At 64.9% G+C, this 41,138-nt stretch carries 35 protein-coding genes and 2 pseudogenes (1 of these 37 running past the window's edge); 26 read left to right on the top strand and 11 right to left on the bottom strand.

Annotation, left to right across the window (positions count from 1 at the left end):
* The first annotated feature begins 2,180 nt into the window (after window positions 1-2,180).
* From AB4Y36_RS14515 to AB4Y36_RS14500, 4 genes are all read left to right on the top strand, one after another.
* Window positions 2,181-3,431 carry an exonuclease SbcCD subunit D gene (locus AB4Y36_RS14515; RefSeq protein ID WP_368683338.1) on the top strand — a complete coding sequence of 417 codons (1,251 nt, stop codon included), beginning with the start codon at window positions 2,181-2,183 and terminating at the stop codon, window positions 3,429-3,431.
* A 3-nt stretch (window positions 3,432-3,434) separates the two neighbouring features.
* Window positions 3,435-6,905, top strand: coding sequence for an AAA family ATPase (locus tag AB4Y36_RS14510; protein WP_368683337.1), 3,471 nt, complete (start codon window positions 3,435-3,437; stop codon window positions 6,903-6,905).
* Between the two features lie 232 nt (window positions 6,906-7,137).
* Complete coding sequence (locus tag AB4Y36_RS14505) at window positions 7,138-7,650, top strand: H-NS histone family protein (RefSeq protein ID WP_069262990.1); 513 nt, start codon at window positions 7,138-7,140, stop codon at window positions 7,648-7,650.
* A gap of 132 nt (window positions 7,651-7,782) precedes the next feature.
* Window positions 7,783-8,580 (top strand): sulfite exporter TauE/SafE family protein, encoded by a 798-nt coding sequence (locus AB4Y36_RS14500; RefSeq protein ID WP_069262991.1) that lies wholly within the window; start codon window positions 7,783-7,785, stop codon window positions 8,578-8,580.
* 12 nt (window positions 8,581-8,592) lie between these two features.
* Here the strand turns inward: AB4Y36_RS14500 and AB4Y36_RS14495 are convergent, their stop codons facing one another.
* A complete protein-coding gene (locus AB4Y36_RS14495) occupies window positions 8,593-9,990 on the bottom strand; it encodes an MFS transporter (protein ID WP_342949363.1) in 1,398 nt (465 codons plus the stop codon).
* A 219-nt stretch (window positions 9,991-10,209) separates the two neighbouring features.
* Window positions 10,210-11,613 carry a diguanylate cyclase gene (locus tag AB4Y36_RS14490; protein WP_342949362.1) on the bottom strand — a complete coding sequence of 468 codons (1,404 nt, stop codon included), beginning with the start codon at window positions 11,611-11,613 and terminating at the stop codon, window positions 10,210-10,212.
* A gap of 265 nt (window positions 11,614-11,878) precedes the next feature.
* On the opposite strand from AB4Y36_RS14490, the gene AB4Y36_RS14485 reads away from it, so the two are divergent.
* From AB4Y36_RS14485 to AB4Y36_RS14470, 4 genes are read left to right on the top strand one after another with little or no spacing between them, the layout of a single operon-like run.
* Entirely contained in the window at window positions 11,879-13,765 is a 1,887-nt protein-coding gene (locus AB4Y36_RS14485; protein WP_368683336.1) for an SPFH domain-containing protein, read from the top strand.
* A 36-nt stretch (window positions 13,766-13,801) separates the two neighbouring features.
* Entirely contained in the window at window positions 13,802-14,878 is a 1,077-nt protein-coding gene (gene hflC / locus AB4Y36_RS14480; RefSeq protein WP_368683335.1) for a protease modulator HflC, read from the top strand.
* The gene (gene hflK, locus AB4Y36_RS14475; RefSeq protein ID WP_069262995.1) at window positions 14,875-15,909 is read left to right on the top strand and encodes a protease modulator HflK; all 1,035 of its coding nucleotides are present in this window, start codon (window positions 14,875-14,877) and stop codon (window positions 15,907-15,909) included. The genes hflC and hflK overlap by 4 nt, the downstream gene beginning before the upstream one ends.
* The gene (locus tag AB4Y36_RS14470) at window positions 15,906-17,891 is read left to right on the top strand and encodes a heavy metal translocating P-type ATPase (protein ID WP_368683334.1); all 1,986 of its coding nucleotides are present in this window, start codon (window positions 15,906-15,908) and stop codon (window positions 17,889-17,891) included. The genes hflK and AB4Y36_RS14470 overlap by 4 nt, the downstream gene beginning before the upstream one ends.
* Before the next feature lie 9 nt (window positions 17,892-17,900).
* On the opposite strand, the gene AB4Y36_RS14465 is transcribed toward AB4Y36_RS14470, so the two are convergent.
* Entirely contained in the window at window positions 17,901-18,809 is a 909-nt protein-coding gene (locus AB4Y36_RS14465) for a LysR family transcriptional regulator (RefSeq protein WP_368683333.1), read from the bottom strand.
* A gap of 107 nt (window positions 18,810-18,916) precedes the next feature.
* On the opposite strand from AB4Y36_RS14465, the gene mdlC reads away from it, so the two are divergent.
* From mdlC to AB4Y36_RS14440, 5 genes are all read left to right on the top strand, one after another.
* Complete coding sequence (gene mdlC, locus AB4Y36_RS14460) at window positions 18,917-20,569, top strand: benzoylformate decarboxylase (protein WP_368683332.1); 1,653 nt, start codon at window positions 18,917-18,919, stop codon at window positions 20,567-20,569.
* Window positions 20,570-20,618: 49 nt separating this feature from the next.
* Window positions 20,619-22,070 (top strand): aldehyde dehydrogenase, encoded by a 1,452-nt coding sequence (locus AB4Y36_RS14455; RefSeq protein WP_368683331.1) that lies wholly within the window; start codon window positions 20,619-20,621, stop codon window positions 22,068-22,070.
* Between the two features lie 9 nt (window positions 22,071-22,079).
* Entirely contained in the window at window positions 22,080-23,003 is a 924-nt protein-coding gene (locus AB4Y36_RS14450) for a ketopantoate reductase family protein (RefSeq protein WP_368683330.1), read from the top strand.
* 73 nt (window positions 23,004-23,076) lie between these two features.
* On the top strand, window positions 23,077-24,474 hold the full coding sequence (locus tag AB4Y36_RS14445; RefSeq protein ID WP_368683329.1) for an MFS transporter: 1,398 nt from the start codon (window positions 23,077-23,079) through the stop codon (window positions 24,472-24,474).
* A 198-nt stretch (window positions 24,475-24,672) separates the two neighbouring features.
* On the top strand, window positions 24,673-25,809 hold the full coding sequence (locus AB4Y36_RS14440; RefSeq protein WP_368683328.1) for a porin: 1,137 nt from the start codon (window positions 24,673-24,675) through the stop codon (window positions 25,807-25,809).
* 79 nt (window positions 25,810-25,888) lie between these two features.
* Here the strand turns inward: AB4Y36_RS14440 and AB4Y36_RS14435 are convergent, their stop codons facing one another.
* Complete coding sequence (locus AB4Y36_RS14435) at window positions 25,889-27,037, bottom strand: branched-chain amino acid ABC transporter substrate-binding protein (protein WP_069263002.1); 1,149 nt, start codon at window positions 27,035-27,037, stop codon at window positions 25,889-25,891.
* Window positions 27,038-27,425: 388 nt separating this feature from the next.
* Between AB4Y36_RS14435 and AB4Y36_RS14430 the strand changes: the two genes are divergently transcribed.
* On the top strand, window positions 27,426-28,268 hold the full coding sequence (locus AB4Y36_RS14430) for an intradiol ring-cleavage dioxygenase (RefSeq protein WP_368683327.1): 843 nt from the start codon (window positions 27,426-27,428) through the stop codon (window positions 28,266-28,268).
* A gap of 68 nt (window positions 28,269-28,336) precedes the next feature.
* Window positions 28,337-28,831, top strand: coding sequence for a class I SAM-dependent methyltransferase (locus AB4Y36_RS14425; RefSeq protein WP_342949352.1), 495 nt, complete (start codon window positions 28,337-28,339; stop codon window positions 28,829-28,831).
* A 174-nt stretch (window positions 28,832-29,005) separates the two neighbouring features.
* Here the strand turns inward: AB4Y36_RS14425 and AB4Y36_RS14420 are convergent, their stop codons facing one another.
* Together AB4Y36_RS14420 and AB4Y36_RS14415 are read right to left on the bottom strand one after the other, a co-directional pair.
* Window positions 29,006-29,308 (bottom strand): DUF4148 domain-containing protein, encoded by a 303-nt coding sequence (locus AB4Y36_RS14420; RefSeq protein ID WP_342949351.1) that lies wholly within the window; start codon window positions 29,306-29,308, stop codon window positions 29,006-29,008.
* Between the two features lie 275 nt (window positions 29,309-29,583).
* The gene (locus AB4Y36_RS14415; RefSeq protein ID WP_368683326.1) at window positions 29,584-29,958 is read right to left on the bottom strand and encodes a BON domain-containing protein; all 375 of its coding nucleotides are present in this window, start codon (window positions 29,956-29,958) and stop codon (window positions 29,584-29,586) included.
* Between the two features lie 129 nt (window positions 29,959-30,087).
* Here AB4Y36_RS14415 and AB4Y36_RS14410 point away from each other — a divergent pair, with 129 nt between their 5' ends.
* The 5 genes from AB4Y36_RS14410 (at window position 30,088) to rpsU (ending at window position 32,236) form a co-directional block, all read left to right on the top strand.
* Window positions 30,088-30,267 (top strand): hypothetical protein, encoded by a 180-nt coding sequence (locus AB4Y36_RS14410; protein ID WP_176732851.1) that lies wholly within the window; start codon window positions 30,088-30,090, stop codon window positions 30,265-30,267.
* Between the two features lie 165 nt (window positions 30,268-30,432).
* Window positions 30,433-30,636, top strand: a complete 204-nt coding sequence (locus AB4Y36_RS14405) for a cold-shock protein (RefSeq protein ID WP_069263007.1) — start codon at window positions 30,433-30,435, stop codon at window positions 30,634-30,636.
* A 278-nt stretch (window positions 30,637-30,914) separates the two neighbouring features.
* A complete protein-coding gene (locus tag AB4Y36_RS14400; protein WP_342949468.1) occupies window positions 30,915-31,139 on the top strand; it encodes a hypothetical protein in 225 nt (74 codons plus the stop codon).
* 513 nt (window positions 31,140-31,652) lie between these two features.
* The gene (gene infA / locus AB4Y36_RS14395; RefSeq protein ID WP_083245150.1) at window positions 31,653-31,919 is read left to right on the top strand and encodes a translation initiation factor IF-1; all 267 of its coding nucleotides are present in this window, start codon (window positions 31,653-31,655) and stop codon (window positions 31,917-31,919) included.
* Window positions 31,920-32,023: 104 nt separating this feature from the next.
* A complete protein-coding gene (gene rpsU, locus AB4Y36_RS14390; protein ID WP_069263010.1) occupies window positions 32,024-32,236 on the top strand; it encodes a 30S ribosomal protein S21 in 213 nt (70 codons plus the stop codon).
* A 12-nt stretch (window positions 32,237-32,248) separates the two neighbouring features.
* Here rpsU and AB4Y36_RS14385 read toward each other — a convergent pair.
* Window positions 32,249-32,731, bottom strand: a pseudogene (locus AB4Y36_RS14385) (substrate binding domain-containing protein); the annotation flags it as partial.
* A gap of 14 nt (window positions 32,732-32,745) precedes the next feature.
* Between AB4Y36_RS14385 and AB4Y36_RS14380 the strand changes: the two are divergent.
* Complete coding sequence (locus AB4Y36_RS14380; RefSeq protein ID WP_368683325.1) at window positions 32,746-33,393, top strand: acyl-CoA dehydrogenase family protein; 648 nt, start codon at window positions 32,746-32,748, stop codon at window positions 33,391-33,393.
* Window positions 33,394-33,426: 33 nt separating this feature from the next.
* Here the strand turns inward: AB4Y36_RS14380 and AB4Y36_RS14375 are convergent, their stop codons facing one another.
* A complete protein-coding gene (locus AB4Y36_RS14375) occupies window positions 33,427-33,717 on the bottom strand; it encodes a hypothetical protein (protein ID WP_069263012.1) in 291 nt (96 codons plus the stop codon).
* 233 nt (window positions 33,718-33,950) lie between these two features.
* Here AB4Y36_RS14375 and AB4Y36_RS14370 point away from each other — a divergent pair, with 233 nt between their 5' ends.
* Window positions 33,951-35,384 carry a DEAD/DEAH box helicase gene (locus tag AB4Y36_RS14370; RefSeq protein WP_368683324.1) on the top strand — a complete coding sequence of 478 codons (1,434 nt, stop codon included), beginning with the start codon at window positions 33,951-33,953 and terminating at the stop codon, window positions 35,382-35,384.
* A gap of 412 nt (window positions 35,385-35,796) precedes the next feature.
* A complete protein-coding gene (locus AB4Y36_RS14365; protein WP_368683323.1) occupies window positions 35,797-36,672 on the top strand; it encodes a LysR family transcriptional regulator in 876 nt (291 codons plus the stop codon).
* 343 nt (window positions 36,673-37,015) lie between these two features.
* On the opposite strand, the gene AB4Y36_RS14360 is transcribed toward AB4Y36_RS14365, so the two are convergent.
* Window positions 37,016-38,227 carry a polysaccharide pyruvyl transferase family protein gene (locus tag AB4Y36_RS14360; RefSeq protein WP_368683322.1) on the bottom strand — a complete coding sequence of 404 codons (1,212 nt, stop codon included), beginning with the start codon at window positions 38,225-38,227 and terminating at the stop codon, window positions 37,016-37,018.
* Between the two features lie 176 nt (window positions 38,228-38,403).
* On the opposite strand from AB4Y36_RS14360, the gene AB4Y36_RS14355 reads away from it, so the two are divergent.
* A complete protein-coding gene (locus tag AB4Y36_RS14355) occupies window positions 38,404-38,829 on the top strand; it encodes a Fur family transcriptional regulator (RefSeq protein ID WP_368683321.1) in 426 nt (141 codons plus the stop codon).
* Between the two features lie 24 nt (window positions 38,830-38,853).
* On the opposite strand, the pseudogene AB4Y36_RS14350 reads toward AB4Y36_RS14355, so the two are convergent.
* Window positions 38,854-39,000 (bottom strand): annotated as a pseudogene (locus AB4Y36_RS14350) (zinc-binding dehydrogenase); the annotation flags it as partial.
* A 156-nt stretch (window positions 39,001-39,156) separates the two neighbouring features.
* Between AB4Y36_RS14350 and AB4Y36_RS14345 the strand changes: the two are divergent.
* Complete coding sequence (locus tag AB4Y36_RS14345) at window positions 39,157-39,594, top strand: PRC-barrel domain-containing protein (RefSeq protein WP_069263018.1); 438 nt, start codon at window positions 39,157-39,159, stop codon at window positions 39,592-39,594.
* A 17-nt stretch (window positions 39,595-39,611) separates the two neighbouring features.
* On the opposite strand, the gene AB4Y36_RS14340 is transcribed toward AB4Y36_RS14345, so the two are convergent.
* Entirely contained in the window at window positions 39,612-40,466 is an 855-nt protein-coding gene (locus AB4Y36_RS14340; RefSeq protein ID WP_133180720.1) for a DUF1989 domain-containing protein, read from the bottom strand.
* Window positions 40,467-40,746: 280 nt separating this feature from the next.
* On the opposite strand from AB4Y36_RS14340, the gene AB4Y36_RS14335 reads away from it, so the two are divergent.
* Window positions 40,747-41,138, top strand: the 5' portion of a protein-coding gene (locus AB4Y36_RS14335) for a LysR family transcriptional regulator (protein WP_368683320.1). 508 nt of this gene lie beyond the right edge of the window; 392 of the gene's 900 nt are visible here — the first part of the coding sequence; the start codon lies at window positions 40,747-40,749; its stop codon lies beyond the right edge, outside the window.

Raw genomic sequence — 41,138 nt, 5'->3', positions numbered from 1 at the left:
GGGGGTGTGCCTCCTCGCCCCACGACCGATGATCGTGCCGGCCGAAAGACGCAACATATAGCCGGCTTGAGTACTGCGCCGGCGACGCCCGCGGACTGCTGTCGGCGTGGGGCGCGCACGAAAACTGCGAGCAGCGGTCCACGATTTTGTCCGCGAGGGATTGGACGCTGTGTCGAGTCGACACACGCGGAGTGTCGCTGCAAACCGGAGAGTCATCAGACCGCGCGACGACGGGCACGGGGATGAGATCATCTCTCAAGCACATTCATCGTGTCGCGTCCGCGAGGACGATGCATTGCCTGTTCGCTTGCAAGCCGACTTGCTACCCAGAACGGTGTGTCGAGTCGACACACTGCCTCGACTTCCTCTCGGTCCCCGTCTGAGAGGATTGCGATCCAGGACACGCCCCATCGGTGCGAAGCGAGAACAAGGCATGAGGTCATCTCCTCGGCTGCACACATCCTGGGTAGCACGGGACCATGGTCCATCGCTCAGGTGCTGATCTGACGGCCGAGGCTGTGTGTCGAGTCGACACCCGCGGACCGTGGCGGCAAATCGGGAGGGCCATGGAGCGCACGACAACAAGCATGAGGATGTGACATCTCCAGCCGCCTCCATCATGTTGTGTCCGCGAAGACGATCCGTCGTCTGTTCGCTCGCTTGCTGAATTCCCACCCAGAACGGTGTGTCGAGTCGACACACGGTCGTTGCCTTCCCGCGGTAGCGGTCTCTGGCGAACGTGATCTGGGAGATACCTCGTCGGGGGGGCGCGGCTCGTGAGGAAGCGAATACGCCCAAAGTGCCTGGCGCCCGCCACGTGTGAAACCCGCAGATGCCACTGTCCTGGGCGCCAGCCGCCACAGTTGCGATTAGCGTAGCCAGCGCGTGCGTAGTATCGGGCGTGCCGGTGTGTCGACTCGACACACGGTGGACGCACTCAACGCCCTGCGGCTTCAAATAGGTCAGGCTGCTCGCCAGTGGAAAACGAGCGGCTTCAACAGTACCGGACGAGATCACGCCGCTTCGAAGATCCGCACACGTGCCATGTCTCGCATCAACACCTTGAGAACGACATCGCCCACATTGATTTTCCCTGACACCTTCTCGGCGATGTGCGCCCCGTACGCGTCACATTCAATTTCACGCCTTGCGTTCATGCTCAAGCAGTGTGCACGCGCTGTTCGCTCGTTTAGCCGACGCTTTGCGCCGAGACTCCCGGCCCGGTTGCCCTCGGGACCGGAGTAGCCCGCTTAACGGTGCCCGCGTGACGCGTGTTTTCGTACGGGTAGCTGCAGGTAAGAGGCGAACCTGTTGCGCGGTATGGCAGCGGGGTAGTAGCACTCGTCAGGTTGACGTGGCACGGCGCCGGTCTCCGCGCTCCCGCATCGAACTCGTTCTGTTATTCGTTGCTCAGCCGGCCAGCGACTGCGGAGCATGACATCTCGTCACTGAATAAGCAGCGTCCCGCAGCAAGTTCACAAATGCAACTAACTGCCAAATCCGGCCGCCAAAGATGAAGCAAGCAACACAAGGCACGCGCGCCCAATGCTCCCCCATAACGAGAAGGCAAACTAGCGATCAGCACGCCACCCATCAAGGAAATCGAACAGAGGCGCCGAGCAGCTATGGGAAGCCAGTGGGAAATCAGCCAACCGCCCAGCGACCTAAACGACGAGAACAACAGACACAGACACATCGCAGAAAGTTAAACGGCGCCCGCGCCTCAGAAAACCAGCGTGAAACAATTCACTCAAAACTGAGAAATCGGCAAAACGCCCATCCCACGGGCGCTCCACGCCTGAAACCATCCAAATTCTAGTACTTGTTTCACGGCGATAACGGACGTCCGACCCCGAAACACAGTGAGAATAGCCGCGAAGTCGCTAAATCCCCGCTCGTCGGCATCAATCGTATATTTCAATACGTATTTTGTAGTTTTCGAAAATTCGAGCCGACGTGACGCGCGAGCAGCGCTTCACCCACGCCGCACCACGTTACCTGAAGCCGCCCCCATCCGCGTCGATTAAAATTGGGCCCCATTGCCGAAGCCTCAGTCAGGGTTTCGATCCGGGACCACAGCCATGTTCAAATCGCCAGCGCGCATCACGCGCCGCTTGCGCGATAAAACAGGAATCGCCCTTTCTCCAGTCAGCGCTCGCAAACACCAAAGAGGACACGTCGTGAAGTTCATCCACGCGGCAGACCTACACCTCGACAGCCCGCTACATGGCCTGAGCGCCTATCCCGATGCGCCGGTCGCCCAATTGCGCAACGCCACGCGCGAAGCCTTGCGCCTGCTCGTCGATCGGGCCATCGAAGAAGAGGTCGCGTTCGTCGTCATTGCAGGCGACCTCTACGACGGCGACTGGAAGGACCACAACACTGGCATCTTCTTCGGCCAGCAGATGGGACGTCTGCGCAAGGCCGGCATTCGCGTCTTCGCGTTGTGGGGCAATCACGACGCGGAAAGCGAAATGACCAGGAAGCTCACGTTGCCGGACAACGTGGTGGTGTTCAGTCATCGCAAGTCTGAAACCCACGCGCTGCACGACATCAAGGTTGCACTGCACGGACAGAGCTTCAAGGACAAGGCCGTGATCGAAAATCTGGCGGTGGGCTACCCGTCGCCGGTTCCCGGCTACTACAACATCGGTGTGCTCCACACCGCGCTCGAAGGCTATGCCGCGCATGCGACCTACGCGCCATGCACGCGTGCCGAATTGCACGCAAAGGGTTACGACTACTGGGCGCTCGGTCACGTCCACGAATTTCAGCAGTGGGCGGAAGAGTCGACCATCGTCTTCCCCGGCAATCTGCAGGGCCGGCACATCCGCGAAACGGGGCGCCGGGGCGCCGTGCTCGTGAGCGTCGAAGACGGTCGCACGGAGGTCGAGCGTCTCTACCTCGACGTGCTGCGCTGGGAGTCGGTGCGCGTCGACGCGAGCGACTGCGAAAGCGTCGCGGATCTGGCGCGCAAGATCGGCGCTGCGCTCGAAGCGCTCGTCTCCTTCGACGCGCATGTGCCCCGCGCAGTCCGCGTGACGGTGACGGGCAAGTCGCCGGCACATGGACTCTTTTTCGGGCGCGCGACGCAATTGCGCGCCGAAGTGCTCAATCAGATCGGCATCATCGGCAATGACAAGTTGTGGCTCGAAAAGGTCAAGCTCGAAACGAGCGCGGCCGATACGGCTGCCGCACAGAACGAGCAGATCGAAGCGCTCGCCGACCTCAAACTGCTACTCGAAGCCGCCACGCAAGACGCCGAATTTCTCGCGCTGCTCGAACGTGATTTACGCGCCTTTATCGGCAAGGTGCGCAGCGAAGTGAAAGAAGACGCGCCGCTGCTCGAACTCGCCCGCGACGGCAAACTCGCGTCGCTGGTGGAGCAGGTCGGCCCCGCGCTGCTTGCGCGGCTTTCCACGGGAGAATGACCAGTGCGTCTCAAGCAACTCGATTTGATCAAATACGGCAAGTTCACCGACACGACCCTGCCGTTTCCGCACGCGGCGCACGATTTCCACGTCATCGTCGGGCCAAACGAAGCGGGCAAGTCCACAGTGCGGACCGCCGTGTCGGAGTTGTTGTTCGGCATGCGCCTGCAAACGCCGCTCGATTTTCTCCACAACACACCGGAATTGCGCATTGGCGGCGTGCTGGAAAACGGCGCGGTCGAGCAACGATTTCATCGCGCGCGCGGCCGCAATTCGCTGCGCACTCCGCAGGACGACAAGCTACCCGACGATTTTCTCGCGGCATTTCTCGACGGCACGAGCAAGGAGTTCTTCGAGCAGATGTTCGGCCTCGATCATGTGCGGCTCGTTGAAGGCGGGCGCAGCATTCTCGACGCATCGGACAAGCTCGGCCAGGTGTTGTTCGAATCGGCGGCGGGTGTGGGCAGCCTCGGGCCCGTGCGCGAGGAGCTCGAGAATCGCGCGGCCGAACTTTGGGCTCCGCGACGCAGCGGCAGTGCGTATGCACAGGCGGAAACGTCGTTCGCCGAGGCAACGAGCGAACTGAAGGCCGCGCAGGTGCGCACGCGCGATTGGGTCGAGAAGAAAGACGCGCTCGAAGCGGTCGAACAGGCTATCGAGCGGTTGCGCGCCGAGCAGCGCGGTCTCGAATCGCAGCGCTCGAAGCTCGAACGCGTGCGCCGCCTCGCTCCCTATATAGAAGAGCTTTCGCTCAAGCAGCGCGAGTTGGCCGCATTGGGCGAGGTCGTCGATTTACCGCCCACTGCGCATGCCGATCTGTTGAAGGCGCAAGCCGACCTTGCCGCCGAGCGCAAAGTGCAGGAAGCGCGCCAGGCCGATCTTGCAGGCAAAGAAGCCTCACGCGATGCGATCGAGCCCGATCGTGAGGCACTTGCACTCGCCGCCGAAATCGACGCGCTCGATACGCTGCGCGGCGAATGCGTCAATCATCCGCGTGAATTGCTGGTGCGTGAAACCGAGATCCGCAACCATCTCGACGCCGCATTCGCCGCTGCGGCTCAGCTAGGCTGGCCGGGGGACGAAGCCGCATTGCGCGCGGCGCTGCCTGGCGCGCTCGCGCTGAAGACGGTGACGAACCTGCTGCGCGATCACGGTCTTCGCGAGCAGGCGCTCACGACCGCGCGCGAGGTATATGACGAACAGGCGCGCAAGCTCGCCCAACTGCGGGAGCAGCTTGTGCGCCTGCCGGACATCGAAGTGCCGCACGCGTTGCGCGCCGCGCTCGACGATGCACGCGAATTGCGCAACAGTGTGACGAAGGAAAGCGCGCTCGAGCGCGAACTCGCGGATGCGCAGCGCACGGTCGAAGAGAAACGCCAACTGCTGGGCCAATGGAGCAAGCCGGTGCCAGCACTGCGCGCGCTCGATCTGCCATCGGCTACGCGCCTGGCCGCGCTGCAAAAGGAAGAAAGCGATCGCCTGAGCGCAGTGGCCGCAGCGCGAGAAGCAGTCGCAGCCGCGCAAGAAGAGATCGAGCGTTTCGAATTGCAGGAGACGCATTTCACGCAGGGCAACAAGGTTGTCACGACTGCGCAAGTGCAGGCGGCGCGCACGCGCCGCGATAGCGCGTGGAACGAAGTCAGGCAGGCGCGCGTCAGTCTCGCGGATGGCGCACCCGTCGTGGACGACGCTATGCGCCTCGCCGACGAACTCGTCGACGCGCAACTCGGCACCTCGCAGGCGGCGGCCACATTGCAGAACTTGCGTCAGCAAGTCGAAACAGCGCGCGCGAATGCGCAGCGCAAGCTTGCGGCATTGAGCGAACGCGAGCGCGAGCTCGAAGCCTTTCGCAATACCTGGACGCAAATTGCCATTGATGCGCAACTGGCTGGCATGCCGATTGCGGACATGGGCGCTTGGCTCGCGAATCGCGAAGCGGCGCTCAATGCACAGAGCGAATGCGATCGCCGCGCGAGTGAGCTTGAAGCGCGTCGAGCGGCGCGCATCGCCGCGCATGCCGAGCTGCTCGAAACGTTGCGCCCGGTGGCGCAGGCAAACGAGGGCGACGCACTGACTACGTTGATCGGCATCGCGGAAACCGTCGTGCAATCGGCTCAGAGGAGCGCCGTGCAGCGCGAAGGTCTTGAAACGCAGATTCGCGACGTCGAACGCGCGAGTGAATCCGCTCAATCCCGTTTGACCATTGAACAGGAAGCCTACGCAAAGTGGCAGACGCAATGGCGAGAGGCTCTCGCGCAAGCGAATCTCGGCGCTCGCGCGGCGACGCTCGCAGCAGCGGAAGGCGCCGTCGAACTCGCCAATATCATTGCGGCCGCTTTTTCGGACGCCGAAGCACCCCGTCACCGCATTCGCGCGATCCGCACGCAACTGGCGATGCTGGAAACCGACGCGCGACGCCTCGCCGAGGCGCTCGCGCCCGAATGGTCCGCGTCGAGTGACGGCATCGACGTGGCGCGTCAGCTCGCGGCGCGGCTGGCAGCCGCGCGCGAAACGGCAAAATGCCTCGCCCAGGCCGATGCAGAAGTGCAGCTTGCCCGCACGCGCGTGGCCGATGCCGCCGCGGCGGTGGCGGGGGCACAGGCGCGCATCGAGCCCATTCTGCAGCTCGCGGGCGTGAACGGAATCGATGCGGCATTGCCGCTCGCCGAGCGTTCCGACGCGCGCCGTGCGCTGTCGAAAGCGATCTCGGCGGCGCGGGACACGCTCGTGCGCGAAGGCGATGGACTTGCGCAGGAGGCCATCGCGGCAGAGATTGCGGAGCAGCCCATTACCGAGCTGCCTGCGCTGCTGGCAACGGTGAATCAGAAACGCGAAGCCGGCGACCGTGCGTTGAGCGAGTGCCTGCAGCAGCAGGTCAGCGCGAGGCAGGCGTTCGAAGCCATCAACGGCCAGGCCAATGCCGCGCTGGCCGAAGCAAAACGCCAGGAAGCCCTGAGCGCCATGGGCGAAGCCGCCGAGCAATATCTCGAAGCCGCGACCGCGAGCCGCTTGCTCAAATGGGCAACGGATCGTTATCGCGACCAGAAGCAGGGGCCGATGCTGCGTCGCGCAGGTGAAATATTCAGCGGACTCACGCTCGGTGATTTCGCGAGGCTCGTGGTGGATAACGAACGCAATCCGCCCGCATTGCATGCACGGCGCAGTAACGGCAAAACCGTGGAAGTGAGTGGAATGAGTGAAGGCACGCGCGACCAGCTTTTTCTCGCGCTGCGTATCGCGGCTCTCGAATTGCAGCTGGTGAGCAAGGCGGCGCTGCCTTTCGTTGCCGACGATCTCTTCATCAATTTCGACGACGAGCGCGCAAAGGCCGGTTTCGCGGCATTACGGAATCTCTCCGCGAAAACCCAGGTGTTGTTTCTCACGCACCACGATCATCTTTTGCCCATGATTCGCGAGATATTCGGCGTGCAGGTCAATGTCGTCGAATTGCAGCGCGCGCCTCTCGTCGCCTAGCGGTGCGAATGTTTCTCAATGGAAATTCATGGAGACATTGTTTGCGGAACGATCAATAGTCTGATCAGGAAACATGTTTTTCACTACAAAACATTCGTTTAAATTGCCAGCATGCGTGATTTGACTTCATAATCACCTTGTCTTTCGCGACGCCCATGCCGACAAGATCGCAATTCGATCGGCCAGTGATGGTTGAAGGGTGTCCGTAAAAACCGTGAATAAGGAGGTGTGAATGGTCACCCTGGATGCAATTCAATCGAAGATCGCAAAGCTGCAAAAGCAGGCCGAATCGATCGTGGAAAAACAAACGTCGGTCGGTCTCACGAAAATTCGCGATCTGATGGCCAAACATGGCCTGAGCGTGGCCGACATCGAACGCTTCGTCGGCAAGAAGCGTGGCCGCAAACCTGGCAAAGGCGTCAAAGCCGCAGGCCCAAAGCGCACCGTTGCGGCCAAATATGCCGATCCGAAAACGGGCGCCACGTGGACCGGCCGCGGCCGTGCGCCGGCGTGGATTCGCGACGTGAAAGACCGTTCGAAATTCCAGATCGACGGCAGCGCGGCAAAGGCCGCCACCAAAGTCGCACGCAAACCGCGCGCCAATGCGGCGGCGGTGAAAAAGACCGCGGCGAAGCGCGCCAAGGCCGCGCCCGCAAGGAAAGCCGCACCCGCAAAACGGGCGGCGCGTAAAACCGCAGGCCGTAGAGCCGCGGCAAAGCCGGCACAAGCCGCAGCGGCTGCTTAATAAAGTCGCTGAGAAAAGCGCATAAGCGAAATTCGCTTGCGAACCGGTGGCCGCGCCGGCGTTTCGACGCCCGCGGCCACTTTCACATGAGCGGCGCGAAACGACGCGCGCCTATTGCCCTGATCGTCACCGATGTCCGGTCTTTCGTTTTCCTCGGGGCTTCTCGCGCCCCATCTGCAGTCGCTCGACGGACTTCAATTGCTCGGCATTGCGGTTGCGCTCGTGCTGGGCGGCATGGTGAAGGGCGTGACGGGCATAGGCGTGCCGCTCGTGGCCATGCCCATCGTCACGCATTTTTTGCCGGTCAAGGAAGCGGTGCTGCTGCTGTCCATGCCGATCATTCTCGGCAATATTCCGCAGGCGCTGGAGGGGGGCGAAATGCTGCCTACCGTGCGCACTATCGCGGCGCCGCTAATTGGCACCGTGATCGGCAATGTGATTGGGGTGTCGGTACTGATCGCACTTGAGCCGCATCACGCCCAGGCGGCCTCGGGTGTCGCGTTGATCGTGGCGGCGTTGCTTTTGCTCGTCTCGCCGCGTTTCAAGCTCGCGCCTGCACTCGCGCGGCCGGTGGGATTCGCGCTCGGTTTCGGGGCGGCGCTCATGGAGAGCATTGCCGCCGTGCCGGGGCCGTTGCTCGCCATGTATCTGATCGCGTCGGGCGCCACGGGCCGCGCCTTCACGAAGCAGATTGCGATCATTCTCGTCGTTTCGGTCATCACGCTCATCACGACGTTCAGCCACGGCGCGCACGCCAATCTCGTCGATCTCGCGATTTCGGCGGCGGCCAGCGTGCCCGCCATCGCGGGCATGCTGCTCATTAGACCGTTGCGCGACAGAATGCATCCGCTCGCGTTTCGCGTGGTCGTGCTCGTGTGCGTGCTGGCCGCGGCCGTACAGATGATCGTCAAATCGCACGTGCTGTTTTGACGATCGCCTGACTCAATGGCTGATCGCTTCGAGCGAGAGCCCGCGCGTCACCGGCCCTAGCAGAATCATCACGATGCCCACGAGCATCGAAGCGCCGATGAACACCGCGACGCCAGGCACACCGTAATGATGGAGCAGGATGCCGATGGCGAGCCCCGCGAATGCGGCGGCGATGCGGCTCCACGAGTACACGAAGCCGACGGCGCGAGCGCGGATACGCGTCGGGTAAAGCTCGGCCTGGTAACCGTGATAGGCGTAGGACATCACGTTCGAAGCGAGCGTGAAGAGCACGCCCAGCACGATCAGGACCCACGGCTGCGTGGCTTGCGCGAATAGCGTAATCACCACCGCCATCATCAGGAGGCCGCCGACGATCTGCGTCTTGCGCTCCAGCTTGTCGGCGAACCACACGCCAATCAGCGGCCCGAACGGATTGGCGATGGCAATCACGAAGGCGTACGCAAGACTCTGCGTGATGTGGACGCCACGCGCGATCAGCAGCGTCGGCACCCATGCCGCGAAGCCGTAAAAGCCGATCACCTGCGCCATGTTGAAAATCGACAGAATCACCGTGCGCCGCAAATACGGCGCACGCAGCACTTCGCCAAGCGAGCCGCGCCCGGCTTTTTCAAGCGAGATCGCCCCGAGCGGCGGCAACGCCGTGCCCGTTTCTGCCGTGACGCGCCGCTCGATGTCGGCAACGATGCGTTCCGCTTCGTCCTCACGGCCATTGCGCGCGAGCCAGCGCGGACTTTCGGGAATACTCCGGCGCAGGAACCACACCACCACCGCGCCCACCGAACCGATCAGGATCACCACGCGCCAGTAGTCGAGGCCGATAGGATGCGTGTCCTTGAGGATATAGGCGAGAAACGCGACGACGGGCACCACGCTGAAGGTGATGAACTGGTTGACCGCATAGGCGCGGCCGCGCTCGCCGCTCGGGATCAGTTCGGAAATGTACGTGTCGATGGTCACGAGCTCGATGCCAATGCCGATGCCGGCAATGAAGCGCCAGATATTGAGCGCCTGGCCGCTCGTCTGAAACGCCATGATCGCCGTGCAGGCGATGTACCAGATCAGCGACCACGTGAAGATCATGCGCCGCCCGAACCGGTCGGCGACCTGGCCGAACGCGAGCGCGCCGACCCACAGCCCGGCGAAGGTCGAGAACACGAAGGTCCCGAAGCCGGCCACCTTGAGCGGACCGAGCGCGGAAAAGAAGCCGAGCGATTCCGGCGTGAAAAGACCCGAATGCACCATGCCGGGCGCGACATAGCCCGTGAAGAAGAGGTCGTAAAACTCGAATACGCCGCCGAGCGACAGCAGAATCACCATCGACCAGACTGTGCGCGACGGCGGCAGCCGGTCGAAGCGGGCGGCGATTTCCGCCGATTTTTCAATGGACATCCCGATTCCTCATTACATTTTGAAAGCGTGTGGGGAACAACATGCGCCTGCATCGATGTGTTTGCATGGCTTGCGCGCGACGTATGCAAATGCTGAAACAGGCCATAGCACGCACTTTATGGGTGCCGCGACGTGGAAGCACCTGGTTGAAACCCAAATGCGTTGCGCTTATGACAATGCCGCTTATGCCAACGAGGGAGGCAATGAGTCGGCCGCGCTTTACGCGATGCTCGCGCCTGTGTGGCTCACGCGGTTGCGGCCGGCGTGTTTGGCCGCATACAAGGCGGCGTCGGCGGCTTCGATCAGCGCATTAGGGGACGACGCAACGATCGCGTCGCGCGTGGCGCAGCCCGCGCTCACCGTGACGAGGCCGCCTGCGGAGGGGGAGGGAATGCCGAGTTGCTCGACGGCGGCACGTGCGCGTTCGGCGAGCGCCGCGGCTTCATTTGCGCCGGTATCGGGCAGGACGAGCGCGAATTCTTCGCCGCCATAGCGCGCGACAAAGCCGCCGGGCGCGTGCCGCGTGCTCGCAAGCGTGGCGGCGAGCGCGCTCGCTACGGCGCCGAGACAGGCGTCGCCGTGCAGATGGCCGAAGGCGTCGTTGTAGTGCTTGAAGTGATCGACATCGAGCATCACGAGCGACAGCGGCTGGCCGCTGCGCGCGGCGCGCTCGAAGGCCTCGCGGAACTGCTCGTCGAAATAGCTGCGGTTGTAGACGCGCGTGAGCGCATCGCGTGCGGAGGCGCGGATCAGCGTGGCGTGTTCTTCGGCGAGCTGACGATAGAGCGCCGTCACTTCCCACACCAGCACGCACACGAGCACGCCTGGCGCGAACATGCTGAACACGCGCGCGACATACCAGCCCACCGTGAAGCGCTCGATGCTGAGCGTATTGAGCGCGGCGTCGACGAGCGAGGCGAGCAGCGCCACCACGATCCACAAATCGAGCACGAGGCGCAGCCGTCCCTTGAGCAGCACGAGCGCGATGGCGATCAGGTTGAGCGCGCAGATCACGAGACCCGCGAGATTGTTCGCGATGGCCGACACCGGCGAGGGAGCAGGCGCAGCGTTCGCAACGTCGTGAAACGGCGATGCGAGATCGACGTGCGTGACGAGCACGCCGAGCAGGGCGGCGAGCGCCGCCGGGCCCGCGATCAGCAGCCAGCCGCGTGCGTCGAGACGTTCGCGGGCGAACGGCGGGGCGGGCAGGCGCTTTCTCACCAGTTCGGCGACGATGACGAGCGCGGGAAAGCCTGCGTGCCAGAACACCCACATCCATGCGGCGCTATTCGGGAGCGCGCCGAGCAGCCCCGTGCGCGCGAACACGCCAGGAAACATCAACAGCTGCAGCGCAACGGCAATGGCCGTGAACGCGTAGGCGCCGCCCAGCGCCGCGAGCATGGCCACGCGCGTAGCCGCGAAACGCGCGCCCAGCAAGAACGCCGCGATGCTCGACGTGGTGAATACGGCGAGCGCGCACATCGGCATGAACGGGGCGATGCCGGGCAACGCGTCGCGTGCACGCGGCGCCGCGAGCGCGAGCGTGAGGAGGATCGCAAACGCGCATATGCTGGCGAAGAGCGCCTGCCTGCGTGTTGCCGGACCGATCAGCAAGCCGTCCATATGATGACTTTTGGGTTGATGCGCAGCTCGAGCATGTGATCGTGGCGTGACAGCGTGAGGGCCGCTCGCGTCCGGAAAGCAGACTAAATTGACTGAAGGTATTGTGCTCCGAATCGGCTAAATAGTGGGGCACGGATGCGCGAGCCCAGTTATATTGAGTTTCGGTTATGAGCGCGCTACATTGGGCGCGCGAATTTCGGCATCGCGCGATCGGTGGTCGTCACGCGCGGGCGTGGCTCATGTAATTTGTATGTAAGGATTGCTGATGATGCATCGCGTATCGCGCGACCACCGCGAAGGCTATGGTTGGCTCGGCGGTCGTGCGGGCCAGACGAGGCTTGGCTGGTCCGCGTTGGGGTTGGCTTGCGTGTTCGGCGCGCTGGCTTTCGTTTTCGCAGTGCCGTTCGATGCACGCCTATGTGCCGTGATGTCGAGCGCGTGCCTCAATCTCTTCATCGTCGCCTTCGGCACACGGCTGTCGGCGGCGCGCGCGCCAGCCGGCGAACCGGTCTCGAAGACTTCGCTGCGCCTCTTGCGCCTCGCGTTCCAGCGCAATTCGGAGGCCGCCGACATGCGCAGCCTGCTGCGGTCGCTGCCGTGGCAAGGGTGGATCGCGCCGCTCGGCGCGCTCTTTTCGCTTGCGTTCGCCATCTCTGCGTGGATGTCCCCCGCCTATGCGCCAACGGTTCCGCAACGTGAATCCGCGTCTTTTCTCGTAGCGGGAGCCGCTGCGCTCGTCATCGCTTTTGCTGCGCTCGTGGCGGAGCGCTTTCATGCGCAGCGCGCCGCGCAGTCACGCGAATCCGCCGCGCTCGCGGGGCCGTTGCGTCTGGTGCTCGTCGCTGCGTTGAGTATGGCGGCTTCAGTTGCGGCGCTGGCTTATGCGGGCGAGGCGCTTACATGGCTAGTGCGTATCGTCGCCCTGCTTTCCGGTGTGATTGCCGTCGAACTCGGCCTGCGTGCGCTGCTCGCTGCGCTGGCAAAGCCCGGCGATGACCGCTTCCTGCATAGCACTATCGCGGGCGTGCTGAGCGTGCAGGCACGTCCGGTCGCCGCACTGAATGCCCAGTTGCGTATGCGTTATGGCATCGATCTGCGGCAGAACTGGGCGCTCCAGAGTTTCGTTCGCCTCCTGCCAGGCGCGCTCGCGGCCATGGTGGTGGCGGGCTGGCTACTCGGCGGCGTGACGATCCTCGGCCCCGATCAGCGCGCTGTGTACGAGCGCTTCGGCGCACCTGTCGCCGTGTGGCAGCCGGGCCTGCATGTGGGCCTGCCCTGGCCCTTCGGTCGCGCGCGCGTGATCGACAACGGCGCGGTCCATCAACTGATCGTCTCGGGCAGCGCGAACGACAGCAGCCGCGCCGCGCCTGCCGTTTCCGCCGATGGCGACACACCCGCGCAATTGAATCGCCTGTGGGATGTGACGCATCCCTGGGAGACGACTCAGGTGATCGCGGGCACGAGCGGCGCCCAGCAGGCGTTCCAGATCGTGAGCGCGGACGTGCGGCTCGACTATCGCGTCGGGCTTACGGACGCGGCGGCGCGTGCCTCGCTGTATCGCGCTGTCGCTATGGACGACACGGTGCGCTCGATCGCGAACCGCGAGGTCGTGCGTTACCTCGCGTCGCGCACGCTGCCGTCGCTGCTCGACACGCCGCAAACGGCCATGGCCGGCGCGCTGCGCGGCGCCGTGCAGCGCGAATTGGACCGGCTCGCGAGCGGCATCGAGGTCGTGGCCGTGGTGATCGAGAGCGTGCATCCGCCTGCGGGCGCGGCCGCCGCGTATCACGGCGTGCAGGCCGCGCAAATTCGCGCGCAGGCCAGTGTGGTGCAGGCGCACGGCTTTGCGGCGACGGCGCTTGGGCAAGCGCAGCAGCAGGCGATCGAGACCGTCGCGCTGGGTAGCGCGAACGCGGCGGACACGCTTGCCGCCGCGCGCGCCCAGCAGATCGCCTTCGACGCCGATGTGATCGCGCAGCAGCTCGGCGGGCCGGCATTCGGCTTCGAGTATTACCTGCACAGCCTGCAAAAAGGGCTGAAAAACGCGAGCGTGACCGTGATCGACGACCGGCTAGCGAGCGGCAGCCGCGCGACGATCGACCTGCGCACGTTGAGCCCGGCCGCGGCGGCTGGCATGAAGAAGGCGTGGTGACCCGTTACCCCATAGACAGAGTAAGGTGATTCGACAGTGAGCCTTTTGCATACGCACGGCGATGCGCATTCTCATCATCATCATGACCACGGCGCAGGCAGCTCGGGTGGCGCAGGCGGCCTCGCGCCCGTGAATCCCCGGCGTTTTGCGTTGCGCGTGGCGTTCGCACTGTTCTGCGTGATCGTCGCGCTCATCGTGGCGAGCGTCGTGCAGGTGCGCGAGGGCGAGGCCACCGTGGTCACGCGCTTTGGCGACCCCGTGCGCGTGCTGCTGCGGCCCGGTCTCGCGTGGCGCCTGCCTGCGCCCATCGAGGCCGCGGTGCCGGTGGACCTGCGGCTGCACACGACGTCGAGCGGTTTGCAGGACGTCGGCACGCGCGATGGCTTGCGCATCATCGTGCAGGCCTATGTGGCCTGGCGCGTGCCCGCCAATGCGAACGACATTGGCCGCTTCGTGCGTGCCGTGCGCAACGAACCCGACGAAGCCGCGCGCCAGATTCGCTCGCTCGTCGGGTCGGCCTTGCAGACGACGTCTGCCGGCTTCGATCTTGCCTCGCTCGTGAACACCGATCCGTCGCAGGTCCGCATCGGCGCATTCGAAGAGGCGCTGCGCCGCCAGGTCGATGCGCAGGTGTACGCGGCCTATGGCGTGCACGTCGTGCAGGTGGGGCTCGAGCGTCTCACGCTGCCCGCCGTGACGCTGGCGGCAACGGTCGATCGCATGCGCGCCGAACGCGAGACCGTGGCCGCGCAGCGCACCGCCGAAGGCCTGCGCGAAGCGGCGCAGATCCGCTCCGACGCCGATCGCGACGCACGCGTGCTGATCGCCGACGCCAGCGTGAAAGCCGCCGATATCGAGGCGCAATCGCGCAAGGATGCGGCGGCGATCTACGGCAAGAGCTACGCCGCCGATCCGCAGCTCTATACGATGCTGCGCTCGCTCGACACGCTCGGCACCGTCGTCAACAGCAACACGAACCTGATCCTGCGCACCGATGCCGCGCCGTTCCGCGCACTGGTGCAGGGGCCGCCCGGGCTCGGAGCGGCCGCGGCGCCGTCTGGGCAGATCGTTGCGCCCGCAACCACTTCGCGCGCGCGCGGGCACACGCCATGAGCACGAGCGACAACTTCCCGGCGCTCGGGCCCGGCGCACAGGCGGTGCGTCTGTCGTTCTGGTTCGTGGCGGCGCTGGCCGTGCTGGCCGCGCTCGCGTGGGCCACGTCGAACGTGCGCCGCATTCCCGCCGACAGCAGCGCCGTCGTGATGCGCTTTGGCGCCTACGTGCGCAGCCAGGGCGCGGGACTGCTCGTCGCGTTACCGCGGCCGTTCGAAACGGTGCTGCTCGTGCCGGGCAGCGAGCGTGTGCTCGAGAAGCGCATCGTCTCGCTTACACGCGATCCGGGTGCGCCCGCGCAACTGAGCGATGCAAGCGACGCGCTCGCGGGGTCCGGCTACGTGCTCACGGGCGACAACGGCGTCGTGCAGGTGAGCGCGACGCTGTTCTACCGCGTGAGCGACCCTTACGCGTATGCGTTGCAGCTCGAGCATCTCGACGCCGCGCTCGAGCGCATCGTCTCGGCCGCGCTCGCGCAAACCGCCGCGCAACGCGACCTCGATTCGATCCTCGTCGCGCGCCCGGAGATGGTGGCCGCCGATCAGCAGATGGCCGCGCGCCGCGAGCAATTGCGCGGCGACCTCGCACGCGCGGTCCAGCGCCAGCTCGACGCGCTGACTGCCGCGCGTGCGGGGCTCGGCATCGAGGTCTCGCGCATGGATCTGCAAGCGTCGTTTCCAGCCTCGGCGGTCGATGCGTTCAATGCCGTGCTGACTTCGCTGCAGAACGCCGAGCGCGATGTCGCGCAGGCGCGCACGCTCGCGGAAAAAACGCGGCAGCACGCGCAGCAGAGCGCCGACCGCATCGTGCAGGACGCGCAAGCGAGCGCTGCGGAGCGCGTGGCGACGGCGCAGTCGGAAACCTCGACGATCGCGCAACTCGAAGCGGCGCTCGGCGCGAACCATGACCCGGGGCTGCTTGCGCGTGCGTATCGCGACCGCGTGCAGGCGGTGCTCGCGCACGCCGCGCGCGTGACGACGCTCGACCCCAACGACGCATCGAGCCTCGTGCTGCCGGGGCGCGCGCCATGACCACGCCATACGACACGCCGACGAGTCAGCGCGCACCCGGCGCCGCACAGGAAACCGGATCCGCGCACGCCCACGGCCACGCACGCGAGGTTCACGAAGCTCCCGCAGGGCCATCCGTCGCCACGCTCGTCATGTCGGACGCCGAGCGCCGCGCCATCACTCGCCACACGTCGCTCGCGCTGTTCGCGGGCGCATTGCTGCTGCTCTCGCTCGCGTGGCCGCATCTGGCGAGCGGCAGCGCCACGCTCGCGCAGGTGCTGGCTGCGGCGGCCTCGCTCGTGGTCGCGCCGCCCGTGTTCGCGGGCGCGTGGCGCAGCCTGAGGACGCCGAGTCTGCACGGCGTGACCGACCGCCTCATCGCGCTCGCCATGCTCGGCGCCTGGGCCGTGGGCGACATGACGACGGCCGCGCTTCTGCCCATCGTGATGACCTTCGGCCACGCGCTCGAAGAGCGCAGCGTGCTCGGCTCGCAGGAAGCGATCCGCGCGCTGGGCCGCCTCACTGCCGGCGACGTCCGGCGTGTGAGCGCCGCGGGCGCGATCGAGACTGTGCCCTATGACGCGCTTCGTCCCGGCGACGTCGTCGACGTGCTGCCCGGCTCGCGCGTGCCCGCGGACGGCATCGTGCGGCACGGCCGCTCGGCCATCGACAACGGGCCGATCACTGGCGAATCGTTGCCGCAGGACGCGGGCGAGGGCGCGCGCGTCTTCGGCGGCGCGATGAATCTGGACGGCCCGCTGCGCGTGGAGATCACGCACGTCGGCAAGGCCTCGACGCTGGGCAAGGTCGTCGAGTTGATGCAGCGTGCCGAAGCCGCGAAGCCGCCTATCACGCAGGCGCTCGAACGCTACATGGACGCCTACCTCGCGCTCGTGCTGCTGATCGCGGCGATCGTGTGGTTCGTGAGCGCGAATGCCTCGTCCATGCTCGCGGTGATCGTCGCCGCGTGCCCATGCGCGCTCGTGCTGGCAGCGCCTTCCACCGCGATCGCCGGCATCGCGGCGGGTGCGCGGCGCGGCATCTTGTTCAGGAATGCGGCCTTTATCGACGCGCTGGCCGAAATCGATACGCTCGTGATCGACAAGACGGGCACGCTCACGCACGGCGAATTGCGCGTGACGACGGTGATGTTGCAGCCGGGTGCGGACGAAGCCACCACACTGGCGCTGGCCGCGCATCTCGCCCAGGTCAGCGCGCATCCGGTGTGTCGCGCGCTGTTGCGCTACGGCGCGCCGGGCACGCCGCCAACCGAGCCGCCCCCGCACGCGCGCGAGATGCGCGGACTCGGCGTGCTCGCGACGATGCCGGAAGGTGAGGCGGTGCTGGGCCGCCATGATCTGCTCGAACAATACGTGAGCGCGCTGCCGCCCGCGCCCGCGCAGCTGGACGGCCCGTGCGCAGGCCTCGCGCTGAACGGCCGCCTGCTCGCATGGTTCGGTTTCGCCGACACGGTGCGCCCGGAAGCGCGCGAAGCGTTGGACGGAATGCGTGCGCTCGGCATCGAGCGTGCGACGCTGCTCACGGGCGACCGCGAGCGCGTGGCGCGCCGCGTGGCCGCCGAAGTGGGCATCGACACCGTGGTGGCGCATGCGCTGCCGCACGACAAGCTCGACTATGTGCTGGGCGAGATCGGCGCGGGGCGCCGCCCGATGGTGGTCGGCGACGGCCTGAACGACGTGCTCGCGATCAAGGCCGGCGCGACCAGCGTGGCGATGGGCGAGCGCGGCATCGATATCGCCGTGGCCGCCGCCGATATCGTGCTGCTCGCCGACGACCTGCGCCGCGTGCCGGACAGCGTGCGCCTCGGGCGGCGTTGCCGGCGCATCGCGACGGCGAATGCGGCGATCGGGCTGGCGTGGACGGTGGCCGTCATCACGCTCGCGGCGCTAGGCGTGTTGAGCGCCGTGGCGAGCGCGGTGCTGCACAACGTGGGCACGTTCGTCGTGATCGCGAACGCGGGGCGCCTCCTGCGCGACGAATGACGAACGCCGTTAGTGCGGCACCGCCGTCAACGTGCGCAACTGCTCCAGCAGCTTCACCGCCGGGCTCGGCAGAATGCCGTGGCGCCGGCGAAACGCGGTGAGCGTGCGCCGGCCCTCGACTCCCGGCATGTCGAGCGTATCGAACACACCCGCCTTGCTTTCCGTGAGGTACATCGTCGATGCCATCCAGCTCAGGAACCCCGAGCGCGCCACGAGGCTCTTGAGCGCCGTGATCGAGCGCGTTTGCACCACCACGTTCGGCAGGCCCAGCCCGTGCGCCGCGAAGACCTGCTCCATGTGCTCGAACGGCGCCGTGCCGCGCGGCGGAATCGCCCATTGCTCGTCCAGGGTGTCCGCGAGCGTGAGGTCGGGTTTCGCGCGCAACGGATGATCGTGCGCCGCCACCACATAGCTGGAATCCTCCCAGCGGCAATCGCCGATCGCTGCGATTTCGTCGGTATCGGGCACGGCCATGCTGAGCGCGAGATCGATCTCGCGTTTGACGAGCGCATCGGCGAGCCGGTCCCACACGCCTTCGAGAATCTCGACGCGCAGCCCGGGCCAGCGCCGCAGCACGCCGCTCACGGCGAGCGGTAGCACGAGGCTCGCAATGCTGCCCACCGCCCCCACGCGGATCGTGCCGCGCGCTAGGCCGCGCATGGCGTCGATTTCCTCGCGCGCCTGCTCCGCTTCGCGCTGCAGCAGGATGGCGTGCGGCAGGAGCGCTTCGCCCACGGCGGTGAGGTGCATGCCGCGCGAATGCCGCTCGAACAGCGGCGCGCCCACTTGCTCTTCGAGGCGGCGGATCGCGCGCGAGAGCGCGGGCTGGGTCACGTGCAGCGTTTCCGCCGCGCGCCCGAGACTGCCCGCCGAGACGATGGTCGCGAACGCCTGGAGTTGCTGGAGGTTGTAAGTCATGCCTAAAGGTAATGGCTTTTGGCGAAATCCGCAATTTTCGGTTACCCGTAGCGTCGCGATAATGATCCTCCATTGAACGACGCGCTTTTTTCGACAGGAGGCCTTGGATGACTGGCAGCGCGCCTCAGCAGAACCAGCAGAAGCGGGACACCACGGCACCCGGCGGCGCCGGCGGTGCCTATACCGTGCGCGACGCGGTCATCGACTTCGCCCGCCGCGTGGGCATGACCTCGGTCTTTGCCAACCCCGGCTCGACCGAGCTGCCCATGTTCCGCGACTTTCCCGCCGACTTCCGCTACGTGCTCGGTCTCCAGGAAGCGGTCGTGGTCGGCATGGCCGACGGCTATGCGCAGGCCACCGGCAATGCGGCGATCGTGAACCTGCACTCGGCGGCGGGCGTGGGCAACGCCATGGGCAACCTCTTCACGGCGTTTCGCAACCGCACGCCGCTCGTCGTCACGGCGGGCCAGCAGGCGCGTTCGATCCTGCCCTTCGACCCGTTTCTCGCGGCCACCCAGGCCACCGAACTGCCCAAGCCCTATGTGAAGTGGAGCATCGAGCCGGCGCGCGCGCAGGACGTGCCGCTCGCCGTCGCGCGCGCTTACGCGATCGCCATGCAGGAGCCGCGCGGCCCGGTGTTCGTGTCGATTCCCGTGGACGACTGGGACCAGTCGGCCGAACGCGTGCCCGATCGCGCGCTCGCGCACACCACGCGCCCCGAGCCCGCGATGCTGGCGAACATCGGCGCGGCTCTCGACGCGTGTGCGCGCCCCGTCTTCGTGGTGGGCGGCGCGGTGGATCGCGCGGGCGCGGCCGACGACGTGGTCCGGCTCGCGGAGCGCCATCGTGCGCGCGTGTTCGTCGCCCCCATGACGGGCCGTTGCAGCTTTCCGGAAAAGCATCCGCTGTTCGCGGGCTTTCTGCCGGCCATGCGCGAGCGCATCGTCGAGTTGCTCGGCGGGCACGATCTCGTGTTCGCGATCGGCGCGCCGGCTTTCACCTATCACGTGGAGGGCCACGGGCCGCACGTGCCGCCGGGCGCCGCGCTGTACCAGTTGATCGACGATCCGAACACCGCCGCGTGGACGCCCGAGGGCATGGCCGCCGTGGGCAATGTGAGGCTGGGCGTGCTGGATCTGCTGGAGCGGCCCGCGCCGGCCGTCGAGCGTGCGATGCCCGCGCGGCGCGCCGTGCCGCCGCGCGCCATGCCGCCGGCTGTGCCGGGCGAGCGCATGTCGGTCGCCTACGCGCTGCAAACGCTCGCCGAAGTGCGCGACGCGGGCACGACCGTCGTCGAGGAAGCGCCCAGCTCGCGCCCGGTGATGCAAGCGTACCTGCCCTACGAGCGCCCCGGCACCTTCCTCACGATGGACAGCGGCGGCCTGGGCTACGGCATGCCCGCCGCCGTGGGCGTGGCGCTCGCGAAGCCCGGCGAACGCGTAATCGCGCTGATCGGCGACGGCTCCAGCATGTACTCGATCCAGGCGATCTGGAGCGCGGTGCAGCTCGATCTGCCGATTACCTTCGTCATCCTGAACAACACGCGCTACGCAGCGCTACAGGACTTCGCGCCGGTGTTCGGCTTCGCGCCGACCGACCCGGTGCAGGGCACCGACCTGCCGGGGCTCGATTTCGTCACGCTGGCCGCGGGTATGGGCTGCCCCGGCGTGCGTGTGAGCGAGGCGGGGCCGTTGCGCGATACGCTTGGCCGCGCGCTGGCCGGGCAGGGCCCGAAGCTGGTCGAGCTGCTCGTCGCCTGAACGGTGCGTGCGCAACCTGTCGAATTCACGTAAAGCGAGGAAAAAGGACATGCAAACCGTAACGATGCTGATCGACGGCGAAGCGGTGCAGGCACGCAACGGGGCGACGTTCGAGCGCCGCAATCCGCTCGACGGCACGGTGGCGAGCTGCGCGCCCGCGGGCACGGTGGAAGACGCAGTCGCGGCGGTCGATGCGGCGGCGGCCGCCTTCCCGGTATGGTCGGCCATGGGCCCGAGCGAACGCCGCGCGCTGCTCACGAAGGCCGCGCACGCGCTCGAAGCCAAAGCCGAAGCGTTCGCCGCCGCGATGGCCGCGGAAACCGGCGCATCGGGTATCTGGGCGGGCTTCAATGTGCATCTCGCGGCAGCCGGCCTGATCGAGGCCGCCGCGCTCACCACGCAGATCGGCGGCGAGCTGATTCCCTCCGACGTGCCCGGCAGCCTCGCCATCGGCGTGCGCCAGCCGGCGGGCGTCGTGCTCGGCCTCGCGCCCTGGAATGCCCCCGTGATCCTCGCGGTGCGCGCTATCGCGTTGCCGCTCGCGTGCGGCAATACCGTCGTGCTCAAGGGCTCGGAGATCTGCCCGGCCACGCACGGTCTCATCATCGCGGCGATGCAGGAGGCGGGCCTGCCGCGCGGCACCGTCAACTTCGTGACGAACGCGCCCGCCGACGCGGCGCGCGTGGTCGAAGCCATGATCGCGCACCCGAAAGTGCGCCGCGTGAACTTCACGGGCTCCACGCGCGTGGGCCGCATCATCGCCGAAACCTGCGCGCGGTACCTGAAGCCTTCCGTGCTCGAGTTGGGCGGCAAGGCGCCGCTCGTCGTGCTCGACGATGCCGATATCGAAGCGGCGGCGCACGCGGCCGCGTTTGGCGCGTTCGCCAATTCCGGGCAGATCTGCATGTCGACGGAGCGCATCATCGTCGATGAAAGCATTGCCGACGCCTTCGTCGCGCGTCTGGGCGAGCGCGCCCGCGCGCTGCCGCTCGGCGATCCGCGCAAGGGCCCGGTCGTACTCGGCTCGGTGGTGGACATGAGCACCGTGGAGCGCTGCAACGCGCTGATCGACGACGCGCTCGCCAAGGGCGCGACGCTCGTATGCGGCGGCAAGGCCGAAACCACGCTGATGCCCGCCACGCTGCTCGACCATGTCACGCCCGGGATGCGCGTCTATCACGACGAATCGTTCGGTCCCGTAAAAGGCATCGTGCGTGTGCGTGGCGAGGACGCCGCGATTGCCTGCGCGAACGACAACGCGTACGGGCTTTCGTCGGCGGTATTCAGCCGCGATACGGCGCGCGCGTGGCGCGTCGCACAGCGCATCGAGTCGGGCATCTGCCACATCAACGGGCCGACCGTGCACGACGAAGCGCAGATGCCGTTCGGCGGCGTGAAGGAGAGCGGCTTTGGGCGCTTCGGCGGCAAGGCGGGCATTGCCGAATTCACCGAACTGCGCTGGATCACGATGCAGACCGCGCCGCGCCACTATCCGTTCTAAGGGCGCGCCATGCATATCGCCATACTCGGCGCGGGCGCAATGGGCTCGCTGTTCGGCGGCCTGCTCGCCGTTGCGGGCCATCGCGTCACGCTCCTCGACGTCGACGACGCTCACTTGAACGCGATCAACGAAGCCGGTCTGCGGCTCACGACCGATGCGGGCGAGCGCGTCGTCGCGAATCTCGAGGCGTTGCGCCCGGAGGCGGCGACCACGCCGGCCGATCTGTTGATCGTCTTCACCAAGACGCTGCACACGCAGGCGGCGCTCGGCGCGGCGCACGCCGTGCTCGGGCCGCAAACTGCGCTGCTGTCGCTGCAGAACGGCCTCGGCAACGCCGAGCGTCTCGCACAGTTCGCGGACCCGGCTCGCGTGATGATAGGCGTGACGACCTGGCCGGCCGACAAGAACGGCCCTGGCCGCGTGAGTTCGCACGGCCAGGGCGTGATCCGCCTGATGAGCGCGGACGGCGCGCATTCGCCGATGCTTTCCCGCACGGTCCAAGCGCTCAACGACGCCGGACTCGCCTGCAGCGCGGACGCCGATGTCTGGGCCGCGATCTGGGAAAAAGTCGCGTTCAACTCGGCGCTCAACAGCCTGTGCGCGGTGACGGGCTGCACTGTCGGCGAGCTCACGAACGTGCCGGACGGCGAAGCGCTCGCGCTCAAGATCGTCGCAGAAGTCGCGGCGGTGGCGCATGCGCACGGCGTGGCCGTGAACGAGGCGCATGTGGCCGACAACGTGCGGCACGCGCTCGCGCATCACCGCGCGCATCGGCCTTCGATGCTCCAGGACGTGATCGCCGGGCGCAAGACCGAGATCGAGGCCATCAACGGCGCGGTCGTCGAGGCGGCGGGCATGCGTGCGATCGCCGTGCCATATACGACAGCGCTGCTGCATCTCGTGCGCCTCGTCGATGCAAAGGATTCCATATGAAATAGCAGTCAACGTCGCACCACCATGACAAACGAATGACTGCGCGTCCACAGCACAGCAAAGGAGACAATTCATGACTTATGCCACGCCCGCCCCCGCCTCGGGAGCGACCCCGCGCGAGAGCGACGTCATCGCCGGCGGCACGGTCGATATCGGCCGCACGCTCGACGAAGGCGCGTATTCCACGCTGCAGAAGTTCGCCGTGGTGCTGGCGGCCTTGTCGATCGTCGTCGACGGCTTCGACAGCCAGTTGATCGGCTTCGCGATTCCGGTGCTGATCAAGGAGTGGGGCATCACGCGCAATGCGTTCGCGCCCGTGGTGGCGGCGGGGCTGATCGGCATGGGCTTCGGCAGCGCATTCGCCGGCCTGTTCGCGGATCGCTTCGGACGCCGCTGGGCCGTGGTGGGCAGCGTACTCGTGTTCGGCACGGCGACCTGCGCAATCGGCCTCGCGCCGAACGTGGCGGCCATCGCCGCGCTGCGCTTCATAGCAGGCTTTGGCATTGGCGGCGCGCTGCCGAGTTCGACGACGATGACAGCCGAATTCACGCCCGCGCGCTTTCGCACCTTCGCGGTGACGGCAACCATCGTGTGCGTGCCGCTCGGCGGCATGCTGGCGGGCATTTTCGCGGCGCAAGTGCTGCCGGTGTACGGCTGGCGCGGGCTCTTTTTCGCTGGCGGTGTGCTGCCCCTCGTGCTCGCGCTCGTGCTGCTCGTGGCGCTGCCCGAGTCTCCCCGCTTTCTCGCACGCCGGCCGAAGCGCTGGCCCGAACTCGTGCGCCTGCTCGGCCGCATGGGGCGCGAGGTTGCGCCGGACGCGGTGTTCACCGACGTGCGCGAGCAAAGCGCCGAAAAGCACGTGGGCTTCACGGCGCTCTTTCGCGACGGCCGCGCACGCGACACCGTGGCGATCTGGTGGGCGTTCTTCATGTGCCTGCTCGCCGTGTACAGCGCATTCAGCTGGCTGCCCGCCATGCTGACGAGCGAAGGTCTGAGCGTCTCGCTCGCCGGCTACGGGCTGAGCGCGTACAACCTGGGCGGCGTGATCGGCGCGTTGCTGTGCGCGCTCGCCATTGCGCACTTCGGCTCGCGCGGGCCGCTCCTGTTGTGCTGCGCAGGCGGCGCGGCGAGCGCCTGGGTGATGCTCGGCGTGGGTGCGACCCAGCACACGGGCTTGCTCATTGCGGGTCTCGGCCTGCACGGCCTCTTCGTCAACGCGGTGCAATCGACCATGTACGCGCTGTGCGCCTACGTCTACCCAACGGGCGTGCGCGCGACGGGCACGGCCTCGGCGCTGGCATTCGGCCGCGTGGGCGCGATCCTGAGCGCGTTTGCCGGCGCGGTGGTGATTACCGCAGGCGGCGCGGCAGGCTATCTGACGATGCTCGGCGCAGCCATGGCGCTGGTGCTGATCGCGCTGGCCGTGGTGGGCCGTCATATCCCGAAGCGCGCGGGACAGCAGCGGATTTGATCCGTTCCTGAGACTGGACGATGGCGCGGGCCTGCGCCATCGCGTTCGGTCGGTCAGTGCATTCAATCAAGAGTACTAAAAAAACGACGCACGACAAGGCGGCGCGGCTGCGTGTCGCCCTCTCACGCGTCGAATCGAAAACAACGTCCGGCTGGCGGCAAGTCCGCGAGACCGGAACACCAGGAGAACACGGAGATCATGAAACTTCGGATCGCAGCAGGGCTGGTCTGCGCTGGCCTCAGCGCGTCGGCGTTCGCGCAGGGCAGCGTTACGCTTTACGGCATCGTCGATACCGGCATCGAATATGTTTCACACGCGAACGCGGCGGGCGACAGCGTGGTGCGCATGCCCGGCATTACCGGCGAAATGCCCTCGCGCTGGGGCGTGCGCGGCAGCGAGGGGCTGGGCGGAGGGTGGTCCACGATTTTCGCGTTGGAGAGCGGCTTCAACATGCGCGGCGGCACGTTGAATCAGGGCGGCCGGCTGTTCGGGCGCCAGGCGTGGGTGGGCATGAGCAGCCCCTATGGCAGCCTGACGTTCGGGCGTCAGTACACCATGACGTTCTGGGCGATCGCCGACGCCGATCTGCTCGGACCGGACATCTACGGCGGCACCGCTTCGTTCGACCAGTACCTGCCGAGTTCGCGCAGCGACAACACGATCGTCTACAAGGGCAGCTACGGCGGCTTCACGCTCGGCGCGACGTGGTCATTCGGGCGCGATTCGGCCGGCACCGGCAATTCGCCGGGCCAGGGCACCTGCGCGGGGCCCGTGCCGGGCAGCTCGCAGTCTTGCCGCGAATGGTCGGCGATGCTGCGCTACGACCGCAATGGCTACGGCGTCGCCGCTGCCTATGACGAACAACGCGGCGGCCCAGGCGCGGCGGCGAACCTCTACGACGGCACGCCGACCTTCGCGCTGACGAACCCGGGCGACACCGACGTGCGCATCCAGCTCAACGGCTACGGCCATGTCGGCGCGCTGCGCATCGGCGGCGGCTGGCTGGGCAGGCGCGTCGACACGGTGTCGGCTGAAACGCCCAACGTGCATTCGGACCAGTTCTATCTCACGGCGCAGTATCCGGTGACGGCGGCCTTTATCGTCGACGGCGGCGTGTACCGCATCGTCAATAGCGACCACGACACGCGCGGCACGATTGCGGCGCTGCGCACCACGTATCAGCTGTCCAAGCGATCAGCCGTTTATCTGCAGGGCGCGTATTTGTGGAACAGCGCGAAGGCGGCCTACACGGTGAGCCAGGGTGGCGGCGGCACGACGCCCGCACCGGGAGCGGGGCAACTGGGGATCATGGCGGGTATCCGGCATAGCTTCTAGGAATGCGGCTGCCGGTGGCGTGCAAACCCTCGCGTTGCACGCGGCCCTCGCCTGAACGAGGCGAGGGCCGCGTGGGCGATCAGAGACCGCTTACCGTCTTGACCGTCACCCACTGGCCGTTCTTCACCTGATAGACCGTGGACGAACCGTTCTTGAGCGAGCCATTAGCGTTGTACGCGATATGGCCGGTAATGCCGTCGAAGGCGATGCTTTGCATCTTCGCGCGATAGTCGTCGGGCTTGGTCGAATTGGCGGCCTGCATCGCCTTGATGGCGGCCCACGCCGCGTCGTAGCCGAACGGCGCGTAAGAGAGCACGTCGACGCCATACTTCTGCTTGAAGCGATCGGCGAACTTCGCGCCGACCGGCGTGCTGTCGAGCGGCCGGCCGTACTCCCACGCCATGGCGCCTTCGGACACGTCGCCCGCGAGCTTGACGAAGTCCACATCCTTCACGCCGCCGCCGCCCACGTACTGCGCCTTGATGCCGAGCTGGGCCATCTGCTTCATGATGCCGGCCGCCTGCGGGTTGAGGGCGCCCACGAAAATCAGATCGGGGTTCTTGCTCTTGATGTTCGTGAGCTGCGTCTTGAAGTCCGTCGCCTGGTTCGTCGTGTACTCGCGGTCGACGATCTCGCCACCGTGCGCCTTGACGGCCTTCACGAATTCGTCGGCTTCGCCCTGGCCGAACGCCGTGCGGTCGTCGATGACGGCGATGCGCTTGGCCTTCGTCGTCGTGACTGCGTAGGCGCCCGCGGTGCCCGCGTTTTGCGCGTCGCTCGAGATCACCATGAAGATGTTCTTGAAGCCGCGGCCGCTGATGACCGGGTTCGTCGCGGCCGGATCGATGTCGGGCAGGCCCGCCTTTTCGTACAGCTCGGAAGCGGGAATGGTCGTGCCCGAGTTGAAGTGGCCGACGACGACCGAAACGCCTTCGTCGACGAGCTTTTGCGCGACCTGCACGCCCACGCGCGGGTCGGCCTGATCGTCTTCGGCAACGAGTTCGAACGAGACGGGCTGGCCATTGATCTTGACGCCTTGCGCCTTGGCGTCGTCGAGGGCCATCTTGACGCCGTTTTCCAGGTCTTTGCCGTAATTCGCGTTCGGTCCGGTGAGCGGCGCGGCAAAACCGATTTTAACGACGGTATCCGCGCGCGAGGCGAGCGGTGCAACAGCGAGAAGTGCTCCAGCGGCAACTGCGATAGGGGTAAGAGTCTTCGCAAAACGCATGTTGTTTCCTTTGTCGGCAAGCATGGGTCTACTGCTGTGGCGTGCATACCGGCCAGGCTTCCCCGCTTCGCGCGGTTAGCGGCCGGCTCACGACTCTCTTGTTCGCGTCGACTGCGGGTTGGGCTCCTCCAGAATAGGCGTGGAATCGATCGAACCGCCCCGCACGCAAGACGCCGGGGCGAGACGCTGAGAGCGACTATAGGAAGCCAATATCGCTTCGTCTTGACCGTTCACGACGGCTTCCATGCGCATTTCTGCATAGCCGGCCGAATCGGGGCAATCAGGGCAAGTACGCCCTGCCGGGGCGAAATAAGGCGTAATAGAAATGTAATCGACATCCGCGCGGGGTCCGGTAAAGTCCCGCCATCACGCGCAATGCAGCACAACAATGACATCACGCCTGTCACGACGAGAATTCATCAAACTGACGATCGCGGTCGGCACGACCGTTGCGACCATTGAAACGAGCCCCGCGGCCTTCGCGAACGCCGCGCCTTGCCGGCTCACGCCCGAGCAGGAAGTCGGCCCTTACTGGATCGACGGCGATCTCGTGCGCAGCAACGTCCGGGAGGGCAGACCGGGCGTGCCGTTGACGCTCGACATCGTGCTTACCGACGCGAGAACGTGCGCACCGCTCGTTGGCGCGGCAGTCGACATATGGCAATGCGATGCGATGGGCGTCTACTCTGGCTACAGGAAGATGGAACTTCCGCCCCCACCCGATTTCGATCCGAAGGCGCCTGGCCGCCCGCCCGCGGGACGGCCCCCTGGTCCGCCGCCCATGACGCCGCCCACGCTGCGGCCTACCGACCACGAGACCTTCCTGCGCGGCATTCAGCACACCGATCGCGCGGGCATCGTCACGTTCGAAACCATCGTGCCGGGCAACTATCCCGGGCGCACCAACCACATTCATTTCAAGGTCCGCACGGCAAGCGCGTCGCAACCGCAGCGCACGCATGTTTCGCATGTCGGCCAGGTCTTCTTGCCGGAATCGCTGATGGTGACGCTGATGCAACTCGATCCGTATCGCGGCCACGCGATCCAGCGCACCACGCAGAGCGAAGACCCGATATTCGTCGATCAGTCCGGCTCGACGATGGTCGCAAGCGCGAGCCCCATTGCCGTTGATGGCCGCGTCACCGGGTTGCGTGCACGCGTGAGCGCGGTGGTCGATCCCGATGCGCAGCCGCAGCCGCTCGAACCGCTTCCGGGGCCTCCCGCACGCTGATCCCGGCCGCGCCGGGCGCGGGGCGGCAATGCAGGCCCAGGCGCGCTGATAGACTTCTTGCATGCAACATGGGAGAAGCGTTCGTGGGCGCGTTCGAGCGTGTCTTGATGCGAGCGTTCGGTCGACCCGAAGGCATCCTCGGCCGGCTCGGCGGCATGCTCATGGCAAAGATGAACCAGCCGTGCGCGGCATGGGCTATCGGCCTCCTCGAGATTCGCGAACACGACCGGGTGCTTGAAATCGGGTTCGGGCCTGGCGCGGGTATTCAGCTTCTCGCCGCAGCGGCACCCTCCGGGCACATTGACGGCATCGATCCATCACAGGAAATGCTGGCGCAAGCCACAGCGCGGAATGCCGCTGCAATCGCCCGCGGCCGGGTCGGTCTGCGAATCGGCTCAGTGGAGCGGTTGCCATGCGAAGCCAGCACCTTCGCGCCCGGTTTCACTGCGTATTCGGGACAAAAGCCCGGCGGGTTGATCGAACGACTAACAGCCGCCGGCTTTGTCGAAGCGAAGCTTGTCGAAACCGAGAAGGCTTTTTGCGTGCTCGCTGTCGAACCATGAGCGAACAGGCAGGTAACGGCCATTCAGCAGGATCGCAGAACAAGCGTGTGCCTATTTCTTTCGCCTGCTCTTTTCGGGGTCCTGAAGGGTGCGAAGCGCATAGCACGACGCTCCATGCCGGCTCAGGAAGAGCCGGCATACACGCCATCGCGCGACCTCGTCAGACGAAAAAGCTTACGACCCGCCAAAGAACACCGGCTTCATCCCGGTCGGGCTGGCCGGATGGCCCATCTGCGACGAGCCGTTCATGGCAGGGCCGTAGCCGCTGCCCTGGCCGGCGGCACTAGCGTCGGCGGCCGGCATGCTGGAGGGAAAGTCGACGGTGTTCGCATTGGCCGGATTGAAGCCGGCTTGCTGAAGCTGTGCGATCTCGGCCTGTACTTGTGCGCGCGTCAGACCTCCATCCGACTGCGCCAACGAAGCAATTGGCACAGCCATGACGGCGACCGCGCAAACTGCGTGGACTAGCGTCTTCATAATGGTCCACCTCCGGGTTGGTGACACCGGCTCACACGTGCTGCAAACGGCCCGTTCATCCGAACCCTGGTTCGACCCCTTGCCAGACTTTGCAGCGCTCATACGTTATCGTTGTCCTCTGTTCCGATCGTATGCGCGGGTGATCGTTTTGGCCTCCACCATTTGATGGAGGCTCTCGAAATGGCGCGGCGGATCGTGTGGCCACGCGCGTCGAAGCAGGGATCGGCATTTCGATCCTTTCCCGAGATTGCCTGGATTGTTCGGGGGCGGATGGTCTAACGGCTGTTCCGCAAGGTCAGCTGATTCGTCACCGACCTGACTCCGCGCACCGATCTTGCCGTGTTGCCGGCGAGCGCGATCTGCCTGGGCTCAGGCACCCATCCCGTGAGCGTCACGACGCCGAGGCGCGCCCTGACGCGAATCCCTGAAGCATCCAGGTTCGGCGTCCGCCCAAGGGCGTTGCGGACGTCACGAGTCACGGCACTGTCCGGCCTGTTCTGAAGCCGCGACGTCGAGTACGCCGCCCGATGCGCTGCCGCGCCAGCACCCGTGTTCTCACCTGTCTGCGCGCCAGCGTGGATCGAGCCACAACTCATGGAGACCACAACCAGGATCGCGCAGATTTTGACGCTCACACCGCTCACTTTCATGCTCCCTTTCAGGCCAGCCCTTCGATTTCCCGCTATCTAGCCGCTCCATCACGGTAGAACGCGTCACTGGCGTCCACCATTTGCGAGAGTCCGGGCTGTTCGAGTGGATAATGCCCGGCGCTTTCGAGCATGACAACCTTCACCGGCACCCTCTGGATCCTCTCGAGGAACGGTTCGCTCGAGTGCAAGGGCGTCCAGCGGTCTGCTGCGCGCAATGCCACGCCAGGCAAGGGGCGCAGCAAGGTAGGGCCGCATCGCTTCGCCTGCAAAGCGGGCCGCCTCGTGAAACAGTTACAAGATAAGTATTGACGCTGGTCCATCCGGCAGGGTAATGTTCGCATCGAAGTTCAAGAAGTTCGATTGCTGTTCATCAATTGCTCGCGCTCCCGCGGTATTCGTTGTCCTCTCCCTCCTTGAAGCTTCACGCGCTCTTCAATAGAGCAATTTTTCGCATTTTTTTCTCAAGGATTCTTCATGGATACCGGCACCGTTAAGTGGTTCAACGACAGCAAAGGCTTTGGCTTCATCACCCCGGACAAGGGCGGTGACGACCTGTTCGCTCACTTCTCCGAAATCAAGAGCGAAGGCTTCAAGACGCTGGCTGAGAATCAGAAGGTGAGCTTCGAAACGAAGCAAGGCCCGAAGGGTCTGCAAGCGGCTAACATCAAGCCGCTGTAAAGTTGAAGGGCCCGGCCTCCTCAGACGGACGCCGGGTTGCAGCGACACCCTCGCGGAGCTTTGCCTCCCTCTGTTGGCGCGATCACTCCTGATTGGCATCTGTTTATTCAGCAGCTTGCCGGCGCCATACGCCTCGTTGCGCCTCATTCTCCCCTCAGGCTTTAACGCCCTTTTTTCGCTTTTCGACGGCTGAAGAATTCGGCTCGAATGGCTTTGAATCGGCGCGCCCGTGCGCGATTCGCACGGCATATGCGCGCTCAAATATCATTAAAATTAAAATGCAGAACAAGCAAATTCAACATTACAACGGCTATGCCGTCCAATCCTCGGCGCATCGCTTGCCCGATGGTAGCTTTTCATCCAACCTGTTGCTCGAACTCATCGACGGCGAGCGAGCCGAAGGCCGCTACTCGTTCTATTCGCTCGATTACTTCAAGAGTGAAGAGCAAGCGTTGCAGCACTCGACCCAGTGGGCACGCAACTGGGTCGACACGCGCGGCTAAAGACGACGCCAAAGTGCGAAACACTCAACGCACCTGAAGCGCCAGGGCGGGTGCAGCAAAGCGCGCCCAATCATCACGCGGGACCCCGAACTGCGCGTCGTCGGCATGCGTCGCTGACAACACCCATTCCTTGTGGCCCCGCCGAGAGTGGCGGGATAAATAGCGGCCTTCGGTTACAATACAGGACTAGTTCGCTTCGCACAGCACCGACAAGACGCGTGTGGGTGAGTCGCGAGTCCTCCTTTGATTGATAGTTCAGCGATAACTGTGCTCGCTGGACTATACGCCCCGACGCGTATCGGTCCGGTATTGCGAGCCGCCGCGTTTTACCCATCCCCTCGCGTATCTCAGTCGCCGCCCGGACAGAGCGGTGACCATGACTTCCGGGACGCAAGGGCAGCCCGGCAATTTCATGCTCCCCATTGCCGCGCGAGCGCTTGTCGATCAACGCTCGCGACGTCTTCGCAATGCGGCGTCCGAACCCATGTCCCGCCAAATGATCAGGAATCTTGAATGGCCAAAGAAGAACTGCTGGAACTCGACGGTATCGTTGACGAAGTGCTGCCAGACAGCCGTTACCGCGTCACGCTCGACAATGGCGTGGTTGTAGGTGCGTACGCATCCGGTCGAATTCGCAAGAATCACATTCGCATCCTTGCGGGCGACCGGGTAACGCTGGAACTCTCGGTGTACGACCTGACGAAAGGACGAATCAATTTCCGGCATAAGGATGAGCGAAGCGGCGCCGCAACGCCAAGAACCCCATTTCGCCGTCGTTGACGGAGCGCGCGACCGTCGGCTGTGACCCTTACCTGTGCCACGACGCAGCGTGCACATCCATATCACGATTCGCCATGGCTGGTGGATCTCAACCAAGGAAAATAGTGACTACCGTAATTCTGAAACCCGACGAGCCCATGGAAGTTGCGTTGCGCCGTTTCCGTCGCTCGATCGAGCGCACCGGCCTGATTCCGGAGCTTCGTGCCCGGACAGCCTATGAAAAACCTACCGCGGTACGCAAGCGCAAAAAGGCCGCTGCTGTGGCACGCCTGCGCAAGCAGATCAAACGGTCGTTGCCGCCGAAGAAGCGGTACTGACCGCACCGGCATCTACCTGTGCCGACTGCCCCGATCCCATGGTGGCACTCCGCTGAACGCATCGACGAGGAAATCGATCATGACGCGCACCCTGGCGCTCAGCTGTCGACGGCTCGGGTACATGGCGAGTATGTCGATCTCGGCCAGCCGATAATCCGGCAACACGTGAACGAGTTTACCGGCACGTAGATCGTCGCCGGTCAGGAATGTTGGTTGCCAGATCACGCCTTGGCCAGCGAGCGCTGCCGAGCGTGCCATGTCGCCGTTATTGGTATGCATGTGGCAGTCGACCCTCACAGCGTGGGTCTTGCCGCCACGGTCGATGAGTTGCCACTCATCGCCGGTGGCCGCATAGGTGTACCCGATGCAGCGGTGCTGCATCAGGTCCGCCGGCATGGCCGGTTGTCCGAAGTGGGCCAGATACGCCGGCGACGCGCACAGGATGTTTTGCGATGTCGCCAGCTTGCGGGCTGCGTGGCTAGTGGAGCCGGCGCGAGGCGGCGCGACGAATGCCTTCAGACCTGGTGGAGACGCTCAAAGCGATTGGCATGTATCGCATGTTCGTACCCAGGAGTCACGGCGGAATGGAACTGGATCTTCCGCAGGGGCTCAGGGTGATCGTCGAACTCGCTAGGATCGATGGGTCGTTGGGTTGGACCGCGATGATTGCCAGTGCAAGCGCGCTGATTGCCTCCCTGCTGAACATTCGGACCTATGATCAGGTGTACGAATCAGTTCCGGACGTCATACTCGCCGGGTCATCCCAGCCCGGGGGCACCGCACAGCCGGTGCCGGGTGGCTGGCGCGTGAGCGGGCGCTGGCCGTTCGCGAGCGGTTGTCAGCAGACCGAATGGATGGTGGGTTTCGGCACGATGAAGAAAGACGGAAAGCCGCTTCCCGGTCACGCTGGCGAAGACGGGCCGCCGCTGGTGCGCGGCTTCATTCTCCCGGCGTCCGAATGGCAGATCGAGGATACGTGGCACGTGGCAGGGCTCAAGGGTTGCGGCAGCCATCACATCGCGATCGCCGACAGGATCGTGCCGGAAAGCAACTTCTTCGATACCGAGAGCCGCGCGGTCCGAACATCAGCAGCGTGGGCGAGTCATCTCCCTGAATGCCTCATGAGAGCCTCCGGAGGGATCTGGCCCGATTCGTGAATATCGAAATCGCTGGCACGCAATGATGCGTGGTCAGGCAAGCACAACTTCCGCAAGGAACGTTGCGAAGTAGTCGTCGTCCAGCCATCCTGAAACATGCTTTGACGCTTCGATGCGCTGGATTTCGCTCTGTCCTTTATCCGTCAGGACGGCAATCTGTAAGGTGGGGAGGTACTTCGTACTGGGGGGAGGTTTCTGGTCTACGGTCTGGATCAAACCCTGTGCGCGAAGCAACGTGAAGATTGCCGGTCGCTTGTGCCACGGTATTTGTCGATGCAAAGCAAGTCGAAGAGCTTCTAGTACAGCGCCATTATTGAATTCCATGAGGATCCTTCTGGTGTTCGACTGAAACGTCCTGCTGGCTCTGGGTACCTACAGTAGCACATGAATGGGTTCTGTACGATGACACATAAAAACGAAACCTGTCATGTTCAGCGATGATGCCGGCGCGGCGCGCGGCGCCGCTACGTTATTCAGCGGCGTTCAGCATCGATCTTCCTGACCATCGAACCTGCATGGTAACCGCTAAAATTACAGTTTTAGCCCGGAATACGCCGATGTCTTTTGCCTCGCTTGGCCTGATCGAACCCTTGCAGCGTAATGTGCAAGACCTCAATTACCAGACGCCGACGCCGGTGCAGGCCAAGGCGATTCCTGCCGTGCTCAGCGGCAAGGACGTCATGGCTGGGGCACAGACCGGTACCGGCAAAACGGCGGGTTTTGCGCTGCCCCTGTTGCAGCGGCTGGTGCAACACGGCCCGGCGGTGTCCAGCAACCGCGCGCGCGTTCTGGTGCTGGTGCCCACGCGTGAACTGGCCGAGCAAGTGCTGCAAAGCTTTATCGCTTACGGCAAAGGCCTCGACTTGCGATTTTTGGCCGCCTATGGCGGTGTGAGTATCAACCCGCAGATGATGAAGTTGCGCAAAGGCGTGGATGTGCTCGTTGCCACGCCGGGCCGTTTGCTCGATCTCAACCGCCAGAACGCCGTGCAGTTTGATCAGGTACAAACGCTGGTGCTGGATGAAGCCGACCGCATGCTGGATCTGGGCTTTGCGCGCGAACTCAACGCCGTCTTTGCTGCCTTGCCGGCTCAGCGGCAGACCCTGCTGTTCTCCGCGACGTTTACCGACGATATCCGCGCCATGGCGGCGGGCATTCTGCGCAGCCCGGTCAATATCAGCGTGAGCCCGCCCAATGCCACGGCCAGCAAGATCAAGCAGTGGGTGGTTCCGGTGGATAAAAGGAACAAGCCTGAGCTCTTCATGCACCTCGTGGCCGAGAACAACTGGGAGCACGCGCTGGTGTTCGTCAAAACCCGCAGTGGCGTGGATTATCTGGCGGCCATGCTGGATGAAGCGGGCTATGCGGTCGACACCATCCACGGCGACAAACCGCAACCGGCGCGACTGCGTGCGCTGGAGCGCTTCAAAACGGGCGAAGTCAATATGCTGGTGGCCACCGATGTGGCTGCGCGCGGGCTGGATATCGACGATCTGCCGTTGGTGATCAACGTCGATCTGCCGATCGTGGCGCAAGACTATGTGCACCGTATTGGCCGTACCGGCCGCGCGGGCGCCAGCGGCGTGGCGGTGTCGCTCGTGTGCGCCGATGAAGCGCCGCAACTGGCCGCGATTGAAGCGCTGATCCGGCAAACGCTGCCCCGCGAAGAAGAACCGGGCTTCGAAGCCGAACACCGCGTGCCGCAAACCAGCGCGACGGGTGAACTCATCAAGAAACCCAAAAAGCCCAAGAAGCCCAAAGTGTCCCATGCAGTGCCGGGCGTCATGCAGGTCGCCAGCAAAAAACCGCGCACGCAGAGCGGCGAAACCAAGGGCAAGCCTGCCACGCAGCGCACTGTGGCCGCGGGTAAGGGCACAAGTTTCACGAGCGGTAGCCCATTCAGCGTGCAAAAGCCACGCAGCAAGCCAGCTGCGGATTCGCGCAAGCCGGCTGGCAAACCCGCTGGCGGCCGCGGCAAACGCCAACCCTGATCCTTGGGATGCGCAACGCCAGTCCTGGAACAGGCTGGCCACCAGCGCACTTTGGCGCAGGGGCGCACACAACCGTGCTCAACGCGGCCAGTGCCTGCGAGAGACGACAGCGAAGCTTACGGCGATTGCGCCCGTCGCCGCGCGAAGGTGGGCGTCGTGGGACACGTCGCCGAAGCGAGAACGGCGACTGCGCACTCTGCGCGAATCGGAGTGGCTGACCGGGGGCGTGTCGGATTCGCTGTCGACCGCCGTTTTACCGATGGCGTCGGTTTCAAGGTCCGCCTGGGGGCCGTCAGCCGGCGAGGTTCGAATTGGCATTGCGGATGATTCTCGAGAGGGGCATGCACGTATTGAACTCCTCGCCCATCGATTAGTAAAATGAATGTTCTTACCGGTATGATTACTTTTCCGAATGGAACTGAAATTACTGAGGACGTTTCTGACGGTTACCGACCTGCGCCATTTCAGCCGCGCAGCGGATGCGTTGCACATGAGTCAGCCGGCACTCAGCAAGCAGATCGGCGCTTTGGAGGCGAGCCTCGGTGGCAGGCTGTTCGAACGCGGTCGGCACGGTGCGCAACTCACGCCGTTTGGCGAGACGTTCCTGTCCGATGCGCAGGCGCTCGTACGCGAAGCGGATGAAATCCTGTTGCGCGCGCGAGAGGCAAGCAGCGGCCGGCACGGCCATTTGCGCCTCGGAATCTGCCTTTCCGTATTGACGATTGTGCCGAAGCTCATCGCCGATTTTCGAGAGCAGCATCCTGCCGTCACCGTCACCCTGAGCGACCTGTCTTCCGCAGAGCAAACGCGCCGTCTGCTGGCGGGCAAGCTGGATGCCGGTTTCCTTCGCTTGCCTGCCGCGGATGGTCTGTCGTCATTCAAAGTCGTAGACGAGGGACTTGCGCTCGCATTGCCGCCACACCTTCGGTACACACGCCTCCCGGCGAATCTCGACGCGCTCAATAAAATCGGCTTCATCTCGCTGGTGCGTGCACGCGGGCCTGGGCTCGCTGCACAGATCGACCGGTGGTGCATCGAGCACCGCTTCGTGCCGAAGGTGACGCAGCAGGCCGAAGACATCCAGTCGGTCCTGACTTCGGTCGCCGCGGGAGTGGGCATTGCGTTCATTCCTTCTCGCGCACGACATCTGCTGCGGGATGCTACGGTACTGCCGCTTCATGGCAAAAACGCCAAGTGGCGCGTGGGACTCGCATGGCCTTCCATGCGGGAAAATCCGGTTACGGCGCGCTTTGTTGCATTCTTGCGCGCCGCAATGAAGAACGGTTAGTGGATGCGCCTGTTCCTGGAACTTGTGTACCAGGCCGACTCCAATGCCGCGCGTGTCGCTGCCGGGAGCCACCGTCAAGCCTGAGTAGGCGGTGCCGGAGAGCCTGTATTGCGCCTGATTCCGGTTCTGGAGAAAGCCGGCCGCTGTGTAGATTGAATGGTATTTTTTTACTTTCAATCGGACCGGGTAAACCAGTATCGAACCGTCGAATCGCGCACAGAAGCCGCAATTCACCGATCGATCTATGCGCGAAAGGATTTGCGAGTAGTTGTGCGAAAAATGGCGCGCTTATCTGACCGAGGGCAGTGTCGTCGTCCGCCGCCGCACCGATCTTTTGCACGGCCTATAGTCGATTCTCAGCAACCATAGTTTCGAATTCCTCCCGATAGCGCCGCGCGAGTGCCGATGCGGTTTCATGCAGTGATTCGCGATCGGTCGCGAGAGCATTGGCGACCGCATCGGCAAGATTGCCCAGATTCACAACGCCTGCGAGACCTGCCGCTTCCCATGTCCGCACATAAGCCGCATGCTTGCTTGCGTCGAGAGAATAATCAGGATGACTGATGTTGACGCGAGGAAGCGCATAGGCCATCGCGACGATGCGACCGTGCAGGCTGCTGCCGCAATAGATGCGGCTTCCTGCGATCAGCGCACAGATGTCCCAGACGTTCAGCGAGGCAAACACGCGAACGTGAACCGCGCGCAGTCGAGCCGCGAGCCGCTCGTACACCGCGAGGTCGTCATGCCAGGGGGCGGCGCCCGCGCGAAACAGCGCTATACCCAGGCCGTGCCCCCGCGCCGCGAGTTCGAATTGGGTGGCCAGCGTATCGAGCGTTGCATCGTCGCCGAAGTCAGCGCTGAATTGCGCGGCGACATAACCGCGTGGGAATGCCTGCCGCACGCCGGGCAGCGCGTGGTTGGCGGCGTGCCGGCGTATTGCCGTGCCGAACAGGGCCGCTGTCATCGTGGCGGGGTCCGGTATCAGGCGGGCTTCGATGCCCCGTTGGGCGAGCAGCGCCTGGGTTTGGCGGTCGCGCACGCTGACCGCATCCGCGGTTTGCAGCGCAGCGAGCACGTCGGCGCCCAACAGCGCATTGCGCGCATCGAGATCGACGCCTCCTGCCGCGTTGAACGAGAGATGCTTCACGCGCACGCCCGGCAATGCGGACTTCGACAGCACATACGGCGCGAGCGACGCCACGCCAACATGCTGGTGCGCCCACGCGCGTCCGTCGCGCAGCCAGTCATCTTCGGCTGCGATGAGCGCCGGCACGCGCTGCGGCGGTGCGAGCATGACGGCGGCCTCCCACGCATTGCAGGTCAGCAACTCGCCGCCTGCATGAATCACGTTCACGGGGCGGCCGCGCGCGAAAGCGGCGATGCGCGCGAGTGCGACCGTGGCAGGGCCGCCATCGCCATGCGGATCGCGCGCGGCGAGCCCGGCGAACAGCAGTTCGCGGCGTGGCAGCATGCGCGCCGCCACCTGCGCGATCAGCAGGTCGCCGAAATTGTGCCGGTCGAAGGCGCCGAAGATCACAGTGGGCGTGGAAGCCATGCGCGCCTCAGATCGTGCTTCTGTTCAATAGCCGCCAGTCCCATACTCTCCCGTCCATACGGCGCCGCAGCATAAAGAAGTGGGGCCGCAAGTCGGGCCGCTTCCCATACTGACATAAGGAAACCTTAAGCATTCTCGAGGAAACTGTCGGCCTTGCCGACGTGTTTTCCCTGCGTATGAGAACGGTCTACTCCGAACTGAAGAGCGCGCGCCTGCGCCCTACATCCAGCCGCGTGGCCGTGCTGAAGGTATTTCATGAGGCGCCGCACGAGCATCTGACGGCTGACCAGGTCTTTCGCCGCATTGCAAAAGACGTGGAGCAATGCAGCCTGGCAAGCGTCTATCGCGCGCTTGCGCAACTGATGGAATCGTCGCTGCTCGACAGCACCTGGGTTGGCGAAACGCGCGTGGTGTACGAACTCGGGCGTGGTGCGCCGCACGCGCATCTCGTGTGCGAGAGCTGCAAGACCGTGGTGGACATCGACGAGCCGATGCTGCAGGAACAGCACGCCGCCATCGCTGCAGCGAAACGCTTTCGCTATACGCATTCGAGTCTCGTCGTGTTCGGGCTTTGCGCCCAGTGCGCCGAGGCTTCGTCGTGAACTCGCGCATTGCCGGCGCCAGGATCAGAGCGTAACGACCACCTTTCCCAACTGCTCGTTCGATTCCAGATAGCGGTGCGCCTCGACGATCTGCTCGAAGGGGAACGTCCTCGCTATGACGGGCCGTAGTGCCTCCGCTTCCAGGCCGCCCAGAATGAAGGCTTTGGCGCGCACCGTTTTTGCACCCACCTGCTTCGTGCATGCTCGCGCAAGCAGCTTGAGCGCATCCCCGCCCCATACCGGCTACCATGGTATTCCGCCTGCAGTCTCGCGCTGATTCGCAACGACCTGCGCGGCGAACTAACCGGAATACAGGAGCGAAAGAAAATGCTTTTCCGCAAGACGATGTTGGCCGTAGCCGCATTCAGCGCCGTGCTGGCCAGTGCCGGCGCGAATGCCCAGATCGCGGGCGCGCAGCCCTTGAGCGTTTCGGTCGAGCAGTCGCAGGCGCTGCTCGAAGGCTGGAGCGTGAAGAAGAGCGTACTCGGCAAGTCCGTTTATAACGACGACAACGTGAAGATCGGCACCGTGCGCGACCTGATCGTAGCGCCGGACGGCTCGGTTTCCGCAGCCATCGTTTCGGCGGGCGGTTTCCTTGGCGTCGGCTCGCACGACGTGGCCGTGCCCATCGCTTCGCTCGACGTGCGCCAGGGCAATCTCTATCTCCCCGGCGCAACCAAGGAAGCGCTGAAGGCCACGCCCGCGTTCCAGTACGCGAAGGTCGAATCGCCGCCGAAGCCGAAGAAGGTCGAGAAGCAGCAGTAAGCTAGAGCCGTCGCGTTTCAGCAGCCGCACTTCCAGTCCGGCTGCTGCAACGCCATGCCGTGCAGGCCGCGATATTCGGCGACAGGCGGCGAAGACCAGCCTTCCAGCAGCGCCGGCGCCAGCCGGTAGATCTCGATGCCGAGCGGCCGGCAGACTTCCAGCGGGTCGCGTGCATCGGGTCCCCACATCGGCAATGACAGGTCGCCGCCGGGGCAGGTCGAAAGCGCGCACAACAGGTCGATCTCCGCGAAAAACTCGAGGTAGTCGCCCTTCTTCGCCGGGCAGGCCTTCATGAAGTACTTGTCCTCCAGATTCAGGCCGGTGCACTGGAACACGTTGAGCACGTCGTGCACGTCGTATTCGGTGAGCCCATACGGCGCGATGGCGCGCGTGAGATTCGAGTGGCAGTGGAAATGAAAGTCCTCGCCGGTCAGCATGCGGTTCACGTAGGGGTCGCACCGCGTGCCGAGCAGGTCGTGTACGCGTCCGCCATGTTCGTCCACGCCGTAATCGGCGAGGCTGTCGTCGGTGATGGTGACGAGCGGGCGCAGGAAGGGCAGCGTCGACCACAGGCGGTCGAAAGTGCTCACGTGCGCCTGCTGGAGCTGGCGCGTGCGCGAAGCCCACATGCGTTCGCGCGGATCGTGCCGGTTCCACAGATTGAGGTCGGCGACCTGCGGGCCTTCGATCGTCACGATGCGGAACACGTGTCCGGCGGGCACGCTCCAGGCTTGCCCCGAGCGTATCGGCACGACGATCGATTCGATTAGCTCGCGCTGATCCTTCTCTTCGGCGATGCGGCGGTAAAAGGGTTTGTTCACGTCGAGCGCGGAGCCCTTGGTCGACTGGTAGGCGGCGGGATAATTCAGCATTGCCTCGTACTCCTGTATGAACGACCTGCGTGAACGACCTGTGCCCGCATTCGCGAAGCCGATGGGGCACGGCGCAGCCTTCGCGGGATCTCTGCTGGGGAGTATAGGAATCGCGCAACGGTAAGCCAAAGATTGTTCAACGATGCAATGTTGGGGATTCGCGGACTTTTTGGCGTGATCGGGCCTGCCCGCGCTCGAGGTGGCATCGTGTACAGTTCGCTTACTCCATGACCGCGGCGCCTGCTTCCGAGGCGAGCGCAGCCCAACGACGCGACGGTACATGATCAGACTGGAAGACCTCGTTATCTTTACCAGTGCAGCGGACAACGGGAGCCTCTCGGCCGCCGCGCGCCAACTCGATCTCACGCCCGCGGTGGCGAGCGCAGGCCTCAAGCGCCTCGAAACCGAACTCGGCACGCGCCTGCTCGCACGCTCCACGCGCAGCCTGCGCCTCACGCCGGACGGCGAACGCTACCTCGAATACGCGCGCGGCGTCATGGAGCAGGTGGAGGCCGGCCAGAACGCCGTGGCGCATGGGCGCAAGATGATCGGCGGCACGGTGTCGCTGTCTATTCCCTCCGATCTCGGGCGCAACGTGCTCGTCCCCTGGCTCGACGACTTTCAGGTGCAGCATCCGGCGGTGTCGTTCCAGGTGCACATTGGCGACCACGT

Source organism: Paraburkholderia sp. BR10936 (genome assembly GCF_040965735.1).
In the GTDB taxonomy this organism is placed as follows: Bacteria; Pseudomonadota; Gammaproteobacteria; order Burkholderiales; family Burkholderiaceae; genus Paraburkholderia; species Paraburkholderia nodosa_A.
The sequence above is the reverse complement of the archived record's forward strand: the minus strand, read 5'-3'. Positions and strand labels throughout refer to the sequence as shown.

Excerpts from the sequence above, each read along its gene's own strand:
- AB4Y36_RS14505 (WP_069262990.1), top strand. The coding sequence starts at position 7,138 with ATGGTCACCCTGGATGCAATTCAATCGAAGATCGCAAAGCTGCAAAAG.
- AB4Y36_RS14500 (WP_069262991.1), top strand. The coding sequence starts at position 7,783 with ATGTCCGGTCTTTCGTTTTCCTCGGGGCTTCTCGCGCCCCATCTGCAG.
- AB4Y36_RS14495 (WP_342949363.1), bottom strand. The coding sequence starts at position 9,990 with ATGTCCATTGAAAAATCGGCGGAAATCGCCGCCCGCTTCGACCGGCTG.
- AB4Y36_RS14490 (WP_342949362.1), bottom strand. The coding sequence starts at position 11,613 with ATGGACGGCTTGCTGATCGGTCCGGCAACACGCAGGCAGGCGCTCTTC.
- AB4Y36_RS14485 (WP_368683336.1), top strand. The coding sequence starts at position 11,879 with ATGATGCATCGCGTATCGCGCGACCACCGCGAAGGCTATGGTTGGCTC.
- hflK (WP_069262995.1), top strand. The coding sequence starts at position 14,875 with ATGAGCACGAGCGACAACTTCCCGGCGCTCGGGCCCGGCGCACAGGCG.
- AB4Y36_RS14470 (WP_368683334.1), top strand. The coding sequence starts at position 15,906 with ATGACCACGCCATACGACACGCCGACGAGTCAGCGCGCACCCGGCGCC.
- AB4Y36_RS14465 (WP_368683333.1), bottom strand. The coding sequence starts at position 18,809 with ATGACTTACAACCTCCAGCAACTCCAGGCGTTCGCGACCATCGTCTCG.
- mdlC (WP_368683332.1), top strand. The coding sequence starts at position 18,917 with ATGACTGGCAGCGCGCCTCAGCAGAACCAGCAGAAGCGGGACACCACG.
- AB4Y36_RS14455 (WP_368683331.1), top strand. The coding sequence starts at position 20,619 with ATGCAAACCGTAACGATGCTGATCGACGGCGAAGCGGTGCAGGCACGC.
- AB4Y36_RS14450 (WP_368683330.1), top strand. The coding sequence starts at position 22,080 with ATGCATATCGCCATACTCGGCGCGGGCGCAATGGGCTCGCTGTTCGGC.
- AB4Y36_RS14445 (WP_368683329.1), top strand. The coding sequence starts at position 23,077 with ATGACTTATGCCACGCCCGCCCCCGCCTCGGGAGCGACCCCGCGCGAG.
- AB4Y36_RS14440 (WP_368683328.1), top strand. The coding sequence starts at position 24,673 with ATGAAACTTCGGATCGCAGCAGGGCTGGTCTGCGCTGGCCTCAGCGCG.
- AB4Y36_RS14435 (WP_069263002.1), bottom strand. The coding sequence starts at position 27,037 with ATGCGTTTTGCGAAGACTCTTACCCCTATCGCAGTTGCCGCTGGAGCA.
- AB4Y36_RS14430 (WP_368683327.1), top strand. The coding sequence starts at position 27,426 with ATGACATCACGCCTGTCACGACGAGAATTCATCAAACTGACGATCGCG.
- AB4Y36_RS14425 (WP_342949352.1), top strand. The coding sequence starts at position 28,337 with ATGGGAGAAGCGTTCGTGGGCGCGTTCGAGCGTGTCTTGATGCGAGCG.
- AB4Y36_RS14420 (WP_342949351.1), bottom strand. The coding sequence starts at position 29,308 with ATGAAGACGCTAGTCCACGCAGTTTGCGCGGTCGCCGTCATGGCTGTG.
- AB4Y36_RS14415 (WP_368683326.1), bottom strand. The coding sequence starts at position 29,958 with ATGAAAGTGAGCGGTGTGAGCGTCAAAATCTGCGCGATCCTGGTTGTG.
- AB4Y36_RS14410 (WP_176732851.1), top strand. The coding sequence starts at position 30,088 with ATGACAACCTTCACCGGCACCCTCTGGATCCTCTCGAGGAACGGTTCG.
- AB4Y36_RS14405 (WP_069263007.1), top strand. The coding sequence starts at position 30,433 with ATGGATACCGGCACCGTTAAGTGGTTCAACGACAGCAAAGGCTTTGGC.
- AB4Y36_RS14400 (WP_342949468.1), top strand. The coding sequence starts at position 30,915 with ATGCAGAACAAGCAAATTCAACATTACAACGGCTATGCCGTCCAATCC.
- infA (WP_083245150.1), top strand. The coding sequence starts at position 31,653 with ATGGCCAAAGAAGAACTGCTGGAACTCGACGGTATCGTTGACGAAGTG.
- AB4Y36_RS14380 (WP_368683325.1), top strand. The coding sequence starts at position 32,746 with ATGCCTTCAGACCTGGTGGAGACGCTCAAAGCGATTGGCATGTATCGC.
- AB4Y36_RS14375 (WP_069263012.1), bottom strand. The coding sequence starts at position 33,717 with ATGGAATTCAATAATGGCGCTGTACTAGAAGCTCTTCGACTTGCTTTG.
- AB4Y36_RS14370 (WP_368683324.1), top strand. The coding sequence starts at position 33,951 with ATGTCTTTTGCCTCGCTTGGCCTGATCGAACCCTTGCAGCGTAATGTG.
- AB4Y36_RS14365 (WP_368683323.1), top strand. The coding sequence starts at position 35,797 with ATGGAACTGAAATTACTGAGGACGTTTCTGACGGTTACCGACCTGCGC.
- AB4Y36_RS14360 (WP_368683322.1), bottom strand. The coding sequence starts at position 38,227 with ATGGCTTCCACGCCCACTGTGATCTTCGGCGCCTTCGACCGGCACAAT.
- AB4Y36_RS14355 (WP_368683321.1), top strand. The coding sequence starts at position 38,404 with ATGAGAACGGTCTACTCCGAACTGAAGAGCGCGCGCCTGCGCCCTACA.
- AB4Y36_RS14345 (WP_069263018.1), top strand. The coding sequence starts at position 39,157 with ATGCTTTTCCGCAAGACGATGTTGGCCGTAGCCGCATTCAGCGCCGTG.
- AB4Y36_RS14340 (WP_133180720.1), bottom strand. The coding sequence starts at position 40,466 with ATGCTGAATTATCCCGCCGCCTACCAGTCGACCAAGGGCTCCGCGCTC.